The sequence below is a fragment of the Belnapia sp. AC561 genome (assembly GCF_979252845.1).
Window position 1 is genome coordinate 1 of sequence record NZ_CEEDBP010000040.1, and the last position, 54,228, is coordinate 54,228.

At 68.0% G+C, this 54,228-nt stretch carries 58 protein-coding genes, 2 pseudogenes and 1 riboswitch (1 of these 61 only partly in view); of the genes and pseudogenes, 29 read left to right on the plus strand and 31 right to left on the minus strand.

Translation table 11 applies throughout. The features are described 5' to 3' along the window. From AC0IW9_RS24735 to AC0IW9_RS24780, 10 genes and pseudogenes are all read left to right on the plus strand, one after another. Positions 1-438 (plus strand): annotated as a pseudogene (locus AC0IW9_RS24735) (hypothetical protein); the annotation flags it as partial. Beyond that, positions 431-1,267 carry a segregation and condensation protein A gene (locus tag AC0IW9_RS24740; protein WP_471650980.1) on the plus strand — a complete coding sequence of 279 codons (837 nt, stop codon included), beginning with the start codon at positions 431-433 and terminating at the stop codon, positions 1,265-1,267. The pseudogene AC0IW9_RS24735 and the gene AC0IW9_RS24740, both read left to right, overlap by 8 nt. Next, positions 1,264-1,977 (plus strand): DUF2161 family putative PD-(D/E)XK-type phosphodiesterase, encoded by a 714-nt coding sequence (locus AC0IW9_RS24745; protein WP_471650981.1) that lies wholly within the window; start codon positions 1,264-1,266, stop codon positions 1,975-1,977. Before AC0IW9_RS24740 ends, AC0IW9_RS24745 begins: the two co-directional genes overlap by 4 nt. A gap of 134 nt (positions 1,978-2,111) precedes the next feature. Then, complete coding sequence (locus tag AC0IW9_RS24750) at positions 2,112-2,522, plus strand: HU family DNA-binding protein (protein WP_471650982.1); 411 nt, start codon at positions 2,112-2,114, stop codon at positions 2,520-2,522. Positions 2,523-2,995: 473 nt separating this feature from the next. Next, positions 2,996-3,116, plus strand: a riboswitch (TPP riboswitch). A 71-nt stretch (positions 3,117-3,187) separates the two neighbouring features. After that, the gene (locus AC0IW9_RS24755) at positions 3,188-4,309 is read left to right on the plus strand and encodes a LuxE/PaaK family acyltransferase (protein ID WP_471650983.1); all 1,122 of its coding nucleotides are present in this window, start codon (positions 3,188-3,190) and stop codon (positions 4,307-4,309) included. A 22-nt stretch (positions 4,310-4,331) separates the two neighbouring features. Further along, a complete protein-coding gene (locus AC0IW9_RS24760) occupies positions 4,332-5,771 on the plus strand; it encodes an acyl-CoA reductase (RefSeq protein ID WP_471650984.1) in 1,440 nt (479 codons plus the stop codon). Continuing rightward, complete coding sequence (locus AC0IW9_RS24765; protein WP_471650985.1) at positions 5,761-6,531, plus strand: ABC transporter ATP-binding protein; 771 nt, start codon at positions 5,761-5,763, stop codon at positions 6,529-6,531. Before AC0IW9_RS24760 ends, AC0IW9_RS24765 begins: the two co-directional genes overlap by 11 nt. After that, positions 6,528-7,277: an ABC transporter permease gene (locus AC0IW9_RS24770; RefSeq protein ID WP_471650986.1), complete on the plus strand. Its 750-nt coding sequence runs from the start codon at positions 6,528-6,530 to the stop codon at positions 7,275-7,277. Before AC0IW9_RS24765 ends, AC0IW9_RS24770 begins: the two co-directional genes overlap by 4 nt. Continuing rightward, positions 7,274-8,257 carry an ABC transporter substrate-binding protein gene (locus AC0IW9_RS24775; protein ID WP_471650987.1) on the plus strand — a complete coding sequence of 328 codons (984 nt, stop codon included), beginning with the start codon at positions 7,274-7,276 and terminating at the stop codon, positions 8,255-8,257. Before AC0IW9_RS24770 ends, AC0IW9_RS24775 begins: the two co-directional genes overlap by 4 nt. Further along, entirely contained in the window at positions 8,254-9,039 is a 786-nt protein-coding gene (locus tag AC0IW9_RS24780) for an SDR family oxidoreductase (protein WP_471650988.1), read from the plus strand. Before AC0IW9_RS24775 ends, AC0IW9_RS24780 begins: the two co-directional genes overlap by 4 nt. 714 nt (positions 9,040-9,753) lie before the next feature. On the opposite strand, the gene AC0IW9_RS24785 is transcribed toward AC0IW9_RS24780, so the two are convergent. The 8 genes from AC0IW9_RS24785 to AC0IW9_RS24820 form a co-directional block, all read right to left on the minus strand. After that, a complete protein-coding gene (locus AC0IW9_RS24785; protein WP_471650989.1) occupies positions 9,754-10,695 on the minus strand; it encodes a Bug family tripartite tricarboxylate transporter substrate binding protein in 942 nt (313 codons plus the stop codon). A gap of 226 nt (positions 10,696-10,921) precedes the next feature. After that, positions 10,922-11,764 carry a CmcJ/NvfI family oxidoreductase gene (locus tag AC0IW9_RS24790; RefSeq protein WP_471650990.1) on the minus strand — a complete coding sequence of 281 codons (843 nt, stop codon included), beginning with the start codon at positions 11,762-11,764 and terminating at the stop codon, positions 10,922-10,924. 20 nt (positions 11,765-11,784) lie between these two features. Next, positions 11,785-12,615 (minus strand): TauD/TfdA dioxygenase family protein, encoded by an 831-nt coding sequence (locus AC0IW9_RS24795; RefSeq protein ID WP_471650991.1) that lies wholly within the window; start codon positions 12,613-12,615, stop codon positions 11,785-11,787. 25 nt (positions 12,616-12,640) lie between these two features. Continuing rightward, on the minus strand, positions 12,641-13,396 hold the full coding sequence (locus AC0IW9_RS24800; RefSeq protein WP_471650992.1) for an ABC transporter permease: 756 nt from the start codon (positions 13,394-13,396) through the stop codon (positions 12,641-12,643). Continuing rightward, a complete protein-coding gene (locus AC0IW9_RS24805; RefSeq protein ID WP_471650993.1) occupies positions 13,393-13,647 on the minus strand; it encodes an ABC transporter permease in 255 nt (84 codons plus the stop codon). Before AC0IW9_RS24805 ends, AC0IW9_RS24800 begins: the two co-directional genes overlap by 4 nt. Before the next feature lie 15 nt (positions 13,648-13,662). Then, positions 13,663-14,184 (minus strand): ABC transporter permease, encoded by a 522-nt coding sequence (locus AC0IW9_RS24810; RefSeq protein WP_471650994.1) that lies wholly within the window; start codon positions 14,182-14,184, stop codon positions 13,663-13,665. Next, complete coding sequence (locus AC0IW9_RS24815; protein ID WP_471650995.1) at positions 14,181-15,248, minus strand: ABC transporter substrate-binding protein; 1,068 nt, start codon at positions 15,246-15,248, stop codon at positions 14,181-14,183. The genes AC0IW9_RS24810 and AC0IW9_RS24815 overlap by 4 nt, the downstream gene beginning before the upstream one ends. 16 nt (positions 15,249-15,264) lie before the next feature. Continuing rightward, positions 15,265-16,149, minus strand: coding sequence for an ABC transporter ATP-binding protein (locus AC0IW9_RS24820; RefSeq protein WP_471650996.1), 885 nt, complete (start codon positions 16,147-16,149; stop codon positions 15,265-15,267). A gap of 312 nt (positions 16,150-16,461) precedes the next feature. Here AC0IW9_RS24820 and AC0IW9_RS24825 point away from each other — a divergent pair, with 312 nt between their 5' ends. Then, positions 16,462-17,805: an LLM class flavin-dependent oxidoreductase gene (locus tag AC0IW9_RS24825; protein WP_471650997.1), complete on the plus strand. Its 1,344-nt coding sequence runs from the start codon at positions 16,462-16,464 to the stop codon at positions 17,803-17,805. Between the two features lie 70 nt (positions 17,806-17,875). On the opposite strand, the gene AC0IW9_RS24830 is transcribed toward AC0IW9_RS24825, so the two are convergent. From AC0IW9_RS24830 to AC0IW9_RS24870, 9 genes and pseudogenes are all read right to left on the minus strand, one after another. After that, positions 17,876-18,562 carry an SOS response-associated peptidase gene (locus AC0IW9_RS24830; RefSeq protein ID WP_471650998.1) on the minus strand — a complete coding sequence of 229 codons (687 nt, stop codon included), beginning with the start codon at positions 18,560-18,562 and terminating at the stop codon, positions 17,876-17,878. Between the two features lie 83 nt (positions 18,563-18,645). After that, the gene (locus tag AC0IW9_RS24835) at positions 18,646-19,983 is read right to left on the minus strand and encodes a helix-hairpin-helix domain-containing protein (RefSeq protein ID WP_471650999.1); all 1,338 of its coding nucleotides are present in this window, start codon (positions 19,981-19,983) and stop codon (positions 18,646-18,648) included. A 368-nt stretch (positions 19,984-20,351) separates the two neighbouring features. Further along, the gene (locus tag AC0IW9_RS24840; protein WP_471651000.1) at positions 20,352-20,795 is read right to left on the minus strand and encodes a replication protein RepA; all 444 of its coding nucleotides are present in this window, start codon (positions 20,793-20,795) and stop codon (positions 20,352-20,354) included. A gap of 57 nt (positions 20,796-20,852) precedes the next feature. Continuing rightward, entirely contained in the window at positions 20,853-21,587 is a 735-nt protein-coding gene (locus AC0IW9_RS24845; protein ID WP_471651001.1) for an IS6 family transposase, read from the minus strand. Positions 21,588-21,632: 45 nt separating this feature from the next. Further along, positions 21,633-22,211 (minus strand): annotated as a pseudogene (locus AC0IW9_RS24850) (IS5 family transposase); the annotation flags it as partial. A 37-nt stretch (positions 22,212-22,248) separates the two neighbouring features. Next, a complete protein-coding gene (locus AC0IW9_RS24855) occupies positions 22,249-22,908 on the minus strand; it encodes a TauD/TfdA dioxygenase family protein (RefSeq protein ID WP_471651002.1) in 660 nt (219 codons plus the stop codon). 37 nt (positions 22,909-22,945) lie between these two features. Next, on the minus strand, positions 22,946-23,827 hold the full coding sequence (locus AC0IW9_RS24860; protein ID WP_471651003.1) for a TauD/TfdA dioxygenase family protein: 882 nt from the start codon (positions 23,825-23,827) through the stop codon (positions 22,946-22,948). A 13-nt stretch (positions 23,828-23,840) separates the two neighbouring features. After that, positions 23,841-24,659: a phytanoyl-CoA dioxygenase family protein gene (locus AC0IW9_RS24865; protein ID WP_471651004.1), complete on the minus strand. Its 819-nt coding sequence runs from the start codon at positions 24,657-24,659 to the stop codon at positions 23,841-23,843. Between the two features lie 37 nt (positions 24,660-24,696). Then, entirely contained in the window at positions 24,697-25,443 is a 747-nt protein-coding gene (locus AC0IW9_RS24870) for a GntR family transcriptional regulator (protein WP_471651005.1), read from the minus strand. Positions 25,444-25,576: 133 nt separating this feature from the next. Here AC0IW9_RS24870 and AC0IW9_RS24875 point away from each other — a divergent pair, with 133 nt between their 5' ends. Together AC0IW9_RS24875 and AC0IW9_RS24880 are read left to right on the plus strand one after the other, a co-directional pair. Further along, positions 25,577-25,750: a hypothetical protein gene (locus AC0IW9_RS24875; RefSeq protein ID WP_471651006.1), complete on the plus strand. Its 174-nt coding sequence runs from the start codon at positions 25,577-25,579 to the stop codon at positions 25,748-25,750. Between the two features lie 145 nt (positions 25,751-25,895). Further along, on the plus strand, positions 25,896-26,708 hold the full coding sequence (locus AC0IW9_RS24880) for a hypothetical protein (RefSeq protein ID WP_471651007.1): 813 nt from the start codon (positions 25,896-25,898) through the stop codon (positions 26,706-26,708). 477 nt (positions 26,709-27,185) lie between these two features. Here the strand turns inward: AC0IW9_RS24880 and AC0IW9_RS24885 are convergent, their stop codons facing one another. Then, a complete protein-coding gene (locus tag AC0IW9_RS24885; protein WP_471651008.1) occupies positions 27,186-28,088 on the minus strand; it encodes a DMT family transporter in 903 nt (300 codons plus the stop codon). Between the two features lie 345 nt (positions 28,089-28,433). Between AC0IW9_RS24885 and AC0IW9_RS24890 the strand changes: the two genes are divergently transcribed. Both AC0IW9_RS24890 and AC0IW9_RS24895 read left to right on the plus strand, forming a co-directional pair. Then, positions 28,434-29,375 (plus strand): Bug family tripartite tricarboxylate transporter substrate binding protein, encoded by a 942-nt coding sequence (locus AC0IW9_RS24890; protein ID WP_471651009.1) that lies wholly within the window; start codon positions 28,434-28,436, stop codon positions 29,373-29,375. Between the two features lie 123 nt (positions 29,376-29,498). Continuing rightward, a complete protein-coding gene (locus AC0IW9_RS24895; protein WP_471651010.1) occupies positions 29,499-29,789 on the plus strand; it encodes a hypothetical protein in 291 nt (96 codons plus the stop codon). A gap of 217 nt (positions 29,790-30,006) precedes the next feature. Here AC0IW9_RS24895 and AC0IW9_RS24900 read toward each other — a convergent pair whose 3' ends face one another. Genes AC0IW9_RS24900 through AC0IW9_RS24910 form a run of 3 tightly spaced genes read right to left on the minus strand, consistent with a single transcriptional unit; the run spans position 30,007 to position 32,266 of the window. After that, positions 30,007-30,420, minus strand: a complete 414-nt coding sequence (locus AC0IW9_RS24900; protein WP_471651011.1) for a hypothetical protein — start codon at positions 30,418-30,420, stop codon at positions 30,007-30,009. Continuing rightward, the gene (locus tag AC0IW9_RS24905; protein ID WP_471651012.1) at positions 30,417-31,769 is read right to left on the minus strand and encodes a recombinase family protein; all 1,353 of its coding nucleotides are present in this window, start codon (positions 31,767-31,769) and stop codon (positions 30,417-30,419) included. Before AC0IW9_RS24905 ends, AC0IW9_RS24900 begins: the two co-directional genes overlap by 4 nt. After that, positions 31,766-32,266 carry a DUF2924 domain-containing protein gene (locus AC0IW9_RS24910; protein ID WP_471651013.1) on the minus strand — a complete coding sequence of 167 codons (501 nt, stop codon included), beginning with the start codon at positions 32,264-32,266 and terminating at the stop codon, positions 31,766-31,768. Before AC0IW9_RS24910 ends, AC0IW9_RS24905 begins: the two co-directional genes overlap by 4 nt. Positions 32,267-32,765: 499 nt before the next feature. Between AC0IW9_RS24910 and AC0IW9_RS24915 the strand changes: the two genes are divergently transcribed. From AC0IW9_RS24915 to terL, 6 genes are all read left to right on the plus strand, one after another. Then, entirely contained in the window at positions 32,766-33,407 is a 642-nt protein-coding gene (locus tag AC0IW9_RS24915) for a hypothetical protein (protein WP_471651014.1), read from the plus strand. Between the two features lie 72 nt (positions 33,408-33,479). Then, positions 33,480-33,704, plus strand: coding sequence for a helix-turn-helix transcriptional regulator (locus AC0IW9_RS24920; protein ID WP_471651015.1), 225 nt, complete (start codon positions 33,480-33,482; stop codon positions 33,702-33,704). 196 nt (positions 33,705-33,900) lie between these two features. Further along, complete coding sequence (locus AC0IW9_RS24925; protein ID WP_471651016.1) at positions 33,901-36,693, plus strand: hypothetical protein; 2,793 nt, start codon at positions 33,901-33,903, stop codon at positions 36,691-36,693. A 363-nt stretch (positions 36,694-37,056) separates the two neighbouring features. After that, complete coding sequence (locus tag AC0IW9_RS24930) at positions 37,057-38,355, plus strand: site-specific DNA-methyltransferase (RefSeq protein WP_471651017.1); 1,299 nt, start codon at positions 37,057-37,059, stop codon at positions 38,353-38,355. Beyond that, positions 38,336-38,710, plus strand: a complete 375-nt coding sequence (locus AC0IW9_RS24935) for a hypothetical protein (protein WP_471651018.1) — start codon at positions 38,336-38,338, stop codon at positions 38,708-38,710. Before AC0IW9_RS24930 ends, AC0IW9_RS24935 begins: the two co-directional genes overlap by 20 nt. After that, positions 38,700-40,205, plus strand: coding sequence for a phage terminase large subunit (gene terL, locus AC0IW9_RS24940; RefSeq protein WP_471651019.1), 1,506 nt, complete (start codon positions 38,700-38,702; stop codon positions 40,203-40,205). The genes AC0IW9_RS24935 and terL overlap by 11 nt, the downstream gene beginning before the upstream one ends. A gap of 12 nt (positions 40,206-40,217) precedes the next feature. Here the strand turns inward: terL and AC0IW9_RS24945 are convergent, their stop codons facing one another. Next, positions 40,218-41,210 carry a trypsin-like serine peptidase gene (locus AC0IW9_RS24945; protein ID WP_353959293.1) on the minus strand — a complete coding sequence of 331 codons (993 nt, stop codon included), beginning with the start codon at positions 41,208-41,210 and terminating at the stop codon, positions 40,218-40,220. After that, positions 41,170-41,568 carry a hypothetical protein gene (locus AC0IW9_RS24950; protein WP_290316408.1) on the minus strand — a complete coding sequence of 133 codons (399 nt, stop codon included), beginning with the start codon at positions 41,566-41,568 and terminating at the stop codon, positions 41,170-41,172. Before AC0IW9_RS24950 ends, AC0IW9_RS24945 begins: the two co-directional genes overlap by 41 nt. A 128-nt stretch (positions 41,569-41,696) precedes the next feature. Between AC0IW9_RS24950 and AC0IW9_RS24955 the strand changes: the two genes are divergently transcribed. Both AC0IW9_RS24955 and AC0IW9_RS24960 read left to right on the plus strand, forming a co-directional pair. Next, a complete protein-coding gene (locus AC0IW9_RS24955) occupies positions 41,697-42,620 on the plus strand; it encodes a hypothetical protein (RefSeq protein ID WP_471651020.1) in 924 nt (307 codons plus the stop codon). A gap of 114 nt (positions 42,621-42,734) precedes the next feature. After that, positions 42,735-42,938 carry a hypothetical protein gene (locus AC0IW9_RS24960; protein ID WP_290316411.1) on the plus strand — a complete coding sequence of 68 codons (204 nt, stop codon included), beginning with the start codon at positions 42,735-42,737 and terminating at the stop codon, positions 42,936-42,938. Between the two features lie 12 nt (positions 42,939-42,950). Here AC0IW9_RS24960 and AC0IW9_RS24965 read toward each other — a convergent pair whose 3' ends face one another. Continuing rightward, positions 42,951-43,649 (minus strand): recombinase family protein, encoded by a 699-nt coding sequence (locus AC0IW9_RS24965; protein ID WP_290316412.1) that lies wholly within the window; start codon positions 43,647-43,649, stop codon positions 42,951-42,953. After that, a complete protein-coding gene (locus AC0IW9_RS24970) occupies positions 43,649-44,518 on the minus strand; it encodes a DUF3489 domain-containing protein (RefSeq protein WP_290316413.1) in 870 nt (289 codons plus the stop codon). Before AC0IW9_RS24970 ends, AC0IW9_RS24965 begins: the two co-directional genes overlap by 1 nt. A gap of 364 nt (positions 44,519-44,882) precedes the next feature. Between AC0IW9_RS24970 and AC0IW9_RS24975 the strand changes: the two genes are divergently transcribed. From AC0IW9_RS24975 to AC0IW9_RS24985, 3 genes are read left to right on the plus strand one after another with little or no spacing between them, the layout of a single operon-like run. Beyond that, positions 44,883-45,242, plus strand: coding sequence for a hypothetical protein (locus AC0IW9_RS24975; RefSeq protein ID WP_471651021.1), 360 nt, complete (start codon positions 44,883-44,885; stop codon positions 45,240-45,242). Next, positions 45,239-45,622, plus strand: a complete 384-nt coding sequence (locus AC0IW9_RS24980) for a hypothetical protein (RefSeq protein WP_290316415.1) — start codon at positions 45,239-45,241, stop codon at positions 45,620-45,622. Before AC0IW9_RS24975 ends, AC0IW9_RS24980 begins: the two co-directional genes overlap by 4 nt. A 12-nt stretch (positions 45,623-45,634) precedes the next feature. Continuing rightward, entirely contained in the window at positions 45,635-46,531 is an 897-nt protein-coding gene (locus tag AC0IW9_RS24985) for a LysR family transcriptional regulator (RefSeq protein WP_290316434.1), read from the plus strand. Here the strand turns inward: AC0IW9_RS24985 and AC0IW9_RS24990 are convergent, their stop codons facing one another. Next, positions 46,532-47,623 (minus strand): YeiH family protein, encoded by a 1,092-nt coding sequence (locus tag AC0IW9_RS24990; protein WP_290316416.1) that lies wholly within the window; start codon positions 47,621-47,623, stop codon positions 46,532-46,534. 255 nt (positions 47,624-47,878) lie between these two features. Here AC0IW9_RS24990 and AC0IW9_RS24995 point away from each other — a divergent pair, with 255 nt between their 5' ends. From AC0IW9_RS24995 to cydB, 3 genes are read left to right on the plus strand one after another with little or no spacing between them, the layout of a single operon-like run. Then, positions 47,879-48,475, plus strand: a complete 597-nt coding sequence (locus tag AC0IW9_RS24995; protein ID WP_290316417.1) for a hypothetical protein — start codon at positions 47,879-47,881, stop codon at positions 48,473-48,475. Between the two features lie 32 nt (positions 48,476-48,507). Beyond that, on the plus strand, positions 48,508-49,944 hold the full coding sequence (locus AC0IW9_RS25000; RefSeq protein ID WP_471651022.1) for a cytochrome ubiquinol oxidase subunit I: 1,437 nt from the start codon (positions 48,508-48,510) through the stop codon (positions 49,942-49,944). After that, positions 49,941-51,002 (plus strand): cytochrome d ubiquinol oxidase subunit II, encoded by a 1,062-nt coding sequence (gene cydB / locus AC0IW9_RS25005; protein ID WP_290316419.1) that lies wholly within the window; start codon positions 49,941-49,943, stop codon positions 51,000-51,002. Before AC0IW9_RS25000 ends, cydB begins: the two co-directional genes overlap by 4 nt. Before the next feature lie 116 nt (positions 51,003-51,118). Here cydB and AC0IW9_RS25010 read toward each other — a convergent pair whose 3' ends face one another. The 5 genes from AC0IW9_RS25010 to AC0IW9_RS25030 all read right to left on the minus strand — a co-directional run. Next, a complete protein-coding gene (locus tag AC0IW9_RS25010) occupies positions 51,119-51,571 on the minus strand; it encodes a DUF302 domain-containing protein (protein ID WP_290316435.1) in 453 nt (150 codons plus the stop codon). Between the two features lie 69 nt (positions 51,572-51,640). After that, a complete protein-coding gene (gene sorB, locus AC0IW9_RS25015) occupies positions 51,641-51,964 on the minus strand; it encodes a SorB family sulfite dehydrogenase c-type cytochrome subunit (RefSeq protein ID WP_290316420.1) in 324 nt (107 codons plus the stop codon). Positions 51,965-51,975: 11 nt separating this feature from the next. Then, positions 51,976-53,178 (minus strand): SorA family sulfite dehydrogenase catalytic subunit, encoded by a 1,203-nt coding sequence (gene sorA / locus AC0IW9_RS25020; RefSeq protein ID WP_290316421.1) that lies wholly within the window; start codon positions 53,176-53,178, stop codon positions 51,976-51,978. 46 nt (positions 53,179-53,224) lie between these two features. Then, positions 53,225-54,034 carry an anti-sigma factor family protein gene (locus AC0IW9_RS25025; RefSeq protein ID WP_290316422.1) on the minus strand — a complete coding sequence of 270 codons (810 nt, stop codon included), beginning with the start codon at positions 54,032-54,034 and terminating at the stop codon, positions 53,225-53,227. Continuing rightward, positions 54,031-54,228 carry the end of an RNA polymerase sigma factor gene (locus AC0IW9_RS25030; protein ID WP_290316423.1) on the minus strand. Its footprint extends 327 nt past the window's final position, so 198 of the gene's 525 nt are visible here — the last part of the coding sequence; the start codon falls outside the window, past its right edge — the gene reads right to left on this strand; it ends in the stop codon at positions 54,031-54,033. Before AC0IW9_RS25030 ends, AC0IW9_RS25025 begins: the two co-directional genes overlap by 4 nt.

The window sequence follows — 54,228 nt, forward strand, 5'->3', positions numbered from 1 at the left end:
TGGTTCCTGCCCATGGCCGCCCCCGCCGACGGGGTGCGGGCCATCAGCCTGGCCGGGGCGCGGATCCTGGCCCGCCGGCTGCGTGACTCAGTCGCCCTGCAGCAGCAGCGGGCGCTGCTGCGCGCCGCCACCGACCAGAGTTGTCCCTTCGATCTGCACCGCCTGCTGCCGGTGCCAGCCGCCATCCTTCGGCTCGGACCCGAGGACCCACAGAGTCGGGGCTGGCTCTGGCGCCACTGGGGCACCACCCGCGCCCTCCGCCACGCCCGGCTGCTGCCCAGTCCGGCCGATCGCCGCAACCGCCGGACCGATCACTGGCTGGTGGAGTTCTGGGCAGCCGACTGGTCGCCCTGGCCGGCGCTCCGGACCCTCCGCCGCACCTGGCCGGACCTGACCCTCAGCCTGCAGCCGCACTACGGCGAGGCCACCGATGGCTGAGGAGGACCCGGACTGGCCCGAGGCAGCCGGGCAGGGGAGGGCACCAGCACCGGCCGGCGAGGCTATGCCGCGGCTCAGCGTGGCGGGCTTCGAGGGGCCGCTCGACTTCCTGCTGGAGATGGTCCGCCGCCACCGGGTCGACCTCGGCCCGCTATCGATCGTTGCCCTCACCGACCAGCTCGTCGCCGCGCTCGAGGACAGTGCCCATCGCGTCCCGCTCGAGCGCCGCAGCACCTGGCTGGTCGCGGCCAGCGACCTCGTCTTGCTCAAGGCCCGCCTGCTCTGCCCGGAGAGCCCCGCCGTGGCCGAGGCCGCCGCGGCGGAGGCGACCCGGCGGCTGGGCCAGCTGGCCGAACTGGCCCGCATGCGCGCCGCCGCCGACTGGCTCAGCGCCCGGCCGCAGCTCGGCCTGCGGGTCTTTGCCCGGGGGCAGGTGGAGCGGCAGGCAAGGCCCCAGGCGGAGCTGTATGTCGCCTTCCTCGAGGCAACGCTCGCCATGCTTGAGGGCAAGGCGGGACAGCCGGCCCAGGCCCCCGCCTACCAGCCGGTGCTGCTCGAGCTCTGGCGTGTGCCGGAGGCCATCGAGCACATCACGCAACTGCTTGAGCAGCAACCGGAGGGAATGCCGCTCGTGGACTGTCTGCCGCCGATCCCAGTCGGCGCACCAAGGCACCTGCTACGGCAGCGGGCGGCGCTGGCCAGCACCCTGGTCGCCAGCCTCGAGTTGGCCCGCGATGCCACCCTCGACATGGACCAGGAGGCAGCCTTCGGGACCATTACCCTCAGACCGAAGCCGGGCCAGGGGATCGACCAGCGGAGGGTCGCATGAACGACGCCAGAGCGGCCGGCCGTAGGCGCGAAACTGCACTCTATGCCGCGGTCAAGCGGCACCTCGAAACCCTCGGCTACGAGGCCAAGGGCGAGATCTGCGGCTGCGACATCGTCGGCATCCGGCCGGGCGAGCCACCCGTCGTCGTCGTCACCGAGCTGAAGCTCACGCTCTCGCTGGAACTCATCCTCCAGGGCGTCGACCGCCTGGCCGCCGCGGACGAGGTCTGGCTGGCCGTCCTTGCCACCCGGCGTGGCCGCGATCGCGACCGGCGGGCGCACAAGCTCTGCCGCCTACTGGGTTTTGGCCTGTTGGCAGTCGACCCGGCGCGGCGAGCCGTGGAGGTGCTGGTCGAGCCGGCACCCTACCGCCCGCGGCCGAATGCCAAACGCCGCAGCCGACTGGTACTGGAACACCAGCGCCGGCAGGGTGACCCATCTCAGGGTGGCTCTTCGCGTACGCCCATTCTCACGGCTTACCGGCAGCGGGCTCTGGCCTGCGCCACGGCCATGGCCGCAGGGCCGGTCAGCACCAAGTCCCTGCGCTCGATCGCACCCGACGCTGGCGCCCTGATGCTGCGCAACGTCTACGGCTGGTTCGAGCGGGAAAGCCGCGGTATCTACCGCCTGACCGAAGCCGGAACGACAGCACTCCGCATGGCTTCCGCGAACGGATCGAACAGTGCAGTTCCTTTGCACGCTGGCGACTGAAATGGCCGTGGCGTCTGAATGAAGTTGCCGCATGCCGCCAACCCAGGATTTAACGACACAAGCGATGGCCACTGATTCGGTCAAAGCGATCGTCACGATCCTATCCCTGCAACAGCGGTATGGAGCATCAGGCCATGGCAACCAAGCAGCCCACCTCCCCAGCCAAAGCCCCGACCTCGGCTGCCAAGAAGCCCAGCCCGCCAGCCAAGGCATCGGCCTCGGCCTCGGCAACCAAGCAGCCTGCCGCAGCAGCCAAAGCACCCACCCCAGCCACGGTGACACTCAAGCAGCTGGCGCCCGAGTTGGCCGAAACGAACAACCTCACCAAACAGCAGAGCGAAGCCGTGCTGAACGCCCTGGTCGCACTGGTCACGACCCGGCTCAAGGCCGGCGACAAGGTCCGGCTGACCGGCCTCGGCATCCTGCAGGTGCGCGACCGCCCGGCCCGCACCGGCCGCAACCCAGCCACCGGCCAGTCCATCGAGATCAAGGCCAGCAAGAATATCGCCTTCAGCGCCGCCAAAGAACTCAAGGACGCGATCTGACGCGCATCCTCGAATGCTGTGACTCATCAGGAAGCGCGGCGGGGCTGGCGGAAGGTGGACAGCCGCGCATGACAGCGGCGATGCGTTGTCCGCACAACGCTGGCAGCCACCCGTTTGTCCGGTCCCCACCCAGCCGGACAACCGGGCCACGATCCCAGAAGAGAACGTTTGCATGTTCGCTGCTGATAAAGAAACGGCTCCGTAAGATCTTCAGCATCTTGCCGGCCGAGATCGTCAGGCTCGGCCGCGGCGCTCTTCCGCCATGCCCAGCGCCAGCCGTGCCCAGCCGGCAGTTCGTGCGTCCACGCCAGCACCTGGCCGAATGACTTTGCCCGGCGTCATCGATGACCGCGTGAGCCGGTTCGGAGTCTAGGCCGGAGGGCTCGGGGCGCCTGTCCACCAGCCCGGGACTGACACCTCCTCAGCCTGCCGCTTCACCGATTTGACAGCCCCTCCAGGCATACCTACTTCTTCGGCCATCGCAGGGGTGCTTCGACAAGAGGCTGAGAGTCCGCCGGTCCCGGTTGGGAGCGCGGCAACCCTTTGAACCTGATCCGGGTCGTGCCGGCGGAGGGATGCGGACACCGGGCGCCGGATCGGCGGCCCTCCCATCCTCCGTTGCATGCTCCGCGTCTCGGCGCGGTCAGGCGGAAGGGGGGGTTAGGATGGCAGGTGTTGGGGAAGCCGCGTTCGACGCGACCGCTGCGGCGCTGCGCGCCCGGGTGGAGGCGATGATGGCCACGCCGGCGCCGGACGAGGCCACCTTCGACTCGCTCGCCCTCGACATCTTCGCCTTTCAGTTCGAGCATGACCCCGCCTATCGCCGCTTCGCCCGGCAACGCGGCCGAAACCCTCGCGCCGTGCGGTCCTGGCGCGAGATCCCGGCCGTGCCGATCAGCGCCTTCAAGGACCTCGACATCGGCTGCACGCCACCCGAACGGGCTGCGCGCGTTTTCATGACGAGTGGCACCACGCAGGCCGGTCGGCGCGGGCAGGTGCATCACCGTTCGCTCGATCTCTACGACCGCTCGATGCGGCTGGGATTCGAGCACTTCTTCATGCGTGGCGCCGCGCCCATGGCCATGGCGACGCTCTTCCCGGACGAGGCGTCGCTGCCGAACTCCTCGCTGGCGCACTACCTCGCCCTCGCGCTCCGGCATTTCGGGACGCCTGGCAGCCGCACGATGATGGGTCCGGCCGGGATCGACAGACCCGCGCTGGTCGCGGCCCTGCGCGGGGCGGAGGCATCGGGCGAGCCCTTCGCGCTGCTCGGCGCCACCTATGCCTTCGTGGGACTGCTCGATGCGCTGGATGCCGAGGGGCAGCGCTTCGCCCTGCCGCCGGGCAGCCGCATCCTCGACACGGGCGGCTTCAAGGGCCAGTCGCGCGAGGTGCCTCCCGAGGTCTTCTACGGCCGGCTGAGCAAGACCTTCGGCGTGCCGGCGGCGCTCTGCGTCAACATGTACGGCATGACAGAGTTGTCCTCGCAGTTCTATGACGACGGCAACGCCGTGCTGCCCCCGGTCAAGCGCGGGATGCCCTGGTTGCGCTCGCGCGTCGTGGACCCGCTGACCGGCCGCGACGTCCCGCCCGGCACGCCGGGCGTGCTGGCGCATCATGACCTTGCCCATCTCGGCGTCGTTTCGGCGATCCTGACGGAGGACGTGGGCGTGATGCGGGAGGACGGTTTCCTGCTGCTGGGCCGGGTGGGTGGCGCCGAGGCCAAGGGGTGCTCACTGGCGGTCGAGGAATTCCTCGCTGCCGCCCGCGCGCCGGCTGGCGCCTGAGGGCGCCGCGCGCGTGAGAGAGATGGGAGGATATCTGCCCTCCTCACCGCCCGACCACGGCTGGCGGACGGAGCGCTTCGCGGGCGGCGGGAGCCCGCTGGAGGTGGCGCTGCCCGTCTTCGACGCGGCGGGCATGGCGGCCCTGGCCGGGCAGATCCGGGACGAGGCGCGCGCCGTGCTGGGAGCGATGCCGGTGGACGCCATCGCCGCCGCGATCGACGCTGCGGCGGAGCGCATGCTTGATCGCGCCCATCCTCTGCGCCGCAAGGCGGAGGCACTGCTGCCGATCGTCACCGGCTACGACGCTGAAAGCGTCCGGCTGGGGTTGACGGCCACCTTCCGCAACTTTCGCCTGCCGCAGCTGCGCCGCTTCCTCGCCGCCGACTTCCCCGACCCCGGCATGCTCGACGGCTTCCGCCCGATGCCGCGCGGCGGGCTTGCACGCGCCTGGGGGCCGGCGCTGCTGCTCCACGTCTGGGCCGGCAACGTGCCTGGCTTGCCAGTTTGGGGACTGGCGCGCGGCCTGCTGGTGAAGGCAGGCACGATCGGCAAGGTCTCCGCCGCGGAACCACTGCTGGCCGGCTGGTTCGCTGGGTTGCTGGCCGAGGTGGAACCGCGCTTGGCCGGCTGCCTCGGTATCCTGTGCTGGAAGGGCGGTGCGGACCCGGCCGAAGACGCTGCTTTTAAGGCAGCGGACACGGTGGTGGCTTATGGCGGCAACGCGACGCTGGCGGCAATCCGCAACCGCCTGCCGGCCACGACGCGCTTCGTCGGTCACGGCCACAAGGTGAGCTTCGCCCTGGTCTCGCGCGAGGCGCTGACGGCCGGCCGCGCGGCGGCGGCGGCGGGGCTGGCCGCGCGCGACATCGCCCGCTTCGAGCAGCAGGGCTGCTTCGCGTCGCAGATGATCTTCGCCGAGCGGGGCGGCGCGGTGGACCCCGCCGCCTTTGCCCGGCATCTGGCGGCGGCGCTGGCGGCGGCCGAGGCACGCCACCCGCGACGGGCACTGTCGCTCGCTGAGGCCGCGGCCCTCGCCGGTTGGCGGGACGGGGAGGAGGCGCGGGCGATGGTGGAGCCGGGCCGGTCGGTGATGTCCGGCCCGGACCTCGGCTGGTGCGTCTCCTACGCCGACGCCGCCGAATCCCTGCGGCCTGCGGCGCTGAACCGCAGCGTCACGGTGGTGGCGCTTGATTCCCTGGAGGAGGCGACGGCGCTGGTGGCGCCCTTCCGCGACCTGCTGCAAGGCGCCGGCGTCGCCGCTCCGCCGCGCCGGCTGCATGCGCTCGCCGAGGCGCTGGGCGCGGTCGGGGTGACGCGAATCGCGGCGCTGGGCGCGATGACGGTCCCCGAGGCCGGCTGGCACAATGACGGCCGCTTCAATCTGCTCGACCTCGTGACGATGACTGAGATCGAACCGGCAGCCGAGGCGCAGGCGGAGCTCTACGCGCCCCATGCCGACTAAGCCCACCACCTCCACGCCGCCCGGCACAGCCGCCATCACGCTGGCGGGGGTGGGCTATGCGCCGCCGGGTCACCCGCCGATCCTGGCGGGCATCGACTGGACCGTGCCGGCAGGGGCCTTCCACGCGCTACTGGGCCGCAGCGGCTGCGGCAAGACCACGCTGCTGAAGCTCACCGCCGGCCTGCTGCCGCCTGGGACCGGGACCGTGCGCCTGGAGGGCCGCGCGCCGCAAGGCCCGTCCGAGGGGGTAGGCTTCGTCTTCCAGACGCCGACGCTGCTGGACTGGTGCACGGCTCTGGAGAACGTGCTGCTGCCGCTTTCGCTGCGGCGCGGGCGCGGCGGGCGGGACCGCGCGATGGCGCTGCTCGACGGGCTGGGGCTGGGCGGCCTCGCGGGGCGCTATCCGCGACAGCTCTCGGGTGGGCAGCAGGCGCGCGTGGCAATCGCGCGCGCCCTGGTGGAGTCGCCGCGCGTGCTGCTGCTGGACGAGCCCTTCGCATCGCTCGACGCCCTGACGCGCGAGGCGCTGCAGGAGGATCTGGCTGGCCTCTGCGCGCGCGATGGCGTCACCGCCCTGCTCGTGACGCATGACATCGCCGAGGCCGTGTTCCTGGCCGACCGGGTGGTGCTGATGGCGGCGGGGCGGATCACCGGGGAGGTCGCGGTGGACCTGCCGCACCCGCGCTCGCCCGGCATCCGCTACGATCCCGCCTTCAACGCGCGCTGCCGGGTGCTGCGCGAGGCGCTGGACCGGGCATGATCCGCCGCTTGGCGCATCTGCTGCTGCTCCTGGCGCTGCTCGGTGGCTGGGAGCTGGCCTGCCGCTGGCTCCCGCTGCCGGAGTTGGTGCTGCCGCGTCCCGGCCGTGTCGCGGCCGTGCTGGTGGAGGAAGTAGCGAGCGGCCGGCTGCTGCGACACCTGGCGGTGACGGCGGGGGAGATGGTGATGGGCCTCGCCGCCGGGGCGGCCTTTGCCCTGCCAGTGGGGGCGCTGCTGGCCGAGAGCCCGGCGCTGCGCCGCCTCGCGCATCCCTACCTCGTTGCCAGCCAGGTGGTGCCCAAGCTCGCCCTCGCACCGCTTTTCCTGCTCTGGTTCGGCTTCGGGATGCGCTCTATCATCGTCATCACCGCGCTCGTCTGCTTCTTCCCGCTGTTGGAGAACACGGTGACGGGCCTTGGCCGCGTGGATGCGTCGCGGCTGGAGTTGTTCCGCATGCTGCGCGCCAGCCGCTGGCAGACCCTGCTGCGGCTGCGCATCCCGGCGGGGCTGCCGGTGATCCTCGCGGGCTTCCGCGTCGCGGTGGTGCTGGCGCTGGTCGGCGCCGTGGTGGGCGAGTTCATCATGGGCCGCGAGGGCCTGGGCGCCGCCGTCATGGCGGCGCAGGGCATGATGGACACGGCACTGATGTTCGCCCTCCTCCTCGCCGTCGCCGCGCTCGGCAGCGCGGCCTACCAGGGGGCGCTGCTCGCCGAACGCCTGATCCTCTCCGAAAGGTTCGATCCATGACGATCCCGCGCCGCGCCGCCCTGCTTGCCGCCCTGGCCGCGCCCCTCGGCCTGCGTCACGGTGCCGCGCAGGACCTGCGCAAGGTGACGGTCGCGGGCTGGAGCCCGCCGATCAGCGAGGTTACCAACATGCTCGCCGAGCCGGACAAGGGCTTCTTCCGGGCGCGCGGCATCGCGCTCGACTACCTGCCCGGGCAGGGCAGCGCATCCGCGATCCAGAACATGCTCACGGGGCGCGCGGACATCGCCTTCACCGACCCCGCCTCGCTGTTTCTGGCGATCGACTCCGGCGAGCGGCTCGTGGCGGTGTACAACATCTACCCGCAGAACGTGTTCAACCTCGTGGCGCGCGCCAGCAGCGGCATCGCTGCGCCCGCGGACCTGCGGGGAAAGCGCGTCAGCGTCTATGCGCGTGGAAGCGGCACCTGGATCCACCTGATGCTGCTGCTCCATGCCGCCGGGCTGAAGGAATCGGACGTCACGGTGGAGGTGGCCGGACCGCTCAACTTCGGCCCCCTCATCCAAGGCCAGGTGGATGCCGCCGCCGCCACCGACACCGGCCTGCACGTCGCACGCGCCCGCGGCCTGAAGGGCTTCACCGTGATCGAGGTGCGCGACACCATCAACTTGCCGACCGACGTCTTCGTGGTGACGGAGCGGGCATTCCGCGAGCGCCGCGCGCTGATCGCGGATTTCTTGGCCGCCTACCGCGACAGTGCCCAATGGATGATCGACCGGCCGGACGAGGCGGCCAGGCTCGCCGTCACCCGGGCGATCAACGGGCGCGAGGAGGCGATGAACCGCGAGATCATCGACCTCCGCAACGCTTCCTCCATCTCCGAAACGACGCGCCGCGACGGGCCGGGACATTTCGACCCGGGGGTGATGCAGCGGGGCGCGGACATGCTGCACCAGCTCGGTCTGATCCGGAACCGGATCGATGTCTCCGCGGTGATCCGGCCGGAACTGCTGCCGCGATGATCGCGGATCTTGGGGGGCGGGTCGCCCTGGTCACCGGCGGCGGCCGCGGCATCGGCCGAGCGATCGCGGAACGCTTTGCCGCGGCCGGGGCAGCGGTGGTGGTCAACTACCTGCGGAACGAGGCGGCCGCCGAGGCCACCGTGGAGGCCTGCCGCGCGGCGGGCGGCGAGGCGATACCCTGGCGGGCCGACGTGACCGATGCCGAGGCCGTGGCTGCCATGGCGCGCGGGGTCGACGCGGAGTTCGGCCGCCTCGACGTGCTCGTCCTTAACGCCTTCGCGCCCTTCATCTTCGACGCCGAAGGCCGGACGCCGTTTCGCGGACTGCACTGGGACGATTACCAGCGCCAGATCGACGGCTCCGTCCGGGCCGCCTTCATCGGCTGCCAGGCCTTCGTCCCGACCATGGAGCGGCGGCCCGGGGGCAGCGTCGTGACCATCGCAAGCAACCTCGTGGCACGGCCCGCCGTGCCCTACCACGACTACATCACGGCCAAGGCGGGTCTCATCGGCTTCACCCGCTCGCTGGCCGCAGAACTCGGGCCGCTGGGATTGCGCGCGAATTGCATCGCGCCCGGCCTGGTCTGGCCCACCGATGCCAGCCGCAACACGCGGGAGGACCTGCGCGATGCCATCACTGCCGCGACGCCGCTGCGCCGCCTCGCCAGTCCGGGGGACGTCGCAGGACCGGCCCTGTTTTTCGCCTCCGACCTCAGTGCCTTCGTGACCGGGCAGACGCTGTTCGTGGACGGGGGAATGGTGATGGCGGCCAGCCCGATATGAGCGGCGATGCCGATGCAAGGAGTTCCCTAGCCATGGCTCCTTACCGTCGAGCCACGGAACGCCGGTGCTGACCTTCCGTGGGACGCCGGGGGAGGGGGCCAGTCGCCGTCGCGATGCGCACGCTGCCCCGACTGCCTGCCGCTCATTGTTGATAATGCCCGGTGTCACCGCCCTGCGCGACAGGGTCGGGAATGGGCGGTCCGGGTCGCCTGCCTCAATGCCGTGGAACGCAACGCCGCTGAGGCTGCGGATGGCTGCTCGCCCACTCCGCCACCGCGATCCCAAGGCGAGCATAGGATGGCGATAGGCAGCCGACCGACGACGCCCACGAAACACCCGTCTTGGACCACGAGGGCGCGACGGTCACCTCCACGCTGCTGAGCCCTCAGGGACGGAGCATGACAGCGGTGCGCCTCTGCGGCGTCAGCAACGCCGGTCGCAAGCGTGGCAGCGTGGGGCGGTACCATGCGGGCGCAAGATGATTTGCGGTCGTGGGCGAGACGATAGTGCCGGGTGCGGACCGGATGACGCCGATATGGCGGCTGCCTGGCGGTCGTGCGCCGGCTCCCCGTTCCGCCGGGCAGGTCCGGCGATCCGGTTCCTTGAAGGCCGAAGGCCGCACAATCATCCTTGCCTCTTACATCGTTTTTATTTGGTCTCTCTTTGCAGATCGAAGATGGGGCATGGCCATTTGAGGTAATTAACCATCATTCATTAGCTGGCGCCGGATGAAATGCTGCGGGCAAAGGCACGGCGGCCAGCAAGTTCCCGTGCCAGACGTTGTTGCGCCTCCTCACCGGCTTGAAGTATCGCCTTATTGCCGTTGCCGGCCGTCACCTCGAGCACGGCGGGCGTATTCGCTGCTGCGGCGAGGGCGTTGCGCAACCGCTCAACGACAGGCAGCGGCGTCGCCGCTGGCGCGAGCATGCCGTTCCAGATGGTGAAATCCGGTTCGGTCAGGCCGAGCTCGGCCATGCAGGGCACCTCGGGCAGTTCCGCCAAACGTTCCTGGCCGACGCTCAGCAGGGGCTGCAGTCGGCCATCGCGGAAATGCGGTGCGGCGGTGCCGAAATCGGAGGTGCCGATCTGCACATGACCCGCCACCAAGTCCATCACTTGCGGCGCAGTTCCGCGATAAGGCACCTTGATCAGATCCAGCTTGAAGTGCCGGGCCAGGAGTTCGACCGATTGCTCCGAAACCGAGCCGCTGCCGGTGGTGCCAAAGGCGAGCGGTGGTTGCCTCTTGTCTCGCGCCCGTGCCAGCAGCGCCTGGAAGTCGCGCAGCCGGAGCGATGGATGTGCCCAAAGTATGCTGGCCGATTCGGTGAAGAGGCCGATGGGTGTGAAATCGCTCAGCGGGTCGAACTGAACGGTATCCGCAAGGGCGACGACGCTGCCGATGAAGGCGGTGGTATTGGCGATGAGCAGCGTATAGCCATCCGCTGGGCTACGGGCGACGTGCTGGATGCCGACGGTGCCGGTGGCACCGGCGCGGTTGTCCACCACGACCGGCTGACCAAGCAGGACGGATAGTTCCCGCACGATGGCCCGGGCATAGGTATCGGTCGGACCGCCCGCCGGCCAGGGTACGACGACCCGGATCGGACGGCTCGGCCAGGCAGTTTCGGATGCTGCCGTGCCGGCGACCGGCAGCAATGCGGTGCCGCCAAGCAGGCGCAGGATGGTACGACGCCCGGGCGTGTTGTCGTGAGCAGGCATGACATGGCTCCGAAGTTGCTGGAGTTCCGCCGTGCCAATGCGACATGCCTTGGGCTCGCCGCCTGGCAAAGGGTTGCGGCCACCAGGAGGTTCCCGCCGCCGTCGAGCGGAGATCCGGTGGCGTGGCCTTCTCAGGCGCCTGAGGCGCCTGGGAAGGATCATCTCAATGCGGGTGGAATACCAAGGTGCGCAGCTCGATGCTCTCGCGCGGTGGGGCATCGGGCGGCGTCGTCGGATCGTCGAAGGCGGTATGGGCGACGAAGCGGGCGCGGCCATCGGTCTTGCTGTCGTAGCACTTGATCAGCAGCGCCTCGTCGGTCCGCAACTGCGGCACGTAGTACCAGCGATGCTGCGGATTGTAGCGCACGTTGTAGGTCTCGCCGACCCGGTGCGGATAGACGAGGTCCGAGGGCACGTAGTCCTCGAAGGGGAAGCTGCGGGCATCGGCGAAGGCCAGGGGATGGTCCAGCGCCGGGTTGTTGATCGGCCGCCACAGGTTCACCACCTGCACCCGGCCCCGCAGCAGCGCCTCCGCCTCGTCCGGCAACAGGTCGCGCACCCTCTGCGGGCCGGATGTCTCGGTATGATCGACGTGGACGCGGGTTGCCGGCTGGCGTGGTCCGTCGCGGTCGTCCGCCTGTCCGGCGATGCGGCGGCGCAGCGTATGGTCGAAGACGAAGACCCGGCTGGCGCCGGTGGCGCGGCGGATGATGTCGATGCATTCCGGGTAGTAGATGTCGCGGATCTGCTGCTCGTCCCCGAAGTCGGTCACCGCGCTGCGGTGCTCGATCAGCCCGAAGCCCGTGGTGTCGAGCGAGACCTCGCCGGCGATCTTGCGCGCGTTGCGGATCGCCACCCTGTGCGGCTCGGGCCGCACCGTGCTGCGCGGCTCGCCGGCCGGCGGGTCATAGGCATAGGTGCGTGGCCGGCCCCCGGTCGGGGCCAGGTAGTTCAGCGACGCCACCACGTCGGGCAGCGTCTCGGGGCGTTCAAGGGTGATGCTCATGCGCATGTCTCCTTCCGACGTCAGGCGGCCAGGGGCTGGCCCTTGATGGTCACGCGCGATCCGCTCCGCACGTTCGGGAAATAGTCCCACACGGCCAGGTGCTGCACCGCGCGGTTGTCCCAGAAGGCGACCGAGTTGGGCTGCCACTGGAAGCGCACCTGGAAATCCGGCTTCTCCGCATGCTGGAAGAGGTAGCCAAGCAGCGCGTCGCTCTCCTCCTCCGGCAGTTCATTGATGCGGACGGTGAAGCCGCGGTTGACGTAGAGGCCGCGCCGGCCGCTGATCGGGTGGCGGATCACCACCGGATGCACCGCGCTGGGATGCACCTTCGCGCTGTCGTCGATGCCGAGCAGGCGGTTGGTGCGGCGATAGGAGCGTTCGCCGGAATGGAAGGCGGTCAGCCCCTCCAGATAGCCTCGCAGCTTCGGCGAGAGTGCCTCATAGGCGGCGGCCAGGCTAGCGAAGAGCGTGTCGCCACCGAGCGGCGGGACGGTGTGCAGGTGCAGGATGCTGCCGAGCGGCGGTGTCTGGAAGCAGGAGACATCGGAATGCCAGCGTTCGCCGGCGATGCGCTTGCTGTTCGCATCGGCGTGGATCGGCAGGATCTCCGGGTGGCCCTCCGGACCAGGCGTGTTCGGGTGGATGTCCAGCTCGCCGAAATAGCGGCTGAAGGCCTTCTGCGTGTCATGCGTGAAGGCCTGGTCGCGGAAGAACAGCACGCCGAAGTCGCCGAGCGCGCGGTGCAGTTCATCCACCTGGGCATTGCTGAGCGGCCGGGTGATGTCGATGTCCCGCACCTCGGCGCCGACATGCGGCGAGAGGCGGTGAATGGTCAGGGCCTCGTAGGACATGGCTTTTCCCTTTCTGCCGTGTGGTTCAGTGGGTGGCCCGGCGCCAGGGCAGCAGGAGGCCACCGCCCGCCACCGCCAGCCGGTTCAGCCCGACGCCGATGCCGCCGAGCAGCACGACGCCGAGGAGCACGAGGGCCATGTCGAAGCGGTCGCGGCCCTCGATCAGGATCCCGCCCAGGCCGCTGCCCTTGGCGAGGAAATACTCCGCCCCGACCGTCGCCAGCCAGGCATGGATCAGGCCGAGCTGTAGCCCGGTGAGGATGGAGGGCAGCGCCGCCGGCAGCAGGATGCGACGCAGCCGCTGCACCCGGGTGAAGCGCAGCGCGGCGCCGACCTCGAGCAGCGCGGCCGGTGCGGCGCGCACGCCCTCCCAGGTGTTCAGCACCACCACGGGGAAGACCGCCAGGGCGATAAAGACGATGCGGGAGGTCTCGCCGAAGCCGAACCAGATGGCGATCAGCGGAATCCAGGCAAAGACCGCGATGGATTTCAGCGCCTGGAAGCTCGGCCGCAGCAGCAGGTCGGCGAGGCGCGACAAGCCGCAGACGAAGCCGAGCGCGAGGCCGAGCGCAGCGCCCGCGGCGAAGCCCGCCAATGCCCGTTGCAGGCTGGCCAGCAGGTTGGGCAGCAGGGTCGCGCCGGTAAGCTGCGCCCAGGCGGCGGCCGCGACCTCGGCCGGTGGCGGCAGGAGCCGCGGGTCGGCCCAGCCGCGCGACGCCGCCACCTGCCACAACGCCAGCAGCAGCACCGGCAGCAGCAGGCCGCGCAAGGTCGCCCTCATGCGCCGGGCTTCCAGCGCTGCAGCCGCTGCTCGACCACCGCCAGCAGAGCGTCGAAGATCAGCCCGACCACGGCGATGATCGCCATGCCGGCGATGACCAGATCCATCTGGAACATCTGCCGGCCCCAGACCAGCAGGTAGCCCAGGCCCTCGGAGGAGGCGAGCAGCTCCACCGCCACCAGCGCCTTCCAGGCACTGGTCAGGCCATAGCGGATCCCGGTGAAGACCGGCGGCACGGTCGCCGGCAGCACGACGCGGCGCAGGTACTACCAGCCCGTGTAGCGGAACACCGCCGCCACCTCCCGCCAGGCCACGGGGATGCCGCGGACGCCGTCGCGCGCATTCAGCGCGACGGGCACGCAGGCGGCCTTGGCGATGATGACGACCTTCAGCGCCTCGCCGATGCCGAGCGGCAGCATCAGCAGCGGCACCCAGCCGATGACCGGCACCTGGGCAATCGCCATGAAGCTCGGCCGCAGGAACTCCTCCACCCTGCGGGACATGCCCATGGCCGCGCCGAGCACGAGGCCGAGCGTCGCGCCGATGGCGAAGCCCTCCACCACCCGTAGCGCGCTGACGCCGAGATGCATTGCCAGGTCGCCGGAGGCCCACAGCTCCCGCAGCGTCAGCCAGACATCACCCGGTGCCGGCAGCACCTGCGGCGCGATCCAGCCCTGGCGGGAGGCGAGCGCCCAGCCCGCCAGCGCCAGCAGCGGCAGCACCAGCGCCAGCAGCCAGGCCGGTGGTGCCGGCAGGGGCGTGCTGCGGCGGGCGAGGGTCGCGCTCATCGGGCGGCGATCTCCCGGCCCTCGGCGTCACGGCGCGTCCAGCGGCGCTCGAGGTCGAGGTCGCGCAGCGCCGCCTCCAGGTGGCGCGTGTCGAACCAGTCGCGCAGGTCGACGGCACGGCGGATCAGCCGGTGCTCGAGCGCGCCATCGGCCTGCACCTGGTACTGCCGGCGCAGGAAGTCGTCGACCACCGGGCTGTTGCGGAAGGCCAGCGGCAGGCCGGCGAAATCCTCGCGGAAATTCTCGATCGGGTGGCCGGACCTGGCCCAGCTCTCGAACACCGCCTCCCGGTTGGCCTCGTCCGAGGTCCAGTCGGCGGCGCGGACGAAGCTGCGGATGATGCGTCCGGCGAGCTCGCTGTTCGCCGCCTCGAAGGCCTCGGTGACCAGCACGTGGGAGTGCCGGCCATAGGCCGGGTTGTCGCCCTTGGTGGTATAGACGACCTTGGCCAGGTTACGGCGTTGCAGCGACAGCACGGTGGGGCTGCCGAACACCGCCTCCACGTTGCGGCTGGCCAGTGCGGCATCGGCGGCGGCGAAATCCATGTTGACGACCTTGAGGTCGCGCTCGGTCAGCCCGTTCGCTGCCAGCACCTTGGCGATGGAGAGATGCAGGTTGGTGCCGCGGTGCCAGGCGACGCTGCGGCCACGCAGGTCGGCCACGCCACGGATCTCGCTGTCGGGCCAGACGCCGAGGTAGATCGGGTTGTTCACCCCATTGGCCATGACGAGCTTCGTACGCAGCCCGTTGGAGCGGCCGATGACCGAGGGCAGGTCGCCCATCAGCGCGAAGTCGAGCTGGTTGTTGGCCAGCGCCTCGTTCACCGCGGGCCCGGCGCCGGCGAAGAAGAACCAACGGAACTCGATGTTGCCCTCGCCGGCGAAGTCGCGCTCCAGCCAGCCCTCGGCATGGGCATAGGCAACAGGTGAGCCACCGGTGAACTGCCGGTTGCCGGCACCGATGGAGGCGAAGCCGAGCCGCACCACGCGGGTCTGGGCAAGTGCGGGCGCGGCGAGGAGGCCAAGGCTGGTGGCCCCGAGAGCGCGCCGGGTGAGTTGCGGCATGGGATCAGCCTTCCGATCAGGCGGCATTGGCGGGCAGGGGTTCCGCGGCGCGGTCCTCCAGCGTCGCCAGTACCGCTGCGCGTAGCCGGGCATGGGCGCGGTCGGCACGGTCGCGGGACAGGTTGGCGGGGGTTTCGAAGACGCGGCGGATGCGCCCCGGGCGCGGCGACATCACCACGACGCGCTGCCCGAGATGCAGCGCCTCGTCCACGTCGTGCGTCACCAGGACCATGGTGGCGCGCTCCCGCTGCCAGATGCGCTTCAGCTCATCCTGCAGGCGGACGCGGGTGAGGGCGTCGAGCGCACCGAAGGGCTCGTCCAGCAGCAGCACGTCCGGGCGGTTGACCAAACCACGGGCGATCGCCGCACGCTGCGCCATGCCACCGGAGAGTTGGTGCGGCCAAGCCTTCTCGAAGCCCGAAAGGCCGACCATGGCGATGTGCTCGGCAATCGCGCGGCGCTTGGCACCGGCATCGCCGGGGGCATTCAGCAGCGCGGCGCCGATGTTGTCCTCCACCGTCAGCCAGGGGAACAGCCGGTGCTCCTGGAAGACCAGGCCGCGCTGCAGGCTGGGCCCGGCGATCAACTCGCCATCGTGCAGCAAAGTGCCCTCATCCGGCGCATCCAGCCCGGCCAGCAGCCGTAGCAGGGTGGATTTACCGCAGCCGCTGGCGCCCAGGATGGTGATGAATTCGCCTGGGGCGATATGGAGGCTGACACGGTCTAGCGCGGTCAGCGCCGCGCCATCGATGCGGAACCGCCGGCTGACGGCGTGGATGGCGAGGCCGCCACGTGCGGCGGCCGGCAGGCCATCGCTGGCCGGCACGTCGGCCGCTTCGGTGGCGGGATCCCGGCGCCAGCCAGCATGCAACGCCAGGGTTTCGGGGTGCGGCTTGCTCATCGCGGATGGGTCCTTGGGCCAAGCCGGCTGCGGCGGTGCCGAGGGATGGCCGCAGTAGGCGCGGAGGGTCGTGAAAGGGCAGCGGGCGGCAACCTAGCGAGAGCGCCGACACCTGCTTTGCTGCCCGGATCGCTCCGGCCAGATAAACGCCATGGGATAAGCCTCACTCCGCCGACCGTGGAATCAGTCAGCGCGCAGATTAATTCACGCTATAAAATGCTAGTCAAATTGATTGAACGATTTAAGGTGTGTCTTTAAGGTTGTGACATCGGCGCGCGCCGCCTCGGCGCGGCGCCACCGGGATCCAGACCGATGGCCAAGCGACAGCTAAACCTCAACCTCTTCATCTACCCGGATGGCCACCACGAGGCCGCCTGGCGCTACCCCGGCGCAGAGATCGGCCGGCTGACGGACATCGGTTGGTTCCAGGGCTTGGCGCAGCAGGCCGAACGAGCCGCCTTTGACGCCATCTTCTTCGCCGATGGCCCGGTGCTGGCCGAGAACATCGAATACGCCCCGCGCTTCCGGCTGGAGCCCATCACCCTGCTGGCTGGCATCGCTGCCGCGACCAGCCGCATCGGGCTGATCGCCACCGCCTCCACCACCTACCATCAGCCCTACAACCTCGCCCGGCTGTTCGCCTCGGTGGATCACCAGAGTCGCGGCCGGGTCGGCTGGAATATCGTCACCACGACCAACGAGGGCGCGGCGCAGAACTTCGGCCTGGAGGCGCATCCCTCCCATGCCGAGCGCTATGCCAGAGCGCAGGAATTCGTCGAGGTGGTAACCGGCCTCTGGGACAGCTGGGAGGATGACGCGGTGCTGGCTGACCCGGTCGCCGGCCGCTATGCCGATCCGACGAAGATCCACCGGCTGGACCATGAAGGCCGCTACTTCAAAGTGCGCGGCCCGCTGAACGCGCCCCGCTCGCCGCAGGGCCGGCCGGTCTATGTCCAGGCGGGCTCCTCGGAAGACGGCCGCGGCTTTGCCGCGCGTTGGGCGGAGGCAATCTTTACTGCCCACCAGACCCTGGCCAGCGCCCAGGAATTCTACCAAGACATTAAGGCGCGCGCCGTCGGGCTGGGTCGCCGGCCGGAGCATATCAAGGTGCTGCCGGGGCTCAGCCCCTTCATCGCAGGAACGGAGGCGGCCGCGAAGCGGCTGCAGCAGGAATTCAACGAGCTGATACAACCTAGCTATTCGCTGCAGCAGCTGCGGCAGATGCTCGGCGTCGACTTCACCGGGCACGACCTCGACGCGCCGTTTCCGCGCCAGTTGATCGCCCCGGACAATGCGCGGGCGGTCGCTAGCCGCTTCCAGGTGGTGCTCGACATCGTCGACCGGGAGAAGCCGACCCTGCGTGGGCTGCTGCACCGGCTGGCCGGGGCACGCGGGCATTTCGTCCTGGCCGGCACGCCGGAGCAGGTGGCCGACCACATCGAGGCTTGGTTCACCCAAGGGGCGGCAGACGGCTTCAACGTCATGCCACCCTGGCTGCCCGGTGGCTTCGATGCCTTCGCCACGGAGGTGGTGCCGCTGCTCCGCCACCGCGGCCTGTTCCGTGAGGCCTATGAGGGCACGACCTTGCGCGACCACTATGACCTGCCGCGACCTGAGAGCATGTTCGCCGCCGGGCGGCGGCGCCTGGCTTCTTGAGTCCGCCAGCATGATGGAAGGATGAGCAGCCTCGCTGGCCGTCGGTCAGGATGTCGATTTTTTGGTCATGTCAAAGTAGCAGGCCAGGAGGCGGAGCGGGGAGTTCCGCTCCGTCCTGCTTCTGGCCCCGGCCGACGACAACCAGAGCGCCGTCGGGTAGCGGCCGCTGCAACGTCAGCGCCTCCTCGGCCGGCGCGGTCAGCCACTGATCGATCTCCTCCGGCGTGGTCAGGATGACCGGCATGGCCTTGGGGTGGACCGCCCCCACCTCGGCATTCGGCTCAGTCGTCAGGAAGCCGAAGAGGTCGTTGGCCGTCTCGCCCTCCTTGAGCTTCCGCACCGAGGTCCAGCGTGTCCAGATCCCGGCAAAGACCGCCAGCGGTCGCGCCTCACCGAAGGCGAACCAGACCGGCGGATGGCTGCCATCCGGCAGGGTCTCGTTCTCCGAGAAGCTGGTGAAGGGCACGACGCAGCGATGCTCGGGACCAAGCCAGCGCCGCCAATGTGGGGACTTCGCCTTGCGGACGTTGGTGACACCGGGGTCGGTCTTGCGGCCCTTCAGCGCGAAGGCCGGCGAGGGCATGCCCCAGCGGGCCATGGCCAGCTCCCGGCCGTCCGGCTGGTTGCGGACGATCGGCGCGGCGTAGTCGGGAAAGACACCCGGCATCGGCGGCAGGTTGCCCGCCCGGTCGGTCATCGCCCTGGTGAACTCGCGGATCGCCTGCTGGCCCTTGTTGATGCTGTAGAGATTGCACATGCTCGGCCGCTCCATCCCGCTTCTCGCAGCGTCAACGCCGGACTTTCGGCCGCGACGGCGTGGGCGATGCGCCCTGGAGACCGCTACCGGAAATCCCGGCTGCCGGGCAGCTTGGCCTTTGGCGCACGCTGGCTCCCGGGCTCCGGCTGGCGGATCTCGTCCGCGCGTCCCAGCGTCCGTTCCGCCAGCTTGACAGCTGCATCCTGCCCGTCCACCGCGACCAGGCCATCCAGCAGGTCGGAGCGGTCGACCAGCCGCCGCACGAGCAGGTGGGTGATCGGTACCTCCGCACGCTCCACCTCCCGCTCGATCCGCCCCTCGGCGACCAGCAGCCGCCCGGCCACCAGTGCCGCCCGGTCCCGGGTGGAGACATCGGTGTAAACCACGAGGTTGCCGACGCCATACTCGTCCTCGACCGTCATAAAGACGATCCCCTTGGCCGAGCCCGGCCGCTGGCGCATCAGCACCAGCCCCGGCAGGCGGATCGAGGACCCCGGCCGCAGGCGGCCGAGCTGCCGGGTATCGCCCAGCCCCAGCCGGTGCAGCGCCGGCCGCAGCAGCGCCAGCGGGTGCTGCCGAAGGGTGAGCCCCATGGACCGGTAGTCCTCGATGACCGTCTCGCCCTCGCTCTGCGGCGGCAGTGCCGCCGCAGGCTCCAGCATCAGCGGCGCCGGCGGGACCAGGGCCGCCGCCGTCGCCGCGGCAAACAGTGGCAGGGTCTGCGGCCCGTTGACGACGCCGCGGGCGTCCCAGCCCGCCCGGCGGCGGTTGGCGCCGGTGCTGGCGAAGGCATCCGCCCCGGCCAGGGCGGCGAGCGCCCGCTGGCCCACCCCGGCCCGCCAGGCGGCCTCCTCGACCGAGGCGAAGGGCGCGCCGTTGCGGGCCTGCCGGGCCGCCAGGATGGCCCGCGCCTCCGCTTCCTGCAGCCCGGCCACCAGCCGCAGCCCGAGCCGCAGCGCCAAGCCGCCGGTGCTGGCCGGTTGCTCCTCCAGGCTGCTGTCCCAGTCGCTGGCATTCACGTCGACCGCCAGGATGGCGACGCCATGCTCCTTGGCATCGCGGACGATCTGCGCCGGGGCGTAGAAGCCCATCGGCTGGCTGTTCAGCAGGGCGCAGGCGAAGACCGCCGGGTGGTGGCACTTCACCCAGGCCGAGGCATAGACGAGGTGGGCGAAGCTGGCGGCATGGCTCTCGGGGAAGCCGTAGCTGCCGAAGCCCTCGATCTGCTGGAACACCCGCTCGGCAAAGCCCCGCTGGTAGCCGCGGCGGACCATGCCGGCGACCAGCCGGTCGCGGTACTGCGCGACGCCGCCGGTCAGCTTGAAGGTCGCCATGGCGCGGCGCACTTGGTCGGCCTCCTCTGGCGTGAAGCCGGCGGCGACGATCGCCAGCCGCATCGCCTGCTCCTGGAACAGCGGCACCCCCCGGTTGGAGACGCTTGACGCAGTCCCGGAAGGCCTCTGCAGAGACGCTCTGGATCAGGCAGAGCTCACAGGGATTGGCAATGGTATCGGTCGCTACGTCGCTGCCTCCTCCTAAGCCTCTATCTGCTTCGTTCAGACTGTCCTGAGTCGTCCACAGAGCAAAGGAGGCCAACTACAGAAAAGCTATAGGAATTTAGCTAATAGGCTTGTGGCACCGATTGCACGCGACCGTGAGCGAGTCGTCGTCACCGATAGCACGCAAACCCCGTCACCGATGGCACGTGGATAAGTCCACTTCTCCACAGGCGTCACCGATTGCACGTGATAGTCTTAGATCCTGATTGCTAGGGCGGCTTAGAGGGACGTCAGGTGTCACCGATTGCACGCGACGGGTCTGAGACGGCTACCAGCCGCTTTCTGACCGGGGGCGGGGATTGGCTGAGGTACATGCCCTTGCCGTCCGTATCGAACCGGGCTTCCGGGTAAACACTTTTCACCTCGCCGAGCTGCTTCAGGAAGAAAGCCCGAAATTGGCGAATGGCCGCATAGCCCTGCCCAAACTGCTCATGCAGGTTCGTCCATGCCACGAACTGCGGCTTGCCCTCCGGAATGCGGTGGAGCCGCTGAGCCAGCCAGCAGTAGATGTCCAAGGCGACCGCCGAGAAAGCCAGAGCGGCTATCGCCCGCTCGTCCAGCGGCACGGCGAAACGGGTCAGGCTGTCGTAATAATCCGTGCTCAAGCGCAGGGTAGACGGCCACAAAACCCGCTGACCGTCACCTTCACCCAGCCACAGGTCGAAGGCGCCCACAACCGGTTCTGTTGCAAAGTCTGTGGTGGGCTGCGACTGGTCCTGGCGGCAGGCAAATCAGGCAGCGACGTCAAACAGCTCGACGACAAAGGTCGCTTGGGCTCGGATATCGCGTCCGCCAACCCTCCGCACCTGCCCCTTCCTCATCATCGCCATCACCTCGTAGCCTGTCAGAGTTCGTCGCGCCGTCCAGAAGCTGCCGAAGCCGAGCCCCGGTCTGGTCAGGCGCTTTATGCGCCGATGGTCCTGCTCCACTATGTTATTGAGGTACTTGATCTGGCGTAGCCGGGAGCGTCGCCACAACTCACCGCCTGCCTTCATCTCCGCCACCGCGCGTGGGTAGGCCGGATTCTTGTCCACCGTGACAGTGCGCGGGTTTACCGTGTGCGGCTGCCCCAGCGCCTTTCCGAAGAAGCGCTTCGCCGCTGCGGTGTCCCGCCTGGCCGAAAGCATGAAGTCGATGGTTTGACCACGGCTGTCCACCGCGCGGTACAGGTAGGTCCAGCGGCCCTTAACCTTCACATAGGTTTCGTCGACCCGCCACGAGCCATCGCTTGGATACAGGTGGGGCCGGATCCGCTTCTCCAGCTCCGGTGCATAGGCCTGGATCCAGCGGAAGATCGTGGTGTGCGCGATGTTGACGCCGCGGTCTTGCAGCATGAGCTCGAGATCGCGGTAGCTGATCGGGAACATCAGGTACCAGCGGACCGCCCAAAGGATCACCTCGGCAGTGAACTGCCGGCCCTTGAAGCTCAGATCCGCCCGAACTTTTGCCAGCCGCCCTTTTGCCATGCCCTAGCTTGGCCGCGATCCCGCCAGACCACAAACATGCAACAGAACCTGCTCGAGCAAGGCGCCGACCTGCGAGCCATCATCGACATCCCTGTCGGTCAGCACCGAGGCGACGATCTGGCCTGTGTCGGCGTCGGTGGCGAGATGCAGCATCTTCCAGGCTCGGCGCCGCTTACTGCCGTGCTTCTCCTCCAGCCACTCACCAGGACCACACAGGCGCAGCCCGGTGCTGTCGACCAGCAGATGCACCGGCTCGCTCCCGCAGCGTGGCCGCGGCACCTCGAGCGTCTCGGCTCGGCGACTGAGGGTAGAGTGGTCCGGCACAGCGAGGTCAAGGCCGAGCAGGTGGAGAATGGAGCCGATTAACCCCTCAGTCTGGCGCAATGCCAGGCGGAACACGGCCCGAAGGGTCAGGGCGGTTGCGATCGCCAGCGCCGAATACTTCGGTTGGCCGCCTCGGCCACTGCGCGCCTCAGCTCGCCAGCCCTCGATCGCCTCGGCCGTAAACCACACGGTGAGGCTGCCGCGGGCGCGCAGGCCAGCATCGTAGTCCGCCCAGTTGGTCACCTTGTGGCGCTGCTTGGGGATGTGGTGCCGGCGGTCGGCATTCGCTTTGAACGGCATGGCAGGCATCCCTCATCATTGAGGGCTCGCCCTCACGTCAGCCTACTCCAAGGCGCCGGAGCTGACGACTCGTGCAACAAGGCGGCACCGAGGTAGAGGGCCGGGCCATGCGCGCCCGCCACCACCATCGGGTGACGCACCGGTGGCCAGTCCGCCCGCTCGGCCTCGGTAACCAGCGCGGGCTCGACGCGAGAGCGCGACTAGCCAAAGTCGTGCACCACCGTCTTGCCTTGTACCGCTCCCGCAGATCCTCCGGCAGTATTGTATAGGCCACGCGCAAGTTGGCGAACTTGGTATTGCCGCCCTCCCTTGGGATCTCGCGCGCCGAGAGCATGGAAGCGCGCGCCGGGACCAGCTTGAAGGAGCTGTCGTGATGCCAGGACTGGTTGGCGCGGTTGTTCAGCACCTGCTTGTCGGTCGGCGGCGCGATCCGCCTGTCGGGGCCGATATTAGTCAGCACGATCAGCTTGCCCCCAGCGCCGTTGGCGCCGGCCCGCGTGGTTTCGAGCGGGCCGAAGCGCTCGCTGAACGCGACCTGCGCGGCGTCGTCGATCGCTTGGTTGTGGAAGACCAGCACCGAGTAGCGCTCAAGAGCCTCGCGGACGCCCGCGAATTCCGCCTCACCCGGCGGACAACTCAGGTCGAGGCCGGTGACCCGGGCCCCGAAGAGCGGACCGATCGGCTGGATTTGCAGCATGCGTGGTCCTCCCGTTTTTCCCGTTGGGCCGCGATCGTCAGGCGGCCTGCTCGAGGGTCGGCCGCGAGTCCTGCAGCGTCACGCGCCGCATGTCGCGCGGGTGCTCGCTGTCCTCGAAGGGACGGGCGCGGTGCAGGGTGCAACGGTTATCCCATATGACCAGATCGTACCGGCGCCAGCTATGGCGATAGACGAATTCGCGCCCTGTGGCGTGCTCCATAAGATCGCGGACCAGGGCCAGCGCCTCCGGCACCGGCCAGCCGCGGATGCGACCGATATGGGAGGAGAGATAGAGCGAGAGCCGGCCCGATCCCGCGTGCCGCCGTACCAGCCGCTGCGGCACAGGTGCGAACCTTGCGCGCTCCTCCTCGGTGAACTCGGTGAAGCCAAGCTGGCCGCGCGAGAAGAGCAACGAGTGCTCGCAGACTAGGTCGCGCAGCTTCGCCTGCGTCCGCTCTGGTAGCGCGTCCCAGGCGGCGCGCATGTCGGCGAACTCGGTTTCCCCGCCTTCAGGCGGTACTAGGCGACCGTGTAGCAGGGAGTATTTCGCCGGCGTTGCCTTGAAGGAGCTGTCACTGTGCCAGAGCCTATTGCCGAGGTTGAACATCCGGCGCCGGTCGTCCGCCGCGAGAAGCTGACCGCGCTCGTCCAGATTCGAGATGTCATTCATCTGCGCATGCTTAAGTCGGCGCTTGTGCACGTCTACGGTGGCTGTCTCGGCCTCCAGTGGCCCGAAGTTCATGCCAAAGGCGATTTGCTGGTCGTCGTCCAGCGCTTGCCCTCGGAAAACGAGAACGGCAAAGCGGTCCATCGCCGCCTCGATCTCGGCCACCACCGCGGGCGGCAGGGGCACGCGGAGGTCAATGCCCTCGACCTCGGCAGCGAAGAGCGGGTGCAGCGGGGTGAAGCGCAGGGCCATGTTGTCCACTCTCCTACTCGGCCGCGACCGGTCGGGCCGGCGCCAGAATGTCGTCGCTCCCGAGCGGCAGCGGCGCCCAGTTGGTCGACCGTACATAGTCCGGCCGTGGGTTCGGCACATCGCCGGGTCGGTTCGCGGTGCGGTTGTAGACGTAATAGATGGCCCAGCGGTCGTGCTGGGATAGGTTGTGACCGGAGGCGTGCAGGATGTTGCAGTGGAAGAAGACCACTGTGCCGGGCGGTCCAATAATTGGCACCGGCTCCGGGCTGCGCTGCATGATGGACAGCAGTTCGGCCTTCGGCACGACCCAGAGCCGGTAGGAGCTGGTGCGGTCGTCCATCTCAGGCTCGAGGTTGCCGACCCTGTGACTGCCAGGGATAAAATAGAGGCAGCCACTCATCTCGGTGGGTTCGTCCAGCATCACCAGCGCCGTCGTCATCTCGGGCTCCGGCACGCCGTCCCGCCGCCAGGAGCCGTAGTCCTGGTGCCACTGCCAGACCGAGCCATCGATGGCCGTCTTCAGGTTGCATTTGGTGTGGTGAATGTAGAGCGCGTCGTCGCCGAGGATCTGCCGCGCCGACCGAAGGAGACGCGAGGCACGCGCCGCAGCGTGGAACACGGGCGAGGCGGTGGGGCCGTCGGCCTCGTGCACGCGGAAGATGGTCTTGGCGACCCCGCCGCTGCGCTCGCGCACAAGGTGATCGGTGTCGATCCCCTGAATACGCTGCAGCTCCTCCTTCATGGCCGCAACCTCGAGCGGCGAGAACAGGCTGGGGAGGATGAGGAAACCGTCGTGCGCGTACTGGTCGCGTTGCGTCAGAGTAAGTTGCAAGGCGTTTCTCCCATGACATACGACTGGCATGCCAGTCTTATGCCAGTGGCGTATCACTAGCAAGGTTGGGCAGCGTTCCTCGCGCGAACGCGATCATGTGGGCCAACAGCCGGTCGGAGGCCAAAGCAGCTGCGGCCTCCTCCGCCGCGGCAACGGCCCGTGCGATGGCGGCATGCAAACGTGCCGCCTCGGCAAGCTCGGCTGACCCACTGTGGTGAAAAAACCAGAAGCGGCGGGAGACCGCATGCAGGGTTGCCACCGCCGCCGCTGCGATCTCGTTCCGCGCTGCCCGACCCAGCGCCTGCCGCAGTTCGCCGTCAATCCGCATGAAGGCACGGACATTCTCGTCTCCCACCACCTCTTCGAGGCGGGACGCGAGCTCCGCGATCGCAATGCGCTCGCGGGCCGTTGCGCGCCGCGCCGCAGCGCGGGCAATCAGGCGGTCCAGCTCGCGGCGCGTCTCCAGCACTTGCAGCTGCTGCCGCAGATCGACTGCCGTCACCACCACTCCACGCCGCGGCAATACCTGCACTAAGTGTTCGCGGGCGAGGCGTTGCAGTGCCTCGCGAACCGGCGTCGTCCCAATGCCGAGCTGTCGGCCGAGAATCGCCTCGGAGACGACGCTGCCGGGGATTAGTTCCAGAGTAACAATCATCTCCTCGAGGCGGCGGTAAGCCTCCTCGGTCAGGGTCGATGCCGTCGCCGTGATCAGAGCAGCCCCGGCCTGCGGTACCGTCGCAGGTCTTTCAGGAGGCGCATGTGTTAGTTCGTCTTGATTGTCCATAGCGCGGCACGATAGCGGGGTGCAGGGTATGTGTCCCTCCACTGATCCAAACTGCCCAACTTGAGTTTGCTCACGTGGGCGGACTGGCAGACGACATTAACGGTACCCTTGTGGACGTAGCGGAGAAAGGCAGATGAAACGCTTCAAGTCAGCAGGCCAGGCGCAGCGCTTCCTCTCCGCCCACGACGGGATCAACAACCTCTTCCACAATCGCCGCGACCACCTCAGCGCCAGCGAGTACCGCGCCGCAAGGGCGCGCGCATTCGAGATGTGGTCCTACATCAGCGGGGTCGCCGCGCGGGCCTGATCACCTTCGGTCCCGCTGCCGCCCAGTCAGCCTTGCTAACTTGAGGTCGGCAAGTTGACGGTGCCGTCTGGAGGAGTACCGCCGCCTCGCCCAGGCCGCTTGGGACCGGCTGCCGCAAGCCCAGCAGGGCCGCGGCGGGACGGTCATGCCGCAAGAGGACGGGCTCGCCCGTTACCGGCTCTTCCCGATCCTGGACCGCTTCGCGGACCAGGCGGGCGATGTCGACCGCCGCATCGCCCTGCGCGAGGCCCAGCTCGAGCATGCGCACGACTACCTCCGCCTGGTCGAGTTCTGCCTGCAGCAGGGGCGTGAGGCGGAGGCAGTCCGCCGCGCCGAGGAGGGGGCCTGGCTGTTCGACGACCTGTCCGGCGAACCGCTGCTGCTCTTCCTCGCCGAGCGGCACCGCACCGCGGGGCAGGCTGCAAAGGCCGAAGCGGTGCTCTGGCCGGGCTTCGAGCGGCGGCCTTCGATGCGCCTCTACGAGGCGATGGTGAAGGGCAAGAAGGCCAGCTCCGCTGCCCGCGCCGCGCTCGCCGATCGAGCGGTCGCCCTCCTTGAGGAGAAGCTCGGCAAGGCGGAGAGGGACCGTTGGCGGGGCGGCGACCTCGCGGGGTTGCTGGTCGAGATCCTGCTACGGGAGCGCCGCCTGCCGGCGGCCTGGGCCGCGGCGCGCCGGCATGGCTGTTCCGACGGGATCTGGCGCGTGCTGGCCGAGGCGAGCGAGAGCGACATGCCCGGCGAGGCGCTTACGGCCTACGAGCGGCTGGTCGAGCAACAGGTGGGGCTCACCAACAAGCACGGCTACACCCAGGCTTGCCACCTCGTGGCCCGGATGGCGCCGCTGCGTGTCGCTCGTGGGGAAGCGGTCCTGCACCGGACCTATATCGCATCCCTGCTGGCGCGGCACCGGGCAAAGCGGAACTTCGTCGCCATGCTGCGCGGCATGGCTTCAGTCTGACTGATCCGGTGAACACCATGTGGCACCGCCCGGGGAAGGCAGAATAGGCTGGCTTGCATCCTCGTACGACAAGCTTGGGGCTGATCATTCGAATCCCCATCGCCGCTCCAGTCGGTCTCCTCACAACCTGTCTCTCCTGACTAAGACACCGCGCTGAGGCGCAGGTTTCTGGCCAATTTCAGCCGTGACCTTGATGGTGCAATATCAGAACGAGACCGGTTTTTCTCTCCGAAATGCCGGAGACTCTCCGGAGCTTGAGGGTGGTCCGATTTAACCCTCAAGCTTTACCGCATTGAGAACGACCGGTTTTCGGGCGGAGTACCGGGTGGTAATTCAGTGTGTCGACCGCCTGTCGGTCGAAGCTGCGAACAGCATCCACGTCTCCGCCCCCAAGCTTTGTCCCTCGCGGAGCCCCGTTAGACCAACCGGGGCGACCTCTACGTCACTTTGCGTCCGGCTGGTGCCACTGGGCGCCGTTCAGCCGACCTGCCGACGCGTCTCCTCCACGATCGGCGGTGGCGCGGACCGTCGGACCACCAAAGCAATCGCGCCCAGCACGCAGGCCAGAGCTGCCACGTCGAAGGGGCCTATCGCGCGCTGCACGAGGAGCGCGCTGCTGGCGACACCAATGCAGGGCACCACCAGTAGCGAGAGGCTGGCGACGCTGGCCTTCAGCCGCCCTACCACGGGGAACCACGCAGCGTAGGCGAGGGCATTGGCAAAGACGATCATGTAGAACAAGCCGAACAGCCCGCGCCCCGCATCCGGGTGCAGGTATGTATGGTCGTACAGCAGCAGCCACACCACGAAGGCCAGCGGCGTTCCCAGCAGCAGCTGCCAGGCCGTGATCAGCAGCACGGGGCTGCGGAAGCGAAGCTTCTTGCTAAGCACCGTGCCGGCGCCAAAGGTGGCGCCCGCCACCAAGCCCAGCGCTACGCCGAGACCGCTCGGGCCATCGGGCCCCATGGTGCCGGCCAGTACCAGCAGCACGGAAGCGAGCCCGAGCCCGAGTGCCATCAGAGTTCGGCGGTCTAGTCGCTCTCCCAGCACCGGCACCGCGAGCAGCGAAGCCCAGAGCGGCATGGTGTAATTCAGGATGGCAGCCTGCCCCGGCCCGACCAGCATCACCCCGGCGATCAGCGCGAAGGGGAAGACCACCATGATCAGCAGGCTGAGCGCGAAGACGCCGCGCCACTCCTCGCGGTGCGGCAGGATGCGGCGGCCCGGAGAACGCAGGCAAAGCAGCAGAAGAAGGATACCGGCGCCGGCGTTGGCCAGCAACCTGGCGGTGATCAGGTCCACCGCCTCCAGCGTCCAGGCCATGAAGGGATAGCTGAGGCCCCAGCAGAGCCAGACGACAACCAGCAACGGCCAAGTCACGCGGCGCGCTCGCCATGTTTATAGCACCACTGTCTGCCCGACACTGCACCGCACTCGTTCGCCATGCCGAACCGCAGCTTCATCTGAGGCAATCGCAAAATGCAATCGTCTGATGCTTGACGGCTATTTCGTGTGCCGGCACGGGAGCTAGCTACCGGTTTTTCCGCCAAAGGAACTACGGCAGCCAGTTGGGCCAAAACGACTGCAGTGCGTTTCATTTGCTTCTCGTTCTGTCCGCCCGCACGACTGCACTACCGCGGCGCTGCAGTGAGATGCTAGCCTGGCCGCAACAAACAATGGGAGGAACATCGTTTGCTGCACCGCCGCGCGCTGCTTGCAACACCCATGCTCGCCGTCCTGCCAATCGCGGGCAGGGCACAGGGGACCTGGCCGGACCGGCCAGTGCGCGTCATTGTCGGCTTCCCGCCCGGGGGCTCACTTGATGTCATGACGCGACTGGCCGCCGAGCAAATGTCGCGGCGCCTCGGCCAGCCTTTTGTGGTGGAGACGCGCACTGGCGCCTCCGGCAATATCGGCGCTGAGGCGCTCGCCCGTGCGACACCTGATGGCTACACCATCGGCACCGTCAGTATGCACAACCTGCTAATCAATCCGCATCTTTTCAAAAGCCTGCCCTATGATCCTGAGCGGGACTTCGCTTGGATCAGCGCGATGTGGGATCTGCCTAATGTTGCGGTGGTGGCTCCCCAACACGTCCCAGCACGGACTCTGCAAGAATTTGCTGACTGGGCGAAGGCACGGCCTGGCCGGATCAGCTTTGGCTCTTCCGGCGTCGGTACCACCATCCACCTCTCGGGCGCCTACTTGGCTGGCCGGGCGGGCTTTGAGGCGCAGCATGTCAGTTTCCGTGGCGGCGCCCAGACGATCCCGTCGCTGCTCTCGGGTGACATCCAATACGCAGTGGACAACCTCGCCTCCTATGTCGGAGTGATTCAGGAAGGCCGGGTACGCGCACTAGCCGTGGCGCTGCCGCAGCGCTGGCCAGCATTGCCAGACGTACCGACTATGACGGAGGCCGGCATACCAGGTTTTGAGGTCTCGCCCTGGCATCTATGGGCGGCGCCACGCGGCACACCGCGGGCGGTGGTGGACCGAATCTCGGTAGAGGTGCGTGCCGCCTGGGCTGATACGGCGCTGCAACAGCGAGCGATCACGATGGGCGCACGACTAACCGGCTCCACGCCCGACGGACTCGCGGCACGCCTAGCCAAGGAAAAGGCTATTTGGGCGGAGATGGTGAAGGTCAGCGGAGCGCAACCAGAATAGAGCGGGTCGCGGAGGGGGGAACGTCCCGCGGCGTAAACCCGCTCCGGGCCTCGCCTGCCAGCAGGATGCTTAATGCAACATTCTTTCGCGTTCTGACTTATTAAAACGGTTTCGGGGCGAACGATGACCGCGGACAGGACCGAGGAGCTACGTGGTGAGGTCGTCGCACTTGAGACAGCGCTCGCGGCTGCCTTTGGTGAAATAGCGGTGTTGCGCGCCGCTATCGAAGGGGGCGGCCTGGACGCCGCGCTGGGTGCCATGGAAGACATGGCTGCTCAACTTGAGGGGTCTGTTCTGCGCGGCGTCGTCGGAGCAGAGGCCTTGGGTCAGACAGCAGCCGCAGCTGGCTTCGAGCGCCGAATGGAACAAATTGCCCATGCGCTTCGCAACGCTATTGCATTCCGTAATCGTTGACCTTCGTACGGCGACGAGGGCGTTTAGCTCATCAGCGGTAGATAGCCCTTATCGTCGATCGGCCAGACGTCGACATGCTCAGGCGCGATAAGCAGCGAGCTCAAGCGACACACCCAGTCGCGCGGAATGCTCAGGCAGACGGTAGAAACCTCTACTTCCTCGTCGGCTCAGATGCGGTGAATGAGCTCATGCTCATCCATGATGAAGGCGATGAGCTTCACTGCTTTGCTCCGATCACGCTCGAGTCTGACCGGCCAAAAAGCAACCGCTGCTCGGCCCAGGATGCCGGAAACGGCTGCAGCAGGCGGGGCAAGTTTGGCCCGCCGGGATGGCGGCCGTTCAGGACCGCCTCAACGAGGTCAGGCGCCAGCAGCGTCAGCCGCAGCAGCGACCCAAGATACCCCCGCTCGATCCGCTCCGCTGCGCCCATTTCGCCGATCGAGGCATAACGCCCCTCGTCCAGCAGACGCTGGTACCGGAACGCCCGTGCCATCGCCTTCACCAGCGCCGGGTCAGCCCGAGTTACAACAACCGACACACCCTCCTGCACCGGCGTCACCACCGTCTTTCGCCCCGGCCGGCGCCGGATGGTCAGCGGCACCCGGACCGTGATGTTGGTGGCCGCGCTCATGCCGCCACGCACTCTGCACCGGGCGCCCGCCTGCCGAGATCCCGGACGAGGCCGGACAGTCCCTCGACCCGCAGCCGAATGTCCGCGCCGCTCGGCCCAACCACCACGCGCTCCACCAGCGACCGCACGATCCGCGCCTGCTCTGCCGGGAATAGCTGCTCCCAAAGCGGGTCGAGCCGAACCAGCGCCTCCCGCGTCTCGCTCTCAGTCAGGTCCGGCGTATCGACCCGCGCCGCCCGCCAGGTGCCGACCACGATCTCCGGCTGTCGCAGCAGCGCGCGTACCTGGTCCACCACCGCAGCCTCGATCGCCGCTGCCGATACCCGGCGCACGATGGTGTCGTCGCCGGCGGCTTCGCCCTTCAGCACGCGCTGCGCTACGTAGTATCGGTAGAGGTGGCCGTTTTTCCGGGCGTGGGTCGGCGACAATGCCCGGCCATCCACCCCAAAGATCAGGCCCTTCAACAGCGCCGGCGTCTGCGCCCGGTTCTGGTTCGCGCGCACCCGCGGGCTGATCTGCAGCACGGCATGCGCCCGGTCCCATAGCTCCCGCGGCACGATGCCCTGGTGCTCACCTGGGTAGACCTGCCCCTTATGCGCGGCCTCTCCGACATAGGTCCGGTTATGGAGCAGCTTGTAGACGTCGCCCTTGTCTAGCGGCCGGCCCGACTTGCTGGTGGCGCCCGTAGTCTGCAGCCGGCGGACGGTCTCGATGCCCGATCCCGTCTCGGCGAAGATCTCGAACAGCCGCCGTACCCGCAGTGCCTCCTCATCGTTCACGATCAACTTCCGGTCCCGCACGTCGTAGCCGAGCGGCACCTTGCCCCCCATCCACATGCCGCGGGCTCGGGAGGCTGCGAACTTGTCCCGGATCCGCTCTCCAATGACCTCGCGCTCGAACTGCGCGAAGCTGAGCAGGATGTTCAGCGTCAGCCGCCCCATGCTGGTCGTGGTGTTGAAGCTTTGGGTGACCGAGACGAACGTCACCCCGTGCGCCTCCATGGTCTCTACCAGCTTGGCGAAGTCCATCAGCGAGCGGGACAGGCGGTCAATCTTGTAGACCACGATGACGTCGACCCGATCGGCCTCGATATCCCGCAAGAGCCGCTGCAAGGCTGGCCGCTCGAGCGTGCCGCCAGTGAAGCCGCCATCGTCGTACTGGTCCCGGACCAGCAGCCAGCCCTCGGCGCGTTGGGAGGCGATGTAGGCCTCGCAGGCGTCCCGCTGGGCATCCAGGGTGTTGAACACCTTGTCCAGGCCCTCATCGGTCGATTTGCGGGTGTAGACCGCACAGCGGAGCTTCTTCACGGTCGCCGGTATCGCGGGCTCTGGCAGCTTCCGGCGGCTCATGCTCCAGGTCTCCCCTTAAGACCGAAGAAGGTCCAGCCATTCCAGCGGGTGCCGGTGATGTGCCGGGCAATGGCCGAGAGGGACCGGTAGGGCCTGCCCTCGAACTCGAAGTCATCGGCCCGAATGGTGACGACATGCTCGACACCTCCATGCTCGCGGATCAGGCGTGTCCCAGGTAGCGGCCGACTATCAGCGCGGATCCGCCGCAGGACGATGTTGCCGCCGTCCAGCTGCTCGCCCAGCGCCTCGAGCCGGGCCCGGGTCTCGGGCTTCAGGCCGCCATAGGCCAGTTCTTGAATACGGTAGGCCAGTCGGCTTTGGATGTAGGCTTTGTTGAAGGGTGGCGGCTCCTTTCCAAAAAGCTCCCGCCACTGCTGCTTCAGTAGAGCGATCGGAGTCGTCTGGAGGGCGGCCAGCCGGCCCAGGACGTCAGCGGGTGGGACCCTGGGAATGGTCGGCGCCGGCGTTGGTGGCGCGGTCGAGGGTCGTCGGGTCATGCGGTAGGCCTCTCTCTGGGGGCCGCATAACCGCTCTGCCGGGCGGTATAGTGTAGCGAACTCTCTCCCGCGCCGCCTGCCTGCTCGGTGTCGTGGGCACTATCCTCGGCATTGCGGCACCGTAGCCGCAGCAGGCCGGCGGCCAGGATGGTGCAGACCTCGCGGAGGTGGGGCGGGAGGTGCATCAGCTCCGCTCCGAGGGGGACCATCAGGCAACCCTCGGGGCTATTTCGCGGCCGAAGACAAAGCTTCCAGACGATAAGACCAGGCCATTACCGTCGTAGCCATGAGAACCGATTCGCAACTTGGAGGGCTCCGACTGAAGGACGCCCTTATTCATTGGTCTGACCCACGACTGGTCGAGGCAGTACGGGCTCAGGAACGCCTCCACACGCCGTTCGAAATGGCGCAGCTGGACCACCGTCCCTTGCTTTGCAGTCCAGAGATGCTGGCCCAGCCCACCTCGACTAGGTGGATGGCTGGGCCAGCTGACTACACGATGCTGCTCGACGCATGGCGGGCGTTGGAGACCGAGTTCGCGGCAAAACTGGTGCGCGGGGAGTTTCATCTGGTCGGTGTCCAGATTCGGCCAGTTCGGATGCAGGCAACAAGCGTGATCCCGGGGGTATGGGCTGCTGAGCTGAAGTTTCACTTCGGCTCGGATGTGGTGACCCTCGATGGAATGAAGTATGGCGCCGTCCTTGCCGTTCAGGGGCCTGAGCCACCCGCAGCCGATGCAGAACAGGCTGCGCCTGATCCAGCGGCGCCGAGGGCGAAGGAAAGCGCGGCAGTACCGGCGCAAATTACGCTCACTAACATTCGGGCGCTGAGCGACGAGGAAGTCTTGCTTCTGCTGGAGGACCATGCGCGTCGGGTCGTCGAAGGACCGGACACACCGTTGATCGCGCCCGGGAAAATCTCCTTGATTCCACTGATACAGCGGAAGATGGAGCATCGATCGACGGTAGGCGAACTGATGCCGACCATGGCCGACGAGAGCGAGGTGCTGGCGGCCTGGATCGCCGAGAAGGTTACTTCGTATCAAGTGCCAACAGCTCCCACTATCGCAAAGACGCTGGCCTCTGCGTATCGGCAACTGAAAGCGCGATCCAAGGCCGCGATTCAAAAAGAGAAAGGTTGAATCGCGGTTCTGGATCGCGTGTTTGAAGGCTGCGCCTCATCCCGAAGAAATTCGAAGCGATGAGGTTTGATAATGCAGGAGTGCTTTGCCGCCGGTGAGCGGACCGACCAAACTGATTGCCAGCGTCTCAGTCAGACCGACCTCGCTCGCCGCTGGTGCATTAGCCCACGGACGCTCGAGCGGTGGCGCTGGCTTGGTCAGGGCCCCGCCTTCTTGAAAGTCGGTGGTCGCGTCCGCTATCGCCTGGAAGACATTGAGGCCTTCGAAGCCGCTCAGTTGCGTGGGGGCGGTCAGTGAGGGACCCGGCCGCGGCGGCGGGGATGAGTGACCCGGTCCGCAATTCTTCCTTCAGGCGACGCTGGCGAGAGGCGCATCAGCCCCCGCAGCCGGTAGCGCTCCCGCCGAAGCCGGGGGCTGATCTGCTGGGACCGATTGGTCTGGCGCTTCTGAACGCTTGGCGCCGCAAGCAGACCGTCCGTCCGGTGGTGGGCTCATGAACGCGCAGACTGCGGCCGAAGCGGCGGCGGCGGACGCCAGCGCCAGGACCTTTAGCTGCACCTTCGGCTACTACAACCAGACTGGGCCCTGGGCCGATAGGCGGTCACTGTTCTGGCCGGAGCTCGTAAACAAGCTGACGCGGCATGAGATTGGGGCAAAGGTTGGCACCTGCATTGTGCCCGCCATCTTCTCAGGCACGCGCCGGCAGAAGGGCGACGCCCAGCAGATCGACGTCGCCTTCCTCGACAGCGATGCCGGGGCCACCCTGCAGGAGATCACGACCGCCCTTGCCGAGCATGGCTGGATGGCCGCTGTCAGCTCGACCCACTCCCACCTGACCACCACCACCCGGGCCAAGCGCGGTAATTGGGACAAGTACAGGGCTGCGGCTAAGGACGCCCTCGGGGCGCCGTCGGACTTCCTCGTCACCGAGAAAGAATACCTGCCCCGCATTGCTGCCGGTGCGCAGATCGTGGCCGAGGATGCCGAATACGTCACCTTCCGGCACAAGCCCTGCCCCAAGTTCCGCATCGCGTTGCCGCTGCTGCGGTCCTGGGCGGCGCCGGCCTATGACAATCAACGCCAAGCTAATGCGGCCTGGAAGGAGCGCATCGAGGCTTTAGCCGCGGCGCTAAAGCTGAGCCACGACCAGGCCTGCACCGATACTTCTCGCTTGTTCTACCTGCCGAGGCGGCCAGCTGATGGACCGCCGGCGGAGACGGCCGTGCTGACGGGCATCCCCTGCGACATCTTCGCACTGCCGCAGGTTACCAAGCCCAACGGTCGCCGGGGCGGGGCCAAGGCCACTCGCTCGGGTAAGGCAGGCAAGCAGGAACATACCAAGGACAGTCCCGACGTCGCAGTGGACCCCTTCGTCGACCCCGACACGGGGGAGACGATTGACCTGCTGGACTGGGCCGCCTCCGGCACGGCCAGCCGGTTCGAGATCGTCAAGGCGCTGAAAGCCCGCAGGCCCGACCTGTTCATCGGCAAAGTCACCGGTAGCACGAAGCACCACATCCGCTGCGCCAACGAGGATCGGCATACCGATCCAGGGGCCGATGCGGCGACGATGATCGTCAACTCGAGCGAGAGCACCAGCCAGGGCTTCGTCTATCACTGCCGCCATGCCCACTGCGATGAGGTGGACCGCCTAGTCTTCCTTCGCAGGATGCTGGAACAGGGCTGGCTGAAGGTGTCGGACCTGACGGACGGCAAGTTCCTAGTCGGTGGTGTCCCGGCCCGGCCGCTTATCCGTTTTGAGGCGGGTGAGCTGCCACAGGTGACGGATCTGGCCGAGGAGGCCCTGCTCAACAGCGGTCTGAGCATCTACCAGCGCGGGGCCATCGTGGTGCGGCCCGGGCGGATCATGGTCACCGTGGCCGATCGTCGAATGGTGTCGGCCCAAAGCATCATCGAGGTCGGAGATCACGCCATGGTCGAACTCATGACCAAGGCCGCCAGATGGGAACGCTATGACGGGCGCTCGGAGAACTGGGTTACCATCGACGCACCGATGAAGGTTGCGGCGACCTATCTGGAGCGGGTCGGGCGCTGGCGCCTGCCGGTGCTGGCGGGCTTGATCAATGCGCCGACCCTGCGGCGGGATGGGAGCATCCTGGCCAAATCCGGATATGATCCGACCACGGGGCTGCTGCTGGAGATGGGTGCGGAGGCCTTCCCGGCCGTGCCCGACCAGCCAACTAAGTCCGATGCCGCTACCGCGCTTGGCCTGCTGGATCAGCTGGTTGCTACCTTCCCCTTCAAGGATGGCCCCAGCCGCGCGGTGATCATCTCGGCGATCCTGACAGCCTGCATCCGGCGCTCGTTGCTAACCGCGCCGATGCACGGCTTTACCGCTCCCACGGCTGGCTCAGGCAAGTCCATGCTGGTGGACCTGGTCAGCCTCGTCGCCAGCGGTCGGGAGGCCGCGGTCATCTCGCAGGGCAAGACCGAGGAGGAGTTGGAGAAGCGCCTCGGTGCGCTGCTGCTGGCCGGCGATCAGGTCATTGCCATCGACAACTGTGAGGCGCCGCTCGGCGGTGAGTTCCTATGTGCCATGCTGACCCAGCCGATAGTGCGGGCGCGCATTCTGGGCCTGTCGAAGGCCCCCGAGCTGCCGACCAATGCCTGCGTAACGGCGACCGGCAACAACCTGGTGCTGGTCGGCGATATGACCCGACGGGCCATCGTATGCCGGTTGGACCCCAAGCATGAACGGCCCGAGTTGCGTCGCTTTGAAACCACGCCGGTCGAGACGGTGAAGGCCGACCGCGGGCGCTACCTCGTCGCCGTGCTGACGGTACTGCGCGCTTATCACGTCGCCGGCCGACCCGGGCAACCGGATCCGCTTGGGTCTTTTGGAGACTGGAGCGGTTGGGTCCGCGGCGCACTGCTTTGGCTCGGTTACGCTGACCCGGTTGATACCATCGAGGAAACGCGGGATATGGACCCGCGGCTTGACGCACTTACCAGCGTGGTGACGCAATGGTTGGCGGTGATCGGGACCTCCAGCGCCTCGGTACGCACCATTATCGAGCAGGCGACCCAGCAGCAAACAACCTCCGTGGGGGCGTTCGCTTACCCCAAAGCTGAGTTCGCCTATCCTGATTTTCGGGAAGCGCTCCTTGCCATCGCCGGCGAAGGCGGCGCCATCAACGGCAAGCGTCTCGGAAAATGGCTGGGCAGCTGCCAGGACCGCATCGTAGCGGGACACCGCATTGCACGCGCTGGCACCAGCGCCGGCGTGTTGCGCTGGCGCCTCGAGGCCGCAACACCTCATGGCTGACTTGATCACCATCGGTGATGATGGTGCCTTTGGTGCCTTTTACGGCTTTGATCCCGAAGCCCCACGGGAAGTGTCAGAAGCGAAAGTTATCCATTATACGATACACATGTGTTGACAGTTTTGTAGAGGTAGGGCGGAGAAACCCTCAAAAGGCACCAAAGGCACCAAAGGCACCATGATGAACCTCACGGCGCTCGCGGGTTCCTCGTGTACCTTCCGATGCGTCACCAGAAGTAGCCATCTCCCACCATGCGCGGACAACATCGTAGTCCTGCGCGCGCATGTCGCGTTGCGGCCCGAATCCTCCATCCGGTATCATAGGTGCACCGCCGCGCTGCTCAGAGCGCTGCCCGGAGCATCACCATGGCCGGCCGCCAGCCTGCAGTCCCGACTGAGGACCAGTGCCGCATCTTCCCCACCTACAAGCCGGCATCGGTCGCCGACCTCGTGCCCTACGCCCGGAACGCCCGTACGCATTCGCCGGCGCAGGTCGCGCAGATCGCCGCCTCCATCCGCGAGTTCGGCTTCACCAACCCCATCTTGGTGGACGGCGAGCGCGGCGTCATCGCCGGCCACGGTCGCCTGCTGGCCGCCCGGCAGCTCGGCATGACGGAAGTGCCGACCATCGAGCTGACCCACCTCAGTGCTGCCCAGCGCCGCGCCTACATCCTGGCCGACAACCGCCTGGCGCTCTCCGCCGGCTGGGACGACGATCTGCTGCGGATCGAGCTCGGCGATCTCCAGGCCGAGGGCTTCAACCTGGCGCTGACCGGGTTCGACCCGCTGGAGCTTGGCGCTCTGTTTGCCGTGCCCACCAGCGGCCTGACCGACCCGGACGAGATCCCACCGGTGCCGGAGACGCCGGTCAGCCGGCCCGGCGACCTTTGGCAGCTGGGCCGCCACCGCCTGCTCTGCGGCGACAGCACCGATGCAGCCGCGGTGGAGGCGGTCCTCGCCGGGGTCCGGCCGCACCTGATGGTCACCGACCCACCCTATGGGGTGGAATACGATCCTGCCTGGCGCAATGTCGCCCTGGCCGGCGGCAAGACCGCCCGGGTCGGCAAGGTGCTGAACGACGACCGGGCTGACTGGCGCGAGGCCTGGGCGCTGTTCCCCGGCGAGGTTGCCTATGTCTGGCATGGCGCCCTGCACGCCGGCACCGTGGCCGAGAGCCTCACCGCGACGGGCTTTGCCGTCCGCGCCCAGATCATCTGGGCCAAGGAGCGGCTGGTCATGGGCCGCGGCCACTACCACTGGCAGCATGAGCCCTGCTGGTACGCGGTCCGCGGCACCGGACACTGGAGCGGTGACCGCAAGCAGACTACGCTCTGGTCCATCCCCAGCCGTGGCCAGGATGCCACCACCACCCACGGCACCCAGAAGCCGGTCGAGTGCATGGCCCGGCCAATGCGGAACAACTCCAGCCCCGGCCAGGCGGTCTACGAGCCCTTCTGCGGCTCAGGCACCACCCTGATCGCCGCCGAGATGGAGGGCCGCGCCTGCCACGCCATCGAACTCGCCCCGGCCTATGTGGACGTCGCCCTGGCCCGCTGGCAGGCCTTCACCGGGCTGCAGGCGACGCTACAGGACCCCGGCACGACCTTCGCCGCCCTTGGGGCCCAGCGGGCGACGGAGGCCGTGGATGGGCGCGCCAGCCTATAGCCCGACCGAGGAGCAGCAGCGCACGGTCCGCGCCATGTCAGGGTTCGGCATCCCCCAGGCCGACATCGCCACCCTGCTTGAGATCGACGACAAGACCCTGCGCAAGCACTTCCGCCGGGAGCTGGACCGCGGCTCGATCGAGGCCACGGCCAAGGTGGCGCAGACGCTGTTCCAGATGGCCACCTCCGGCCAGAACACCGCGGCGGCGATCTTTTGGATGAAGGCCCGGGCCGGCTGGCGCGAGAAGCACGAGTTGATCCTCTCGGCCAAGACGCCGGAGATCATGACCGACGAGGAGCTGCTCGACGAGATCGCCCGGTCGCGGGCGGCCCGGCTGACGATCGATGGCGAGTGACGCCGCCTGGGAGCTGGGCCAGCGCCGGGCGATGCGCCGGGACTTCGGCCTCTGGTGCGGCCATGCCCTGACCCCGCAGGGCCTGGCTCCGGCCGCCCACCACCGCCTGCTTATCCGCGAGCTGCAGGCCGTGGCGGACGGGGTGCAGGACCGCCTGATGGTCTTCATGCCGCCCGGCTCGGCCAAGAGCACCTATACCTCGGACCTCTTCCCCGCTTGGTTCCTGGCCCAGGGCCGCGATCGCCGGGTGATCGCCACCAGCAACACCGCAGACCTGGCGGGGACCTTCTCCCGCCGGGTCCGCGGCCGGATCCGCAGCGATGGCCTGGTGCTGGGCTACCGGCTCGAGCGCGAGGCGGAGGACCTCTGGACCACCAGCAATGGTGGTGAGTACCGCGCCGCCGGCATCGGCGGCGTCATCACCGGCCTACGCGCCGACCTGGCGCTGATCGACGACCCGGTGAAGTCCCGCGAGGAGGCGGATAGCGAGGCGCGGCGCAATCGGGTCTGGGAGTGGTTCCAGGACGACCTGCGCACCCGCCTGCGGCCTGGTGCGGCCATCGTGTTGGTGCAGACCCGCTGGCATGAGGACGACCTCTCCGGGCGGCTGCTGGCGGCCCAGCGGGATCAGTGGCGGGTGGTGTCGCTGCCGGCTGAGGCCGAGGCGGACGACCCGCTGGGCCGGGCCCCGGGGGAGATGCTCTGGGGCGACGACGGCTACGGCTATGCCGCCTCGCTCGCCCGAGTGAAGGCCGAGGCCAGCACCCGCAGCTGGTCCGGCCTGTATCAGCAACGCCCGGTCCCGGACACCGGCGACTACTTCCAGCGGGACTGGCTGCACCAGGCCGACAGCATGCCTGACCGGGCGACGCTGCGGGTCTATGGCGGCTCCGACTATGCCGTCACGGCAAACGGTGGGGATTTCACCGTGCACGCCGTGGTGGGGATGGATCCGAATGGCCGGCTCTGGCTGCTCGATCTGTGGCGTGGCCAGACTGCCTCCGATACCTGGGTTGAGGCCTTCTGTGATCTTGTCCGGCAGTGGAAGCCGATCGGCTGGGCAGAGGAGGTTGGGCAGATTCGCGCCGGCATCGGGCCCTTCCTTGAGCGGCGGATGCGCGAGCGCCAAGCCTTCGTGGCGCGGCATGCCTTTCCGACCCGGGGCGACAAATCTGTGCGGGCACAGTCGATCCGCGGGCGCATTGCGCTGGATGGGCTGCACCTGCCGCGGCAGGCGGCTTGGCGGCACGCCTTCGAGGCGGAGTTGCTGACCTTTCCGGCCGGCAAGCATGACGATCAGGTCGATGCGCTGGGGCTGGTCGGCCAGCTGCTCGACAAGATGGTCACTGGCACCGCACTCAGCCCAAGTCGACGGAGCCGGAGGATAGCTGGGTCCGGCTGTTCGAGCGGGATGCGAATGGTGGTGCCGTCACCTGGCGGACGGCCTAGCCTCGGGGGTGTTCAACACCGATCGACGACCGTTGGTCGGTGGTGAACAGGCCGTCGGCTATGGCGGGCCAGCCCTGGTGGGGGTGGAGAGGGATTTTGCTGGAGGCACGCCGGCCGCAAGGTCGATCTCCCATGCTGGAACTGCTGCTCCGCCTGTTACACCTACAAAGGTAGTGCTTTCGGCTGTTGTAGTGCGGCCACCACGCACACCACTGGCCACGCCAATTATGGACCATTCTCCTGAGGGAGCCCGGGCGAGCAGAGGTGCACCGCTGGTGCCGCGCGTTCCAGCGCAGGTATGCAAAAGCATCAGACGTCCAGCAACGTCGCGCTCGCCTCCAACAACATGGCAACTGAGGTCGCCGAGTAGCACCTCCCTGCGATCCTGTTGATAACCCCCCAGGGCAACAGGAATACCCTCTGATCCGCGAGAGAACGTGCGCAAGTCAGCAAGACGCAGCACTCCAGCGGCTGAGGCAAGAGGCGCTTCGAGCGTCAGGACTGCCCAGTCGTCTCCCGATGCCATCGGGGATGGTGTGTATGTCGGCGCCACCACGTAGCTGCTGACGCGTGCGTGTCCCGCGTGCTGACCATGTTGATATCCCAAAACAAAGTGAAGGGAGTTAGGCTGCATAAAGCAACCGCTTCTTGAGCTGACGACGCAATGGGCAGCGGTCAGCACGGTTGTCGGGGCAATCAACGCCCCCGTGCAGAAGCTGCCGAGGGCAGCGTTGTTGACGCGGCCCAACGCAGACCAGGGAGCATCTGCCGAGTTAAGACGGGCCCTGGGATCTGGGCCTGGACCAAGCCCGATCCGTACAGCACCGGGTACACGCACGCGCAGAGGAGTGTTGCAGTCCGCGAGCGCTGTCGCCGCACTCAGTAGCAAAGATGGAAGGAAAAATGTGACGCCGGCCGCAAAGCGAAGGCATTTTCGAGCAAAAGCAGTTCCGGTGATTTGCATCTGTGCCCCCCAACTCGACAAAGCTGCGCAGAACCATACGAAACGATCAAGGATGTTGGATTTGGCGAACAGCCTTACAGTCTGCATAAGCGAACTTCAGGCAGTTGCTCGCGCCATCACCCTTGTCACCGTTGTACGTCCAGGTCCCGCGGCCGGACGGCACCGGCACACCCCTTTCGTTCAGCGCCCTGGCCATCGCCGCATGGCTGGTGACACTCCCCTCACGCAACCGCTCAATGTCTATGGCTACGCGGTGTGCCGCCTGCTCCGCCACCTTGCGCCGCGCCACGCCGACAAGCGTGGCATCTGGGCCGCAGGCAGGCCGGAAGCCCCTATCACCCCCCAACACCGCCCCACAGGCCTTGGCAGCTGCCAGCGCGGCTTTTGTACAGCCGCTGATCAGCTCCCATTCCTTCTGCGCCACGGCAGCGTAGATCCGCATCATTGGGCCATCGGCGCCCGGCATGTCATCTGCCCGGATCGCATAGCCCTCCTCCAGCAGGCTGGAGTATGATCAGGCGTTTTGAGCGTGCCGTGCAATGATGCGGTGTGGTGCGGCCAGAAGGAGCCTGAATGTTCGATCTGCTGGTCCATGCTGATTGGAGCAAACACAGCCGGAAGCGATGGGCCGCGACCGCACGGCGGGTTGGTAGTAGCTGGGAGGTGGGTGCGCCAGAACGAGTGGGCCTTATTCAGGACTTCTTATACCGGGCGTTTGCCTCAGCCGAGCATGACAGAGTGCTACTCGGATTCGACTTTCCCATCGGCCTGCCCGAAGCCTACGGCGTCCAGACTGGGGCACGCGGGTTCGTCGATTTTCTGGACCTCCTCGGGACCAACGCCTGGCCGGATTTTTTCGAGGTGGCGCAGAGACCGGATCAGATATCGCTACGCCGGCCCTTCTACCCCCAAGGCGCGCCCAAAGGTGTAACCCGCGCTACCCTGGTGGCCGGCCTGGGTGTTAACAGCTTCAATGAGCTGCTGCGGGCCTCCGAGCGCGCTACGTCCTATCGCCAAGCGGCCTGCTCGATCTTTTGGACCTTGGGTGGGAACCAAGTCGGCAAGGCGGCCCTCGCTGGTTGGCAGGAAGTCGTCATCCCTGCCCGGCGTCGCGGCGCACGCCTGTGGCCGTTCGAGGGCACGCTCGCCGAGTTGGCGGTGCTCCCTGGCGTCGTCATAGCTGAAACCTACCCCGCCGAAGCCTATCGCTTGGTTGGCGCCGAGTTCTCCCGTGGCGAAAGCAAGCGCAGAATGGCCGACCGGTGCCGGAAGGCGGAGGCGATCTTCGCATGGGCCGCGGCGCATGGGGTTCGCCTCGCGCCCGGAGCGCAGCAGGCCATCCTGGACGGCTTTGGACCGCTGTCAGCAGGGGAGGACGCCTTCGATGCTCTGATGGGGCTGGTGAAGATGATCGAGGTGGCAGATGGGCGCCGACCAGAGGCCACCGAGGTGCAAGACCGCTCCCGAGCCTGGGAAGGGTGGATCTTGGCGCGGTAGGGCGACTCGGCAGCTTTGAGCTCCGCGCCGTCGGGCTGTGGATATCGGGGATAAGGGAGGTCAGCCCTGATTTAGCAGCACCATGTTGTTCTTTATTTGTTCTAGGCTTCGGCCATGCCAGACGATTCTCCGCCGCCCCACCCCGCCCAGCTTGGCTTCTTCGAGCCCAAGGCGTTGCGTATGACGCCAGGGGAGCGGGACCTGGTGGCGGCGTTCATGGAGCGCGTGCTGGCGGCGCATCCGGCTTGGCCTTGGCCACTGATTGAGGAGGAGGCACGGCGGCGGGCCGAAGAAATGTTCGTCGTCGTCCGGAGGTGACCGGGTCGTGGGTCAGGCTTCGGCTCGGGCCAAAACACGGGCAACGGTGGTGTGGGTCCAAACACCGCAGCCCCGCGGTGTCGCCACGCCACGCTCAGTCAGCGCCCGCGCTATCGCCGCCTGGCCTGTAACGCCCTCTGTCCGCAGCCGCTCTACCTCCAGGGTCAGCCGGTGGGCGGCCCGCTCCGCTGCCAGGCGACGTGCCTGGGTCGCTGCCGCGGCGCTGGGCCCCATGGCAGGCCGGTAGCCCCTATCACCGCCCAGCATCGTACCCCGCGCCTTGGCGGCGCGCAGCGCGGCCCTGGTGCGCTCGCTGATCAGCTCGCGCTCCTTCTGTGCCATCGCCGCATAGATCCGCATCATCAGGTCATCAGCGCCGGGCATATCCGCCGCCCGGACCGAGTAGCCATCCTCCAGCAGCTGCGACAGCGTGTGAGCCCGCCGGGTGATCCGGTCGAGCCGGGCGGCGACCAGCACCGCGCCGAGCTGCCGGCAGCGGGCGAGCGCTGCCTGGAAGCCAGGCCGGTGGTCGTCTTTGCCGCTGGCGATGTCGCTGTACTCGGCGACCAGCACCCATCCCTGCTCCGTGGTGAAGGCCCGGACGCTGGCCTGCTGCGCCTCCAGGCCGAGGCCGCTCTGCCCCTGCTCGGCGGTGGAGACCCGGGTCAGCCCTACCGCGTAGCGCGGGGTTCCGGTTCGGCTGGCGAGCATCAGCCGGCCTCGGCGACGCGGTAGATGGTGTAGCTGCCCTTGGCCCCGGCCTTATTCGGACCGACTTGGCGAACCCGCTCCAGCACCGAGACCGCTATGCCTTTGCGTCCCAGGCCGGCGAGGAAGCCGCGGACGGTATGCGGCGCCCAGCCGGTGGCCTCGATCAGCTGCGGCCCGCTGGCACCCTCGGGGCGGCGCAGCAGTGCCAGGACCGTCGCCTGTTTGGTGTCGGGTCGAGGGGCGCGGGCGGCCGCGTCCTTGGGATTAGGGTGGCACGAGGCCAGGGCTGTTTGCAGTGCGCCGATGGCGCCGGCCAAACCAGGCTGCTCTGGCGTGCCCCAGGCGGCAAGCACGGCCTGGGCAGCCTCGCGCAGGCGGACAAGGCGAGGCGCCCCAAGCGGAGTCTTGGAGGGGCCGCCAGCGCCTTTGTCGCCTACGCCGCTGTGACCCACGAGCCTTGTCGCCGGCGGCGCCAATGACTCGCTGTGGGGCTCTGTGGGGCCGTTGGCAGGCACGATGCCGACAGCCACCTTGGGATCATGACCGTCATCCAGCTCGGTCTCGTATTCGGCCTGCGTCAGACCGCCAAGTTCCGTCTCGTCGACTGCATTCCGGGGCTCGTCGTATCCAATCGCCTGGCGCCCAGCCTCGGTGATCTGCATTGCCGTCGTGGTGCCGTCGGCCTGCCGCCAGCCAAGGCCATGATGGTCGTTCGGCGCCGAATACTCGGCCACCAACACCTGGCGCAGCAGGCTGCGCAGCACCGCATGCCGGGCGGCAGCAGGGAGCGTGGCTGGTGGGGCAGCGACGCCGAGTGGGTGCTGGCTCGCCTCGGTGAGGATGCTGCGGGCGGTGTCGGAGAGGCTCATGGGTGGGGCTCCTGGGGCATGACCCAACCATCGGGTCCTACTGGCCAGAGCCCCGCCGAGGGGTTGGTGGGGGCGGTGCCGGGTTCCTTCAGCACGGGTGAGCATTCGCTCTGCACCGGCCGCGAGACAAGCGGCAAAAGCGATGACAACATTGGTTTCTAAACACAGCATCTGGCCGAGTACCCTGCACCCTCGACCTGACCGGACCGCTCCAGGTTGCGGGGTCACGAAGGCGCCACAGTCCCAACCCTGGGCGGCAAAACATAGGTAACCAAATATGCCGGTCGTCAGCTCTGCGAGGCAGGCTGCATCCACAGCCTCTGCTGTCCCGTATGGAACTCTGAAATACCAATCGGAGATATTTATGCAACGCGCCTTGATGCTGCTCCTCTGTATGCTCACGGGGACCAACGCCATGGCGGCGCCAGATAGCCCAATGGACTGGCCACCGCTGACGTCCCGCTTCGAAAGCACGGGTGGAGGCGGTTGGATGATCGAGGGGTATGACCCGGTCATCGCGGGTATGCGCTGCGTCACGGATTTCGCTGCCGTTGCCCCTGACGGCCAAGTGTTCCGCAATGAGGTCGAGTTCGATGCCGTGGCCGTAACTGGCGGTGTGCTATGTGAAAATGGCCGCTGGCGGGCAAAGGACGGCTCGAGTTCGGGCACCACTCCCTTGCGCGTCCTCATCCGGGATGACGGCAGGCGGTTCCGGTCACCTTGATCTCGCCGGTCCTGGTGCCCTCGCATTGGCGTGGCCCGACACGGCGCCGGCTCTCCGCACTGTTGCTGCCCGCCTGGCTGAACCGGCGGCAGACCATCCGGGTCGGTGCGGGCGTGGCCTTCGCGCAGGTGGGGATCGTCGGCTTCGACGGGCAGATCGAGGTGGAGGCGCTGCGGCTGTTTGGGCTGCCGGAGGCAGCGCCGGCGGTACTTTATGCATGGCCCGCGGTGCCGGTGGGGACAAGCAGCTTGGCGCTGGAGACGAACTGGGACCTGCCAAGCCTCTCGGCATACGCGACGGCGAACATGGACCTGACCGTGGCGGGTGTGCAAGGCCACGCGCCGAACCCTTCATCTGACCGGCCTGCTCGGTTACTGTGACCGATGCTTCGAATGACCCTGGAACAATTGCGCGTTTTCGTGGCCGTGGCCGAACGCCAGCATGTCACGCGCGCGGCCGAGGCGCTGAACATCGCGCAATCCGCGGCCAGTGCCGCGGTGGCGGCGCTGGAGGCCGCCCACGGCATCAAGCTGTTCAACCGCGTGGGCCGCGGTATCGAGCTGACCGAGGCCGGACAGCGCTTCCTGGGCGAGGCCCGCGCGGTCCTGGCCCAGGCCGAGGCTGCCGAGCTCACCCTGGCCGAGCTGGGCGGGCTGGTGCGCGGCGTGCTCTCGGTGCAGGCCAGCCAGACCATCGCCAGCTACTGGCTGCCGCGCCACCTCGTCGCTTTCCGCCGCGCCCATCCCGGCATCGAGATACGGCTGGCTGTGGGCAACACCGCGCAGGTGGCGGCCGCGGTGCATGACGGCCTGGCTGAACTCGGCTTCGTCGAGGGCGCGGTGGAGGACGGCCAATTGGACAGCACCACGGTCGCCACCGATCAGCTTGTGCTGGTGGTGCCGCCGGACCATCCATGGGTCACCGCTGGGGCCGCCACCCCGGCGCTGACCCTGCAACAGGCCGCTGCGGAGGGGGAATGGGTGTTGCGCGAGCCCGGCTCCGGCACACGCTCGGCCTTCGAGGCGGCGTTGGCGGCGGCGGGCATCGCGCCGGGCAGCCTGCGCGTGGCGCTGGAGATGCCCTCCAACGAAGCCGTGCGCGCCGCGGTCGAGGCCGGCATGGGCGCCACCGTCATTTCCGCTTCCGTCGCCGTGCCCAGCCTGGAGGCAGGGCTGCTGCACCAGGTCCCGCTCGCGTTGCCCGAGCGCGCCTTCCATGTGCTGCGGCATCGGGAGCGGCAGCCCAGCCGCGCCGCCGAGGCCTTGCTGCGGCTGATCGCCGCCGCCTGATCAGGCGATGCCCAGCAGGCGAATCAGACCAAGCCCCAGCCCGCCAAGCGCCAGCAGCGACAGGCTGACAGCCGCCGTCACCCGCCCGCCGGCGCCCGCCACCACTTGCACATCCACACCCAGGCCGAGTGCCGCCATCGAGATCACCGTCAGCACCATCGCCAAGGTGGCGAGCGGGGCCAGCACCGCCTGCGGCACCAGGCCGAGGGAGCGCAACCCGCTCATGGCGAGGAAGCCCAGGATGAACCAGGGCACCAGCCGATGCAGCGGCGGCCGGCCCGGCCGCGGTCGGTCGCCGGCGGTGACCTGCGGCGCGGCTTCGTCAGGCTCCTCGCGCAGGCGCGGCGTCAACAACGACAGCGCCAGCACGACCGGTCCCAGCATCAGCACCCGCACCAGCTTGACCAGCGTGCCGACCTGCACCGCCAGGGCGCCGATGGGTGTTGTCGCCGCCAGCACCTGCGGCACGGCATAGACGGTCAGCCCCGCCAGCACGCCGAATTGCGTGCCGCTCAGCCCCAGCGCCGGCACCAGCAGCGGGAGCCCCAGCACGGCCAGCACACCCAGCACGGCGGTGAAGGCGATGGAGGAGGCGACCTCGTCGCCATCCGCGCCGATCACCGGGGCCACTGCGGCAATGGCCGAATTGCCGCAGATGGCATTGCCGCAGGCCACCAGGATCGCCATCCGGCGCGGCAGGCCAAGCAGCCGGCACAGCCCATAGCCGCCCGCCACCGCCACGGCGACGAAGCCCGCGATGCCCAGCAGCAGCGCCGGCCCCACCGCCAGGATGGTGGCCGCGCTGACCGAGGCGCCGAGCAGCACCACCGCCGTCTCCAGCAGGAATTTGGCGCTGAAGGCGATACCGGGATGCCAGCGGGCGGCCGGCGTCCAGGCGGTGCGCAGCGCGGCGCCGAGCAGGATGGCCAGCACCAGCGCCTCCAACCAGGCGCGGCCGAAAAGCCTCGCCTCGACATGCTCCAGGGCGATGGCGGCCAGGGTGACGGCGATGCACAGCAGGATGCCCGGCAGCAGGGCGGGCAGCCGGTACAGGGCCGGGGCTGGTGTCAGGGTGTCGGTCGTGGCGGACATGGTCGTGTTCCGGTCCTTGTCGGGTGTGGCCGGAGTTTCGGGACGGTGGGGTTTCACGTCCAACGGATGGATCGAATGAAACCAATCCTGAAAACTGATTGATTCCGTCCTGCTCGTGCAGATCAAGCTAAAATACAGATATGTTTGATACGATTTTATCGTTGGATGGATTGAATGCCGGCGTGCAGCGTGCCGGTCACGGTGATGACCGACCCCCAGTCAGAGCCCTGCCCCTGCGATCCCACGGAGATACTCATGCCCATCCGCACCGACGATACCGCCCCCAACCCCGACGACACAGCCAACCCGGCCCCCGCCTGGACCGAAATCCGCGCCGTGCGCGAGGTGGTGGGCCTGTTCGACGACCATGCGGCGCTGGAGCAGGCGGTGGATGAACTCCTCGTCTCCGGCTTCGACCGTTGCGAGGTGAGCCTGCTCGCCGAAGCCGGTGACGCGCCAGGCAACAGGGCCGAGCAACTCGCCGATGACCCGCAAGCCCCACGCACCGACCATTTCTGCACTGAAGCGCTGGGCAATGCCGAGGGCGGGCTGATCGGCGGCTTCGCCGTCATTCCCGCCCTCAGCGCCGCAGGCGCCGCCACTGCCGTCGGCGCCACCACGCTGGCCGTGACCGGACTGGCGATCGCCAGCGGTGGTGCCGGGGCGGTGCTCGGCGCCTTCCTGGCCGTGCTCCTGGCCCGTCGTCGCGCCACGCATCACGCCGAACAGACGGAGATGGGCGGCCAGCTTCTCTGGGTTCGCACCCGTTCGCCGGAGCTGGAGCAACGCGGCATGGATATCCTGGCCCGGCATGCGGCACACCACGTCCACGCGCACGACATGCCGGTTTGACATCCGCCACGCCGTCATCAGGGTATTCCGCCATGTCATGGTCTGACCTTCCGAGCGCGCTCGACCTCGCCCGCCTGCAATTCGCCTTCACCGTCACCTTCCACTTCATCTTTCCGGCCTTCACCATCGGCCTGGCCAGCTACTTGGCGGTGCTGGAAGGGCTCTGGCTGTGGACCGGGCGGGCGGTCTATCTGGATGTGTTCCAATACTGGCTGAAGATCTTTGCCATCGTCTTCGCCATGGGCGTCGTCTCCGGCGTGGTGATGTCCTACCAGTTCGGTACCAATTGGTCGGTGTTCGCGGTGCGCACCGGCAATATCCTCGGTCCATTGATGGCCTATGAGGTGCTCTCGGCATTTTTCCTGGAAGCCGGCTTCCTAGGCGTCATGCTGTTCGGCCTGAAGAAGGTCGGCCCGCGGCTGCATTTCGCGGCCACCTGCCTGGTGGCATCAGGCACCCTGCTCTCGGCCTTCTGGATTCTCTCGGCCAATTCATGGATGCACACGCCGGCCGGCTACAGCGTGGCGCCCGATGGCCGCTTCATGCCGGAGGATTGGTGGGCGATCGTCTTCAACCCCTCCTTCCCCTATCGCCTCGCGCATACCGTCACCGCCGCCTATCTCACGACCGCCTTCATCGTGGGCGCGGTCGCCGCCTGGCATCTGCTGCGCGACGCGGCCAATCCGCGCGCACGGCTGATGTTCTCGATGGCGATGTGGATGGCCGCCGTGGTGGCGCCCGTGCAGATCGGCCTGGGCGACGCGCAGGGCCTCAACACCCTGGCGCATCAACCGCAGAAGGTCGCAGCGATGGAAGGCCATTGGGAGGGGCAGAGCGGCGCGCCGTTGATCCTGTTCGGCCTGCCGGATGCGGCCACGGAAACCACCCGCTACGCGCTTTCCATCCCGCATCTCAGCGCCCTGGTGCTGACCCATGAATGGAATGGCGCGACGCCGGGCTTGCGCGACTTCGCCCCTGATGCGCGTCCCACCAACGTGCCTCTGGTGTTCTGGGCGTTTCGCGTGATGGTCGGCCTGGGCAGCCTGATGCTGCTGGTGGGCGCCATCTCGCTGTGGCTGCGCTGGCGCGGCCAGATGTATGGCGCGCGCTGGTTTCAGCGCGCCGTCGTGGTCATGGGGCCGTCCGGGCTGGTCGCGGTCATCGCCGGCTGGATCACCACCGAGACCGGGCGCCAGCCCTTCACCGCCTATGGCCTGCTGCGCACGGCGGACAGCGTGGCCCCCATCGTCGCACCTGCGGTGGCGACCTCCCTGCTGGCCTTCATCGTCACCTACTTCGTCGTCTTCGGCGCCGGTGTGTGGACCGTGCTCCACTTGATGGCGACGGCGCCGCATGCGGCCGAGGCCGGGCCATCCCCCGCGGAGCCCATCCGCACCGCCGGCACCGTGGCCGGGCAGGATCCCACCACCGGGGACACCACCGCCACCCTGCATGAGGCCCGGCCATGACGACGGAAACCCTGTCCTGGCTGCCTGTCATCTGGGCGGTGATCATCGCGGCCGCGGTGTTCTTCTATGTCTGCATGGATGGCTTCGACCTCGGCCTGGGCATCCTGTTCCCCTGGTTCCGCGCGCAGGCCGACCGCGACGTGATGGTGAACTCCATTGCCCCGATCTGGGATGGCAACGAGACCTGGCTGGTGTTCGGGGGCGCGGGCCTGTTCGCCGCCTTTCCACTGGCCTATGCAACGATCCTGCCGGCGCTCTACATGCCGCTGATCAGCATGCTGCTGGCGCTGATCGGCCGCGGCGTGTCCTTCGAGATGCGCTTCCGCACCCATTCCAACCGCGCTCGAGCGTGGTGGGACCGCGCCTTCGCCTGGGGCAGCGTGGTTGCCACCTTCTGCCAGGGCATCGCGCTGGGCGCGCTGGTGCAGGGCATCAGGGTCGAGCACGGCGCCTATGCCGGCGGCTGGTGGGATTGGCTGACGCTGTTCTCGGTCTTCACCGGCCTATCGCTGCTGGTCGGCTACGGGCTGCTGGGCGCCTGCTGGCTGATCTGGAAGGCCACTGGCCCGCTGGCGGAGACCGCCCGCCGGCTGGCGTTCATCCTGGGCTGCGGCCTGCTGGCCTGCATCGGCGTGGTGAGCCTTTGGATGCTGGTATCGCAGGCCGGGTTCAGGACGCGTTGGCTGGGCTATCCAGGGCTGCTGATCGCGGCCCCAGTGCCGGTGCTGACCGTGCTGGCGGCGTGGCGTTTTCGCCTCTCGCTGCTGCGCCTGTCCCGGCATGATGCGGCACCCGTCGGAGGTCCGGCGCCGCGCGACATCACGCCGCTGCTGCTGGCCCTGACGCTGTTTCTGCTCAGCTATCTCGGCCTGGGCTTCAGCCTCTGGCCGTATATCGTGCCGCCTGGCGTCACCCTGTGGGATGCCGCGGCCGCACCCTCCTCGCAGCGCTTCCTGCTGGTGGGTGCGGCCATCCTGCTGCCGGTGATACTCGGCTACACGGGATACGTGTACTGGCTGTTTCGCGGCAAGGTCGAGCATGGGGCAGGCTACCACTGATGCCGCCCGCGCTCATCCGTGCCTTGTGGTTCGCGGCGCTGTGGCTGGCCGGGGTGGCCGCTGTCGGCGCAGTGGCGCTGCTGATCCGCTGGGTGCTGCGATGAATGTGACCGACGCTATGGCGCGGTTGCTTCGGCCAGGAACCGCCGCACCCCTGCCTCCATCGCCGCGAGCGGCGCATCGCAGGCGGCCGGCAGGTCCCAGCGCGGCTTCAACGATTGGGGGTCGATCATGCCCAACCACACCTGCCCAGCTTCATCCTGCCAGGCCAGGGCCCTGAGCGGCAGGTCGATGCCCGCACGCTGATTGCACACCATGATCGGCGTGCCGCCCTGGGGCCTTCCGAAGATCATCAGTTCGGTGGGGCGCAGGCTCAGACCCACGCCCATCGCCGCCTCGGAATGCCGCACCCGGCCGACGAGGAAGAACCCGCCGGCGATGACCACCGCCTGCAGCCGGTCGAGAGTCTCGGTCACTGGCCGGCCGCTTCGCACCGCGATCATGTCGTCGGCGCGAGCTGGGATGGCGGCCGTGACTGCGAGGCACGTCAAAAGGATGAACCTGAGCATCGCCAATGCCTCTTCCTCGGATGTGAATAGTGGACAGCACCCGCTCTCCGCACCGGGTGCCGCGGCCCTCTACCGACCGTAAGTCGCCGCGAGATAGGCGACGATCGCCGGCACATCCGATTCGTCGATCGGCGCGCCATAGACGTGACGCATCTTGGTCACCTCGGCCTGCCAAAACGCCGCCGGATCACGGAAATTGCGTGGCTGCGTCGTGATGTAATCGGCCGAATGGCATGCGCCGCAATTGCCCTGCACCACGTCGAGGCCTGGCCCCGGGGCAAGTTCGGCGGTCTCCTCGGGGAGGTCGTACTGGACTGGACGGGCATCCACGGCCGACATCAGGCCGAACGCCACGGCGCCCGCCAGCATGGGCGTGATGATGATGTTTCGCATGTCCATCTCCCTTAGGCCGCCGTCACGGTCACGGTTTCCACCACGTTCCGCATGTAGCCGGCCGGGTTCCAGCGCGCCTCCATCGGTTGGGTTTCGCCCGCGGTGCTGGTGGCTCGCGCCATCAGCCCGTGCACGCCAGCCGGCAAGGTGACCTCCACCGCGAAACGGCGAAAGGAATAGCGGCTCAGCGCCGTCTCCAGCCGCGCATCCACCCACCTCCTCCCGCCATCGGCGGAAACCTCGACCTTGGCGATGCCTGTGCCGCCATCGAAGGCGATGCCGGTGACGGTTACCGGCCGTCCCGCCGCCACGCGGCCAGCCTCGGCCGGCGCAGTGATGAAGCTGCGGATATTGAACTTGCCGATCGGCCGCGTAGGTCCCGCCGGGGCGCCGGCCGGAACGCAGGCGCAGTCATTGTCGGGAACGCGATAGGCCGAAGCCATCCAGAAGCTATCAGATGGCTTGTCGAGCACGGTGATCTCATGCAGGTGCTTGACCCAGTAGGTGCCGAAATAGCCCGGAACGACGAGCCGCAGCGGATAGCCGTTCAGCACTGGCAGATCCGCGCCATTCATCGCCCAGGCCAGCATAACCTGGCCATCGGTGGCGTGATCCAGGCGCAGCGATTTGGTGAAATCCGGCGTGTCGGGTGCGGGGGGTTCATCGAGCCCGTTGAAGCTGACTTCGACCGCGCCAGAGGCGATGCCGGCGCGTTCCAGCACCGATTTCAGCGTCACGCCGCGCCAGAGGGCATTGCCCATCAACCCGTGGGCAGCCTGGCCACCGCCGACGCGGGGTTCGGAAAAGCCGCGGCTATTGCCCGAGCATTGATGCACCGCGACCACCTCCGTGGCCGGCAGCGCCTTGATCTCTGCGAGCGATAGGGAGAGTGGCCGCGTCACCCGGCCCGTGACCGCCAGGCGGTAGGTCTCAGGATCGAGGTCCTGCGGCGGCACGTTGCCGGAGAGATGGTAACGCACGAAGAACGCATCATTCGGCGTGATGACGCCCTCGCCGAACACCGAGAATGGCGTTTCAAGCTGAGGCGGTCGGGACGTCAGACGGATCAGCGGTCGCTTTTGCGGGTATTGCACCAATGGCCGCTCGCCATTGGCGAAGGGCAGCGTGATGGTCTGCGCTCGGGCCGTGGCGACGCCGGCAAGACCTAGCCCGGCGGCCAGATGCAGCGCGTGGCGACGGTTGAACATTGTCATGGACTTCCTCCTGTTTCGGCTTTCTTCGGCAGACACGCCTTGCTGGTCACAACGCCTGGGACCGGGCCACCTGCCGGTGCACGCTTTCGGCAACGCGTTGCAACATCACACGCTCTAGCCCCTCTGCGGCGACGGCGAAGCCGAAGCCCCTGTCCACCCACCAGAAGGCGGTGACTCCCTGCGCCGGCATCTCGGCGAAACGAAACTCGGTGCCTGCGCCACCGGCCCGATCGGCGCGGAGGTACACCGTCAGTCGTTCGGCGCCAGGGCCGGCATACATCAGCTGCGCCGCCGGGTCCCCGGCCGCGCCCGCAAGCAGCCGCCCGCCCAGCAAACTGTAGCCAAGCGGCGCCAGGTCGGGCGCCACCAGCGGCCGGCCCAGCCGGTTCGACAGCCAGCCCACCAGCTGCGCTTCCTGCGCCGCGGCGACCTCGACCGGCCGCGCCGCGTCGGCCGCGAACACACGATGCGCCGACAGCGCCTCGGCCACCATCGGTCGCATCGCCGTGGCGCCTTGCGGCACCAGCCCATGCCCCGCCCAGCCCGCCACTCCGCCGATCAGCAGCCAGGCCGCCACGGCCGCTATCCGGTGTAAGCCGTGCAGACGGGACTGACGCCGCGCGGTCAGCAGATGGGCGACGCGCAGACGCGCCGGAACCGGCGCCGCATACCGTTCGCCCAGCGAGCTGCGCAGGGCCTGGCGCTGCGTGGCCATGGCGCGGAACCGGGTTGCGGTATCCGCATTTTCGGCGAGCCACGCCTCGACCCGCGCGTGTCTCTCCTGGCCCAGGTGACCATCGAGCCAGCCTTGCAGATCATCCTCGCCCACCGGCAGCGGGTCGCCATTCACTGTCACTTCACTCTCCTCAGTTGAGGCTTGCCTGTATCGGGGGCGCTATCTCCCGCAATGAGCCGGCGCAATCTTTCCCGCCCGCGCGACAACCGCGACATCACCGTGCCGACCGGCACGCCGGTGAGTTGGGCCGCGGCCTCGTAGGAAAAATCCTCGACGCCCACCAGCAAAAGCACCACGCGCTGTTCCTCGGCCAG

Coding starts and splice junctions, on each gene's coding strand:
- AC0IW9_RS24740 (WP_471650980.1), top strand. CDS start 431: ATGGCTGAGGAGGACCCGGACTGGCCCGAGGCAGCCGGGCAGGGGAGG.
- AC0IW9_RS24745 (WP_471650981.1), top strand. CDS start 1,264: ATGAACGACGCCAGAGCGGCCGGCCGTAGGCGCGAAACTGCACTCTAT.
- AC0IW9_RS24750 (WP_471650982.1), top strand. CDS start 2,112: ATGGCAACCAAGCAGCCCACCTCCCCAGCCAAAGCCCCGACCTCGGCT.
- AC0IW9_RS24755 (WP_471650983.1), top strand. CDS start 3,188: ATGGCAGGTGTTGGGGAAGCCGCGTTCGACGCGACCGCTGCGGCGCTG.
- AC0IW9_RS24760 (WP_471650984.1), top strand. CDS start 4,332: ATGGGAGGATATCTGCCCTCCTCACCGCCCGACCACGGCTGGCGGACG.
- AC0IW9_RS24765 (WP_471650985.1), top strand. CDS start 5,761: ATGCCGACTAAGCCCACCACCTCCACGCCGCCCGGCACAGCCGCCATC.
- AC0IW9_RS24770 (WP_471650986.1), top strand. CDS start 6,528: ATGATCCGCCGCTTGGCGCATCTGCTGCTGCTCCTGGCGCTGCTCGGT.
- AC0IW9_RS24775 (WP_471650987.1), top strand. CDS start 7,274: ATGACGATCCCGCGCCGCGCCGCCCTGCTTGCCGCCCTGGCCGCGCCC.
- AC0IW9_RS24780 (WP_471650988.1), top strand. CDS start 8,254: ATGATCGCGGATCTTGGGGGGCGGGTCGCCCTGGTCACCGGCGGCGGC.
- AC0IW9_RS24790 (WP_471650990.1), bottom strand. CDS start 11,764: ATGAGCATCACCCTTGAACGCCCCGAGACGCTGCCCGACGTGGTGGCG.
- AC0IW9_RS24795 (WP_471650991.1), bottom strand. CDS start 12,615: ATGTCCTACGAGGCCCTGACCATTCACCGCCTCTCGCCGCATGTCGGC.
- AC0IW9_RS24800 (WP_471650992.1), bottom strand. CDS start 13,396: ATGAGGGCGACCTTGCGCGGCCTGCTGCTGCCGGTGCTGCTGCTGGCG.
- AC0IW9_RS24810 (WP_471650994.1), bottom strand. CDS start 14,184: ATGAGCGCGACCCTCGCCCGCCGCAGCACGCCCCTGCCGGCACCACCG.
- AC0IW9_RS24815 (WP_471650995.1), bottom strand. CDS start 15,248: ATGCCGCAACTCACCCGGCGCGCTCTCGGGGCCACCAGCCTTGGCCTC.
- AC0IW9_RS24820 (WP_471650996.1), bottom strand. CDS start 16,149: ATGAGCAAGCCGCACCCCGAAACCCTGGCGTTGCATGCTGGCTGGCGC.
- AC0IW9_RS24825 (WP_471650997.1), top strand. CDS start 16,462: ATGGCCAAGCGACAGCTAAACCTCAACCTCTTCATCTACCCGGATGGC.
- AC0IW9_RS24830 (WP_471650998.1), bottom strand. CDS start 18,562: ATGTGCAATCTCTACAGCATCAACAAGGGCCAGCAGGCGATCCGCGAG.
- AC0IW9_RS24845 (WP_471651001.1), bottom strand. CDS start 21,587: ATGGCAAAAGGGCGGCTGGCAAAAGTTCGGGCGGATCTGAGCTTCAAG.
- AC0IW9_RS24855 (WP_471651002.1), bottom strand. CDS start 22,908: ATGCTGCAAATCCAGCCGATCGGTCCGCTCTTCGGGGCCCGGGTCACC.
- AC0IW9_RS24860 (WP_471651003.1), bottom strand. CDS start 23,827: ATGGCCCTGCGCTTCACCCCGCTGCACCCGCTCTTCGCTGCCGAGGTC.
- AC0IW9_RS24870 (WP_471651005.1), bottom strand. CDS start 25,443: ATGGACAATCAAGACGAACTAACACATGCGCCTCCTGAAAGACCTGCG.
- AC0IW9_RS24875 (WP_471651006.1), top strand. CDS start 25,577: ATGAAACGCTTCAAGTCAGCAGGCCAGGCGCAGCGCTTCCTCTCCGCC.
- AC0IW9_RS24880 (WP_471651007.1), top strand. CDS start 25,896: ATGCCGCAAGAGGACGGGCTCGCCCGTTACCGGCTCTTCCCGATCCTG.
- AC0IW9_RS24890 (WP_471651009.1), top strand. CDS start 28,434: ATGCTCGCCGTCCTGCCAATCGCGGGCAGGGCACAGGGGACCTGGCCG.
- AC0IW9_RS24895 (WP_471651010.1), top strand. CDS start 29,499: ATGACCGCGGACAGGACCGAGGAGCTACGTGGTGAGGTCGTCGCACTT.
- AC0IW9_RS24900 (WP_471651011.1), bottom strand. CDS start 30,420: ATGAGCGCGGCCACCAACATCACGGTCCGGGTGCCGCTGACCATCCGG.
- AC0IW9_RS24905 (WP_471651012.1), bottom strand. CDS start 31,769: ATGAGCCGCCGGAAGCTGCCAGAGCCCGCGATACCGGCGACCGTGAAG.
- AC0IW9_RS24910 (WP_471651013.1), bottom strand. CDS start 32,266: ATGACCCGACGACCCTCGACCGCGCCACCAACGCCGGCGCCGACCATT.
- AC0IW9_RS24915 (WP_471651014.1), top strand. CDS start 32,766: ATGCTGCTCGACGCATGGCGGGCGTTGGAGACCGAGTTCGCGGCAAAA.
- AC0IW9_RS24920 (WP_471651015.1), top strand. CDS start 33,480: ATGCAGGAGTGCTTTGCCGCCGGTGAGCGGACCGACCAAACTGATTGC.
- AC0IW9_RS24925 (WP_471651016.1), top strand. CDS start 33,901: ATGAACGCGCAGACTGCGGCCGAAGCGGCGGCGGCGGACGCCAGCGCC.
- AC0IW9_RS24930 (WP_471651017.1), top strand. CDS start 37,057: ATGGCCGGCCGCCAGCCTGCAGTCCCGACTGAGGACCAGTGCCGCATC.
- AC0IW9_RS24935 (WP_471651018.1), top strand. CDS start 38,336: ATGGGCGCGCCAGCCTATAGCCCGACCGAGGAGCAGCAGCGCACGGTC.
- terL (WP_471651019.1), top strand. CDS start 38,700: ATGGCGAGTGACGCCGCCTGGGAGCTGGGCCAGCGCCGGGCGATGCGC.
- AC0IW9_RS24945 (WP_353959293.1), bottom strand. CDS start 41,210: ATGCAGACTGTAAGGCTGTTCGCCAAATCCAACATCCTTGATCGTTTC.
- AC0IW9_RS24950 (WP_290316408.1), bottom strand. CDS start 41,568: ATGATGCGGATCTACGCTGCCGTGGCGCAGAAGGAATGGGAGCTGATC.
- AC0IW9_RS24955 (WP_471651020.1), top strand. CDS start 41,697: ATGTTCGATCTGCTGGTCCATGCTGATTGGAGCAAACACAGCCGGAAG.
- AC0IW9_RS24960 (WP_290316411.1), top strand. CDS start 42,735: ATGCCAGACGATTCTCCGCCGCCCCACCCCGCCCAGCTTGGCTTCTTC.
- AC0IW9_RS24965 (WP_290316412.1), bottom strand. CDS start 43,649: ATGCTCGCCAGCCGAACCGGAACCCCGCGCTACGCGGTAGGGCTGACC.
- AC0IW9_RS24970 (WP_290316413.1), bottom strand. CDS start 44,518: ATGAGCCTCTCCGACACCGCCCGCAGCATCCTCACCGAGGCGAGCCAG.
- AC0IW9_RS24975 (WP_471651021.1), top strand. CDS start 44,883: ATGCAACGCGCCTTGATGCTGCTCCTCTGTATGCTCACGGGGACCAAC.
- AC0IW9_RS24985 (WP_290316434.1), top strand. CDS start 45,635: ATGACCCTGGAACAATTGCGCGTTTTCGTGGCCGTGGCCGAACGCCAG.
- AC0IW9_RS24990 (WP_290316416.1), bottom strand. CDS start 47,623: ATGTCCGCCACGACCGACACCCTGACACCAGCCCCGGCCCTGTACCGG.
- AC0IW9_RS24995 (WP_290316417.1), top strand. CDS start 47,879: ATGCCCATCCGCACCGACGATACCGCCCCCAACCCCGACGACACAGCC.
- AC0IW9_RS25000 (WP_471651022.1), top strand. CDS start 48,508: ATGTCATGGTCTGACCTTCCGAGCGCGCTCGACCTCGCCCGCCTGCAA.
- cydB (WP_290316419.1), top strand. CDS start 49,941: ATGACGACGGAAACCCTGTCCTGGCTGCCTGTCATCTGGGCGGTGATC.
- AC0IW9_RS25010 (WP_290316435.1), bottom strand. CDS start 51,571: ATGCTCAGGTTCATCCTTTTGACGTGCCTCGCAGTCACGGCCGCCATC.
- sorB (WP_290316420.1), bottom strand. CDS start 51,964: ATGCGAAACATCATCATCACGCCCATGCTGGCGGGCGCCGTGGCGTTC.
- sorA (WP_290316421.1), bottom strand. CDS start 53,178: ATGACAATGTTCAACCGTCGCCACGCGCTGCATCTGGCCGCCGGGCTA.